53 protein-coding genes, 2 tRNA genes and 1 pseudogene (1 of these 56 running past the window's edge) are annotated in these 57,050 nt (G+C 65.6%); 21 read left to right on the top strand and 35 right to left on the bottom strand.

From position 1 onward, the window contains the following. Positions 1–350, bottom strand: the beginning of a protein-coding gene (gene ovoA, locus LV476_RS00280) for a 5-histidylcysteine sulfoxide synthase (RefSeq protein WP_250072158.1). It extends 1,798 nt beyond the left edge of the window; the window shows 350 of its 2,148 coding nt (coding positions 1–350); it begins with the start codon at positions 348–350; its stop codon lies beyond the left edge, outside the window. Between the two features lie 180 nt (positions 351–530). On the opposite strand from ovoA, the gene LV476_RS00275 reads away from it, so the two are divergent. Together LV476_RS00275 and LV476_RS00270 are read left to right on the top strand one after the other, a co-directional pair. Further along, on the top strand, positions 531–986 hold the full coding sequence (locus LV476_RS00275; protein WP_250072156.1) for a methyltransferase family protein: 456 nt from the start codon (positions 531–533) through the stop codon (positions 984–986). Between the two features lie 136 nt (positions 987–1,122). Then, positions 1,123–5,130, top strand: coding sequence for a bifunctional diguanylate cyclase/phosphodiesterase (locus LV476_RS00270; protein WP_250072154.1), 4,008 nt, complete (start codon positions 1,123–1,125; stop codon positions 5,128–5,130). An 84-nt stretch (positions 5,131–5,214) separates the two neighbouring features. Here the strand turns inward: LV476_RS00270 and LV476_RS00265 are convergent. From LV476_RS00265 to LV476_RS00235, 7 genes are all read right to left on the bottom strand, one after another. Further along, positions 5,215–5,291 (bottom strand) — tRNA-Arg (locus LV476_RS00265). A 79-nt stretch (positions 5,292–5,370) separates the two neighbouring features. Further along, the gene (gene pgm, locus LV476_RS00260) at positions 5,371–7,008 is read right to left on the bottom strand and encodes a phosphoglucomutase (alpha-D-glucose-1,6-bisphosphate-dependent) (protein WP_250072152.1); all 1,638 of its coding nucleotides are present in this window, start codon (positions 7,006–7,008) and stop codon (positions 5,371–5,373) included. A gap of 57 nt (positions 7,009–7,065) precedes the next feature. Continuing rightward, positions 7,066–8,031 (bottom strand): bifunctional enoyl-CoA hydratase/phosphate acetyltransferase, encoded by a 966-nt coding sequence (locus LV476_RS00255; protein ID WP_250072151.1) that lies wholly within the window; start codon positions 8,029–8,031, stop codon positions 7,066–7,068. Positions 8,032–8,060: 29 nt separating this feature from the next. Further along, a complete protein-coding gene (scpB, locus tag LV476_RS00250; RefSeq protein ID WP_250072149.1) occupies positions 8,061–8,633 on the bottom strand; it encodes an SMC-Scp complex subunit ScpB in 573 nt (190 codons plus the stop codon). Continuing rightward, complete coding sequence (locus tag LV476_RS00245) at positions 8,611–9,483, bottom strand: segregation and condensation protein A (RefSeq protein ID WP_250072147.1); 873 nt, start codon at positions 9,481–9,483, stop codon at positions 8,611–8,613. The genes scpB and LV476_RS00245 overlap by 23 nt, the downstream gene beginning before the upstream one ends. Beyond that, positions 9,473–10,129 carry a site-2 protease family protein gene (locus LV476_RS00240; protein WP_250072146.1) on the bottom strand — a complete coding sequence of 219 codons (657 nt, stop codon included), beginning with the start codon at positions 10,127–10,129 and terminating at the stop codon, positions 9,473–9,475. The genes LV476_RS00245 and LV476_RS00240 overlap by 11 nt, the downstream gene beginning before the upstream one ends. 6 nt (positions 10,130–10,135) lie before the next feature. Continuing rightward, positions 10,136–10,753 carry an L-threonylcarbamoyladenylate synthase gene (locus LV476_RS00235; RefSeq protein ID WP_250076173.1) on the bottom strand — a complete coding sequence of 206 codons (618 nt, stop codon included), beginning with the start codon at positions 10,751–10,753 and terminating at the stop codon, positions 10,136–10,138. A gap of 163 nt (positions 10,754–10,916) precedes the next feature. Here LV476_RS00235 and LV476_RS00230 point away from each other — a divergent pair, with 163 nt between their 5' ends. The 4 genes from LV476_RS00230 to LV476_RS00215 are packed head-to-tail and all read left to right on the top strand — an operon-like array spanning position 10,917 to position 13,496. Then, positions 10,917–11,498: a septation protein A gene (locus tag LV476_RS00230; RefSeq protein WP_250072145.1), complete on the top strand. Its 582-nt coding sequence runs from the start codon at positions 10,917–10,919 to the stop codon at positions 11,496–11,498. A gap of 30 nt (positions 11,499–11,528) precedes the next feature. Continuing rightward, a complete protein-coding gene (locus LV476_RS00225) occupies positions 11,529–11,834 on the top strand; it encodes a YciI family protein (protein ID WP_250072144.1) in 306 nt (101 codons plus the stop codon). A gap of 56 nt (positions 11,835–11,890) precedes the next feature. Continuing rightward, complete coding sequence (locus tag LV476_RS00220) at positions 11,891–12,964, top strand: peptidylprolyl isomerase (RefSeq protein WP_284047373.1); 1,074 nt, start codon at positions 11,891–11,893, stop codon at positions 12,962–12,964. A gap of 43 nt (positions 12,965–13,007) precedes the next feature. Next, on the top strand, positions 13,008–13,496 hold the full coding sequence (locus LV476_RS00215) for a Crp/Fnr family transcriptional regulator (RefSeq protein ID WP_250072143.1): 489 nt from the start codon (positions 13,008–13,010) through the stop codon (positions 13,494–13,496). Positions 13,497–13,585: 89 nt separating this feature from the next. On the opposite strand, the gene LV476_RS00210 is transcribed toward LV476_RS00215, so the two are convergent. The 12 genes from LV476_RS00210 to hrcA form a co-directional block, all read right to left on the bottom strand. Beyond that, complete coding sequence (locus tag LV476_RS00210; RefSeq protein WP_250072142.1) at positions 13,586–14,860, bottom strand: EAL and HDOD domain-containing protein; 1,275 nt, start codon at positions 14,858–14,860, stop codon at positions 13,586–13,588. A gap of 88 nt (positions 14,861–14,948) precedes the next feature. Then, complete coding sequence (pnp, locus tag LV476_RS00205) at positions 14,949–17,033, bottom strand: polyribonucleotide nucleotidyltransferase (protein ID WP_250072141.1); 2,085 nt, start codon at positions 17,031–17,033, stop codon at positions 14,949–14,951. Positions 17,034–17,139: 106 nt separating this feature from the next. Beyond that, entirely contained in the window at positions 17,140–17,409 is a 270-nt protein-coding gene (rpsO, locus tag LV476_RS00200; RefSeq protein WP_250072140.1) for a 30S ribosomal protein S15, read from the bottom strand. 102 nt (positions 17,410–17,511) lie between these two features. Continuing rightward, positions 17,512–18,453, bottom strand: coding sequence for a tRNA pseudouridine(55) synthase TruB (truB, locus tag LV476_RS00195; RefSeq protein WP_250072137.1), 942 nt, complete (start codon positions 18,451–18,453; stop codon positions 17,512–17,514). Positions 18,454–18,469: 16 nt separating this feature from the next. After that, positions 18,470–18,880 (bottom strand): 30S ribosome-binding factor RbfA, encoded by a 411-nt coding sequence (gene rbfA / locus LV476_RS00190; RefSeq protein WP_250072136.1) that lies wholly within the window; start codon positions 18,878–18,880, stop codon positions 18,470–18,472. A gap of 1 nt (position 18,881) precedes the next feature. Beyond that, entirely contained in the window at positions 18,882–21,527 is a 2,646-nt protein-coding gene (gene infB / locus LV476_RS00185; protein ID WP_250072135.1) for a translation initiation factor IF-2, read from the bottom strand. A gap of 89 nt (positions 21,528–21,616) precedes the next feature. Next, a complete protein-coding gene (gene nusA / locus LV476_RS00180; protein ID WP_250072134.1) occupies positions 21,617–23,110 on the bottom strand; it encodes a transcription termination factor NusA in 1,494 nt (497 codons plus the stop codon). Positions 23,111–23,128: 18 nt separating this feature from the next. Next, a complete protein-coding gene (rimP, locus tag LV476_RS00175) occupies positions 23,129–23,650 on the bottom strand; it encodes a ribosome maturation factor RimP (protein ID WP_250072133.1) in 522 nt (173 codons plus the stop codon). Positions 23,651–23,869: 219 nt separating this feature from the next. Continuing rightward, a complete protein-coding gene (gene dnaJ, locus LV476_RS00170) occupies positions 23,870–25,024 on the bottom strand; it encodes a molecular chaperone DnaJ (protein ID WP_250072132.1) in 1,155 nt (384 codons plus the stop codon). Positions 25,025–25,212: 188 nt separating this feature from the next. After that, on the bottom strand, positions 25,213–27,141 hold the full coding sequence (gene dnaK, locus LV476_RS00165) for a molecular chaperone DnaK (RefSeq protein WP_250072131.1): 1,929 nt from the start codon (positions 27,139–27,141) through the stop codon (positions 25,213–25,215). Positions 27,142–27,281: 140 nt separating this feature from the next. Beyond that, a complete protein-coding gene (gene grpE / locus LV476_RS00160; protein ID WP_250072129.1) occupies positions 27,282–27,851 on the bottom strand; it encodes a nucleotide exchange factor GrpE in 570 nt (189 codons plus the stop codon). A gap of 117 nt (positions 27,852–27,968) precedes the next feature. Continuing rightward, a complete protein-coding gene (gene hrcA / locus LV476_RS00155; protein ID WP_250072127.1) occupies positions 27,969–29,018 on the bottom strand; it encodes a heat-inducible transcriptional repressor HrcA in 1,050 nt (349 codons plus the stop codon). 269 nt (positions 29,019–29,287) lie between these two features. Between hrcA and LV476_RS00150 the strand changes: the two genes are divergently transcribed. Genes LV476_RS00150 through recN form a run of 3 tightly spaced genes read left to right on the top strand, consistent with a single transcriptional unit; the run spans position 29,288 to position 32,319 of the window. Then, positions 29,288–29,614, top strand: coding sequence for a DMT family transporter (locus LV476_RS00150; protein WP_250072125.1), 327 nt, complete (start codon positions 29,288–29,290; stop codon positions 29,612–29,614). Between the two features lie 41 nt (positions 29,615–29,655). Beyond that, positions 29,656–30,573, top strand: coding sequence for an NAD(+)/NADH kinase (locus tag LV476_RS00145; protein ID WP_250072123.1), 918 nt, complete (start codon positions 29,656–29,658; stop codon positions 30,571–30,573). Positions 30,574–30,630: 57 nt separating this feature from the next. Continuing rightward, positions 30,631–32,319: a DNA repair protein RecN gene (recN, locus tag LV476_RS00140; RefSeq protein ID WP_250072122.1), complete on the top strand. Its 1,689-nt coding sequence runs from the start codon at positions 30,631–30,633 to the stop codon at positions 32,317–32,319. 65 nt (positions 32,320–32,384) lie between these two features. Here recN and fur read toward each other — a convergent pair whose 3' ends face one another. After that, positions 32,385–32,801: a ferric iron uptake transcriptional regulator gene (gene fur, locus LV476_RS00135; protein ID WP_284047370.1), complete on the bottom strand. Its 417-nt coding sequence runs from the start codon at positions 32,799–32,801 to the stop codon at positions 32,385–32,387. 192 nt (positions 32,802–32,993) lie between these two features. Here fur and LV476_RS00130 point away from each other — a divergent pair, with 192 nt between their 5' ends. Continuing rightward, positions 32,994–33,491: an outer membrane protein assembly factor BamE gene (locus LV476_RS00130; protein WP_250072116.1), complete on the top strand. Its 498-nt coding sequence runs from the start codon at positions 32,994–32,996 to the stop codon at positions 33,489–33,491. Positions 33,492–33,534: 43 nt separating this feature from the next. On the opposite strand, the gene LV476_RS00125 is transcribed toward LV476_RS00130, so the two are convergent. The 3 genes from LV476_RS00125 to LV476_RS00115 form a co-directional block, all read right to left on the bottom strand. Continuing rightward, positions 33,535–33,912 carry an RnfH family protein gene (locus LV476_RS00125; RefSeq protein WP_250072114.1) on the bottom strand — a complete coding sequence of 126 codons (378 nt, stop codon included), beginning with the start codon at positions 33,910–33,912 and terminating at the stop codon, positions 33,535–33,537. Then, entirely contained in the window at positions 33,909–34,358 is a 450-nt protein-coding gene (locus LV476_RS00120; protein ID WP_250072112.1) for a type II toxin-antitoxin system RatA family toxin, read from the bottom strand. Before LV476_RS00120 ends, LV476_RS00125 begins: the two co-directional genes overlap by 4 nt. A gap of 96 nt (positions 34,359–34,454) precedes the next feature. Continuing rightward, a complete protein-coding gene (locus tag LV476_RS00115; RefSeq protein ID WP_250072109.1) occupies positions 34,455–35,816 on the bottom strand; it encodes a sodium-dependent transporter in 1,362 nt (453 codons plus the stop codon). A 430-nt stretch (positions 35,817–36,246) separates the two neighbouring features. Here LV476_RS00115 and smpB point away from each other — a divergent pair, with 430 nt between their 5' ends. Continuing rightward, positions 36,247–36,726 carry an SsrA-binding protein SmpB gene (gene smpB / locus LV476_RS00110; protein WP_250072107.1) on the top strand — a complete coding sequence of 160 codons (480 nt, stop codon included), beginning with the start codon at positions 36,247–36,249 and terminating at the stop codon, positions 36,724–36,726. 59 nt (positions 36,727–36,785) lie between these two features. Here the strand turns inward: smpB and hda are convergent, their stop codons facing one another. Genes hda through LV476_RS00095 form a run of 3 tightly spaced genes read right to left on the bottom strand, consistent with a single transcriptional unit; the run spans position 36,786 to position 41,569 of the window. After that, on the bottom strand, positions 36,786–37,481 hold the full coding sequence (gene hda / locus LV476_RS00105) for a DnaA regulatory inactivator Hda (RefSeq protein WP_250072098.1): 696 nt from the start codon (positions 37,479–37,481) through the stop codon (positions 36,786–36,788). A 7-nt stretch (positions 37,482–37,488) separates the two neighbouring features. After that, the gene (locus tag LV476_RS00100) at positions 37,489–38,574 is read right to left on the bottom strand and encodes an AI-2E family transporter (protein ID WP_250072097.1); all 1,086 of its coding nucleotides are present in this window, start codon (positions 38,572–38,574) and stop codon (positions 37,489–37,491) included. Positions 38,575–38,626: 52 nt separating this feature from the next. Then, the gene (locus LV476_RS00095; protein WP_250072096.1) at positions 38,627–41,569 is read right to left on the bottom strand and encodes an insulinase family protein; all 2,943 of its coding nucleotides are present in this window, start codon (positions 41,567–41,569) and stop codon (positions 38,627–38,629) included. A 149-nt stretch (positions 41,570–41,718) separates the two neighbouring features. On the opposite strand from LV476_RS00095, the gene LV476_RS00090 reads away from it, so the two are divergent. The 4 genes from LV476_RS00090 (at position 41,719) to LV476_RS00075 (ending at position 44,393) form a co-directional block, all read left to right on the top strand. Further along, a tRNA-Leu gene (locus LV476_RS00090) sits at positions 41,719–41,805 on the top strand. A gap of 167 nt (positions 41,806–41,972) precedes the next feature. After that, the gene (gene rimK / locus LV476_RS00085; protein ID WP_250072095.1) at positions 41,973–42,893 is read left to right on the top strand and encodes a 30S ribosomal protein S6--L-glutamate ligase; all 921 of its coding nucleotides are present in this window, start codon (positions 41,973–41,975) and stop codon (positions 42,891–42,893) included. 4 nt (positions 42,894–42,897) lie between these two features. Next, entirely contained in the window at positions 42,898–43,929 is a 1,032-nt protein-coding gene (locus LV476_RS00080) for a succinylglutamate desuccinylase/aspartoacylase family protein (protein ID WP_250072094.1), read from the top strand. A 5-nt stretch (positions 43,930–43,934) separates the two neighbouring features. Beyond that, complete coding sequence (locus tag LV476_RS00075; protein ID WP_250072092.1) at positions 43,935–44,393, top strand: ATP-dependent zinc protease family protein; 459 nt, start codon at positions 43,935–43,937, stop codon at positions 44,391–44,393. Positions 44,394–44,395: 2 nt separating this feature from the next. Here LV476_RS00075 and LV476_RS00070 read toward each other — a convergent pair whose 3' ends face one another. After that, positions 44,396–44,836 (bottom strand): CBS domain-containing protein, encoded by a 441-nt coding sequence (locus LV476_RS00070; protein WP_250072090.1) that lies wholly within the window; start codon positions 44,834–44,836, stop codon positions 44,396–44,398. After that, on the bottom strand, positions 44,833–46,035 hold the full coding sequence (locus LV476_RS00065; protein WP_250072087.1) for a cation:proton antiporter: 1,203 nt from the start codon (positions 46,033–46,035) through the stop codon (positions 44,833–44,835). The genes LV476_RS00070 and LV476_RS00065 overlap by 4 nt, the downstream gene beginning before the upstream one ends. A 119-nt stretch (positions 46,036–46,154) precedes the next feature. Here LV476_RS00065 and LV476_RS00060 point away from each other — a divergent pair, with 119 nt between their 5' ends. Continuing rightward, positions 46,155–46,307, top strand: a complete 153-nt coding sequence (locus tag LV476_RS00060; RefSeq protein ID WP_250072086.1) for an entericidin A/B family lipoprotein — start codon at positions 46,155–46,157, stop codon at positions 46,305–46,307. 183 nt (positions 46,308–46,490) lie between these two features. Continuing rightward, complete coding sequence (locus LV476_RS00055) at positions 46,491–46,628, top strand: entericidin A/B family lipoprotein (RefSeq protein WP_250072083.1); 138 nt, start codon at positions 46,491–46,493, stop codon at positions 46,626–46,628. A gap of 3 nt (positions 46,629–46,631) precedes the next feature. On the opposite strand, the gene LV476_RS00050 is transcribed toward LV476_RS00055, so the two are convergent. Next, entirely contained in the window at positions 46,632–47,627 is a 996-nt protein-coding gene (locus LV476_RS00050) for an alpha/beta fold hydrolase (RefSeq protein WP_250072081.1), read from the bottom strand. Positions 47,628–47,689: 62 nt separating this feature from the next. Beyond that, positions 47,690–48,247, bottom strand: a complete 558-nt coding sequence (locus LV476_RS00045; protein ID WP_250072079.1) for an NMCC_0638 family (lipo)protein — start codon at positions 48,245–48,247, stop codon at positions 47,690–47,692. Positions 48,248–48,479: 232 nt separating this feature from the next. On the opposite strand from LV476_RS00045, the gene LV476_RS00040 reads away from it, so the two are divergent. The 4 genes from LV476_RS00040 (at position 48,480) to LV476_RS00025 (ending at position 52,336) form a co-directional block, all read left to right on the top strand. Further along, positions 48,480–49,028, top strand: coding sequence for a type 1 glutamine amidotransferase domain-containing protein (locus LV476_RS00040; RefSeq protein ID WP_250072077.1), 549 nt, complete (start codon positions 48,480–48,482; stop codon positions 49,026–49,028). A 104-nt stretch (positions 49,029–49,132) separates the two neighbouring features. Continuing rightward, complete coding sequence (gene ilvD / locus LV476_RS00035; RefSeq protein WP_250072075.1) at positions 49,133–50,821, top strand: dihydroxy-acid dehydratase; 1,689 nt, start codon at positions 49,133–49,135, stop codon at positions 50,819–50,821. A 24-nt stretch (positions 50,822–50,845) separates the two neighbouring features. Next, on the top strand, positions 50,846–51,286 hold the full coding sequence (locus LV476_RS00030) for a YtoQ family protein (RefSeq protein WP_250072073.1): 441 nt from the start codon (positions 50,846–50,848) through the stop codon (positions 51,284–51,286). 300 nt (positions 51,287–51,586) lie between these two features. Then, complete coding sequence (locus LV476_RS00025) at positions 51,587–52,336, top strand: class I SAM-dependent methyltransferase (RefSeq protein WP_250072072.1); 750 nt, start codon at positions 51,587–51,589, stop codon at positions 52,334–52,336. 174 nt (positions 52,337–52,510) lie between these two features. Here LV476_RS00025 and LV476_RS11255 read toward each other — a convergent pair whose 3' ends face one another. From LV476_RS11255 to LV476_RS00005, 4 genes and pseudogenes are all read right to left on the bottom strand, one after another. Then, positions 52,511–54,022, bottom strand: a complete 1,512-nt coding sequence (locus LV476_RS11255) for an LTA synthase family protein (RefSeq protein WP_250072069.1) — start codon at positions 54,020–54,022, stop codon at positions 52,511–52,513. 43 nt (positions 54,023–54,065) lie between these two features. After that, on the bottom strand, positions 54,066–54,857 hold the full coding sequence (cysQ, locus tag LV476_RS00015) for a 3'(2'),5'-bisphosphate nucleotidase CysQ (protein WP_250072067.1): 792 nt from the start codon (positions 54,855–54,857) through the stop codon (positions 54,066–54,068). A gap of 14 nt (positions 54,858–54,871) precedes the next feature. After that, on the bottom strand, positions 54,872–56,782 hold the full coding sequence (gene cysN / locus LV476_RS00010) for a sulfate adenylyltransferase subunit CysN (RefSeq protein ID WP_250072066.1): 1,911 nt from the start codon (positions 56,780–56,782) through the stop codon (positions 54,872–54,874). A 60-nt stretch (positions 56,783–56,842) separates the two neighbouring features. Beyond that, positions 56,843–57,050, bottom strand: a pseudogene (locus LV476_RS00005) (sulfate adenylyltransferase subunit CysD); the annotation flags it as partial.

The following is a 57,050-nucleotide window of genomic DNA, read 5'->3' as shown; positions in this document are numbered from 1 at the left end:
CGCACCCGGTCGACCGACGGCCAGTCGTAGTGGTCGTCGTTGAGATCGTCCCAGGACATCTCGTCGACGCCGATGGCGAACATGCCTTCGAGCTGCGGGTCGATGCGCGTGGTCGCCTTCGCCGTGACCAGCTTGTTGATATAGAAGGTCGCCGTGTGGCCGAAGTAGAAGATCAGCGGGTGACGCAGCGGCTCGGGGCGTTCGTAGAAGGCCTGGTCGTCGGTGATGACCTCGAAGAGCTTCTCGTAGATGTCCATCGTGCGATGGAAGTAGGCCCGCACGGCCTCCCGCTTGGCTTCGGCATCCTCCCCGGTCAGCAGGACCGAGCGGCTCTTCAGTCTGGACAACATCACGACACTCCCTCTGGCATGAGTCGAACGAATGCATCTGGCGATGCGCGTTTCGACAGACGACTTTAGGTCATCGTCCCCGAGGGATAAACCGCGGGCACGGCGCCCACGCCATGTCATTCCGCTGACAGGCGGACTAGACTGGCGACACCGGAGACTCAAACGACGGATCGTTTTCAGATGCTGACCCGACTGATTCCGCCCCCCGCCGCGCTGCTGATCGCCATGGCGCTGACCTACGCCGCCTCGCGCCTCTGGCCGAAATCGACGATCGACTGGGTTGGACTCCCTTGGCTGGCCGGGGCCCTGTTCGTCGCCGGCGGCGGACTGATGCTTGCCGCCGTCTGGACCCTCTGGCGCGCGCATACCACCATCGACCCGTTTCGCCCCGAGCGCGCAAGCCACCTGGTCACGCAAGGCATCTACCGCATCAGCCGCAATCCCATCTACCTGGGCGATGCGCTGCTGCTGACGGGCGTCGCCTTCTGGCTGGGACAGCCACTGGGTCTGTTTGTCCTGGTGCTGTTCGTCCTGTTCATCGACCGCTTCCAGATCCGTGGCGAGGAAGCGGCACTGGCTCGGCACTTCGGCGAGACGTTCCACCGCTATCGTCAACAGACTCGTCGCTGGCTGTGACCGTCGCACCGATACGCCACCGGCTCGCGCCGGCGAATGGCCGCGCAAAAAAGATTGATTTGTTCCAGGACAGTCGAACGATTAGCTTGACTCACCATCACGCGCCACCCAGTCCTCGCGACATGCCCGGGCATCCATGAAAGCCACGACCGATACCCCCGTCCTGCTGAAGTCCTACCTGCTGATGGTGGTCGCCGCCTGCGTCACCGTCGGCACCGTCGGACTGGTCGCCCCGCTGCTGATCAGCGATCCGGGCCCGCTGGGCCTGCCGCTGACCCGGGAAAGCGCCGTGGCCGCCCTGCTCGCCGGACTCGGACTGGGCGGTCATCTGCAACGCTGGCGCCCACTCCACTACGCCGCCGGCATGGCGCTTCTATTGCTGATCGGCTTCAGCGCAGCGACCAACGGCGTCCACTTCCCGAGCAGCCTCGACCCCGCTCACATCCCCCACGAGCACCTGTCGACCGAGGCCGCCCTGCTGCTGATCGCCATTGCGCTGTGCCTGATGATCCCCGGCGGATCACCACTGGCCCAGCGGCCCTGGCAGTGGGTTGGCGGGCTGATGCTGTTTCTCGGCGGCGTCTCGGCATTGTGGATGCTGCTGGGCAACGCGCCATGGTTGCGGTTTCACTCCACCACCGCCTGGGTAGCCGTCCTGTTCACCCTGTTGTTCGGCGGGGCGATGTGGCTGGCCGGCCGCCAGTCCGACAACCGGCTGAGCGACCTGGGTGCCATGGCAGTGGCCGCCGCCATGGCCGGTTCGCTGTTCAGCGCCCTGGCTTGGTACCAGTTTTCCCTCGAACACAACCAGGAACTGCAGGCCACCGGCGAGGCGGAGCTCGACCGGGTGGAGATCGTCGGTGGACAGGTGCTCACGAACCGGATCGAGACCCTGCGTCGACTGGCGATGCGCTGGCAACTCTTCAGCCAACTCCCAACTGCCGAGTTCATTCGCGAGCAGGACGCAAAAAGCTATCTCGACGACATGGAAAGCCTGCAACTGCTGGCAATGCTCGACGCAAAACAGCGCCCCGTCTGGAGGGCGAGCCGCGGACCGAGCGGCGATCGGCTCCTGCAGCAGTTGCTCGACAACGAGGATGCACGGAACTGGCTTTCTACCGTCGACGCCGAGCCGCGTCTGATGCTGCTGGCAGCCACACCCTCAACCGGTCGAAGCACGAGCGTCGTGGCGGTGCCCATATCGATTCCCGGCGGGGATGAGCGGCAGCTGCTGGCCCTGCTCGATCTCCGCCAGTTGATCAGCCGCTCCCCACTTGGCGCTGCACGCCCGGTGGCGGTACAGCTTTCCCTCGGGAAGAACGGGGCGATCGACCTTCAGGGCCGCGAAATGGAAGGCGACTACAAGGCCCTGCTGGCCGAGCGGGAACTGGCCTTGCCGTACGGCCCCCGTCTGCTGGCCAGGAGCTATCTTCAGGACGGGACGCGAAAGGAGATCACGGCGATCCTACCCGCCACCGTCACGCTGATCGGGCTGGCAGTCACCCACCTGGTCGTCCTGCTGCTGGCGACCGGTCGCAGCCGTCTGGCTCACGCGCGGCGCCTGCTGACGACCCGTCGTGAACTCGAATCCCAGCACCTCATCCAGCAGATGATCCTGCACTCGGACTCGCTCGAGCATACGCTGCGCTCGGTGTGCGAGTTGCTCGAGGAACATGACCCCCTGTCGCATTGCTCGATCATGCTCTGCGACGAGGACGGCCGGACCCTTAACCTCGCCGCCGCGCCCAGCCTGTCCGCGACCTACCGGGCAGCATTCGCTTCCATTCCGATAAACGAGGCCGGCTGCGGCATGGCAGCCGGCCGCAAGGAGCCGATCTTCACCGACGACATCGCCACCGACCCACGCTGGCACGGTTTCCGGGAGGTCGCTCAGGCCAACGGACTGCGTTCCTGCTGGTCGTACCCGCTGCTGACGTCGGCCGGCCAGGTGCTGGGCACCTTCGCCAGCTACCGGGAAGTCCCGGAAATGCCCACGACCAACCACCAGCGCCGGATCGCCCGCGCTGCCGACCTGGTGTCGCTCGCCATCGAACGACACCGCGACCGTAGCGCGCTGGAGGAGAACGAGCAGCGCTATCGCTCTCTGTTCGCCTACAACCCCGATGCCGTGTTCTCGCTCGATGCCGAGGGCCAGCTGCAGAGCTTCAACCACACCACCGAGACGATGTTCGACCGGCCCACGCGGGATCTCGCCGGCCGATCCCTGATCGAACTGATCGACACGGCCGATCGCGATCGTGTCCGCCGCGCGATCGATCGCACCATTCGCGGCCGCACGCAGTTCACCGAACTCGCGGTGAACCACACCGACGGCAGCCGTCACGATTTCGACGTCACCTACCTGCCGATGGTGATCAACGGCCAGATCGAGGCCGTCTACGGCATCGCGAAGGACATCACCATCCGCAAGCGTCAGGAACGTCGCCTGCGCACCTTGGAACGCAGCGTCGAAGCCAGCATCCACGGCGTGGTGATCGCGGATGCTCGTCGCCCGGACCTGCCGATCATCTACACCAACGCCGCCTTCACCCGCATGACCGGCTACAGCGCCGAGGAGGTCCTCGGACACAACTGCCGCTTCCTGCAGGGGGAACAGACCGATCCCGACGCGGTCCGGGAGATCCACGAGGCTTTGGCCGAAAAGCGCCCGGTCCGGGTGCTGCTGCGCAACTACCGCAAGGACGGCAGCCAGTTCTGGAACGAGTTGCACATCGCGCCGGTAGAGGACGAGTCGGGCGAGGTCAGCCACTTCGTCGGGCTGCAGAACGACGTCTCGGCGCACAAGTCCTACGAAGCCCAGCTCGCCTTCAACGCCACCCATGACACCCTGACGGGATTGGCGAACCGGTCGCTGTTCGAAGACCGCCTGTGCCACACCGTGGAGCTATCGCGACGCCGCGATACCCGCGTGGCCGTGCTGTTCGTGGATCTCGACGAGTTCAAGCCGATCAACGACAGCCTCGGCCACGCCGTCGGCGACAAGATCCTGATTGAGGTCTCTCGCCGTCTGGACGAGCAGATGCGAGCCGAGGACACCCTGGCACGCTTCGGCGGCGACGAATTCGTCGCCCTGCTGGCGGACATCGGCGGTGAAGAGGACGCGCTGCTGGTGGCCGAGCGCCTGCTACCGGACATCAGCCGGCCCTACCGTATCGATGACCACGAGCTCTATCTCAGCGCGAGCATCGGCATCGCGATCAGCGAGCCCGGCATGGAGAGCCCGCTGTCCCTGATCCAGCAGGCCGACATGGCGATGTACCGGGCCAAGCAACAGGGGCGCAACACCTGCCAAATCTTCAACGAGGAGATCAACACGCAGGTCCGCCGCCGCGTGGGGCTGCGTAACGACCTGCAGGAAGCCCTAGAACACAAGGATTTCCACGTGTTCTACCAGCCGCTGGTGCGCGGCCCGGACCGAGAGATCACCGGGTTCGAGGCATTGCTGCGATGGCATCACCCGGAGCACGGTTGGGTCTCGCCGGCCACCTTCATCCCACTGGCCGAGGAGACCGGCCAGATCATCCCGTTGAGCGAGTGGATTCTCGAACGGGCCTGTCGGGACATGAAGTCGCTGATCGACCAGGGCCTCGACGATGGCCGGATGGCGATCAACCTGTCGCCGCTGCAGTTCCACCGGCCCAACTTCCTCGCCACCATCCATCGCACGCTCGAGCTTACCGGCCTGCCCGCCAGCCGGCTGGAACTGGAGCTGACCGAGGGCATCCTGATGAGCGAGACCGAGTCGGCAATCCAGACCCTGCACCGGCTGCGCGACAGCACCATCAGTGTCTCGATCGACGACTTCGGCACCGGCTTCTCCAGCCTCAGCTACCTGAAGCACCTGCCGATCGACAAGATCAAGATCGACCGCAGCTTCATCCAGGGCGTCGAGGACAGCGCCGACGATGCCGCGATCGTGCAGGGCATCATCTCGATGGCCCACCACCTAGGCATCCAGGTGGTCGCCGAGGGCATCGAGACCGAGGCGCAGCGGGAGATCCTGGTCGACTGGGGCTGCGATAGCCTGCAAGGCTACCTGTTCGCCCGTCCCATGCCGCTCAACGAACTGATCGGCTGCCTGGCCGACAACCGCAGCATCGTGGCCACCCCGAACGACCACTGAGCCCGAGAGCCGTCCACCACGAAAAAGCCCCCCGGCATTCCGCTTCGGGGGGCTTTTTCGTATGAGCGCATGACGCCCGGTATCTGGTGCGCCCGACAGGATTCGAACCTGTGACCTTCGGCTTCGGAGGCCGACACTCTATCCAGCTGAGCTACGGGCGCGATGAGCGGGGCATGATAGCGATTTGCCCGCCCGACGTCCATGGCGGACGCCGATTCGATCGCAGGCCAACCAACTGGGTCAGTCGCCCAGCGCGTCGCCAACCACGCGCTGTGCCTGCTCGAGGATCTGCTCGAGGTGACCGGCGTCGTGGAAGCTCTCGGCGTAGATCTTGTAGATCGGCTCGGTGCCCGACGGACGCGCCGCAAACCAACCGTTGGCCGTCTCCACCTTCAGTCCGCCGATCGGCGCATCGTTGCCCGGCGCGCGGGTACGCACGCCGGTAACCGACTCGCCGGCCAGCTCGGTGATACCGAGCGAGTCGGGGTCAAGCCCCTTGAACCGCGCCTTCTGCTCCGGGGCGAGCGCGGCGTCACGACGGGCGTAGAACGGCTGGCCGTAGGCATCGACCAGGCGATTGAAGCGCGCCCAGACGTCCTCGCCGGTCACGGCCAGGATCTCGGCAGCCAACAGTCCCATGGTCAGGCCGTCCTTGTCCGTGTTCCACACCTCGCCGTTGCGGGCGAGGAAGGTCGCACCGGCCGACTCCTCGCCGCCGAAGCCCAGCCAGCCGTCGGTCAGTCCGGGCTGGAACCACTTGATGCCCACGGGGGTTTCGTAGACCTCGCGGCCCAGACCACCGGCAACACGGTCGATCATCGAGCTCGACACGGCCGTCTTGCCGACCTTGAGATCACCGCCCCACTCCTTGCGGTGACCAAACAGGTAGTCGATCGACACCGACAGGAAGTGGTTGGGATTGATCAGTCCGCCCTCGGGGCTGACGATGCCGTGACGGTCGGCGTCGGTGTCGTTGCCGAAGGCGACGTCGAAGCGGTCCTTGATCTTGAGCAGACCCGCCATGGCGTACGGCGAGGAGCAGTCCATGCGGATCTTGCCGTCGTGGTCGAGCGGGATGAAACGGAAGTCGGGCTCCACCTGGCGATTGACCACGGTCAGGTCCAGCCCGTAGTGCTCGGCGATCGGTTCCCAGTACGGCAGCCCCGCCCCGCCCATCGGGTCGACTCCGATCGACACACCGGCCTTCGCGATCGCCTGCATGTCGATCACCCGGTCGAGCGCCTCGACGTACGGGCGGATGAAATCCACCCCCTGGGCAGCATCGCTCTTGATGGCCCGGTCGAACGGCTGGCGGCGAATCGCCTGCCAGTCGACCAGCAACTCGTTGGCGCGGCGCTCGATCCAACCGGTGGCATCGGTGTCGGCCGGGCCGCCGTGCGGCGGGTTGTACTTGAAGCCACCGTCGCCGGGCGGATTGTGGGACGGCGTCAGGATGATGCCGTCGCAGCGGGCCCCGCCGGCGCGGTTGGCGGCGATGATCGCCTGCGAGATCACCGGCGTGGGCGTGGGGGCGTTGTCGTGCTGGAAGCGGAACGGCACGCCGGCGGCCGCCAGCACCTCGACGGTGGTCATGAACGCCGGCCAGGCCAGGGCATGGGTGTCGAAACCGATCAGCACCGGTCCGTCGATCCGCTCGCGCTGGCGGTACTCCACCAGTGCCGCCGTGACGGCGGCGATATGCGCCTCGTTGAAGGAGGTGTTCAGGCTGGAGCCACGGTGCCCCGAGGTGCCGAACGCGATGCGTTGCGACGGATCCTCGGCCAAGGGTTCGGCCTGGTAGTAGGCGCTGATCAGGCGAGGAACGTCGACGAGGTAGTCACGGGGCGGCGTCTGACCGGCGAGTTCGTGCAATGACATGAGCAAGTGTCCTTGAGACGTGATCGATCGGATGATGAATGAATTCGGACGGCATTATCAGGCCGGTGGGTGGCCACAGGCGCCGGGCTCGAACGGTGGTAGCGATTCCACCCGCGCCTGGCGGTGTTCGGCGACTCGAGCCAGTGCGAGCGAGGCCAGGCGGACCTCCTCCGGGTCCGCGCGCGAGGTCAGCACCACGGGTACGCAGGCACCCAGCACGACCCCCGCGAAACGCGCCCCGGCGAGGTATTCGAGATCCTTGTAAAGGATATTGCCCGAGACCAGATCGGGAACCAACAGGATGTCGGCATGGCCGGCCACCGGGCTGATGATTCCCTTGATGCGGGCCGACTCGGCGGACACGGCACTGTCGAAGGCCAGCGGCCCGTCGATCTGGGCATGCGCGATCTGGCCACGCTCGCCCATCTTGGCCAGGCAGGCGGCGTCGAGCGTCGAGGGAATCGCCGGGTTGACCATTTCGGTTGCCGACAGCGCGGCCACCCGTGCGCGCTCGTTGCCGAGCCACCAGGTGAAGTTCACCGCGTTCTGCACGATCTCGGCCTTGGCGCGCACGTCCGGCTCGATGTTGATCGCCGCGTCGGTGATGAACAGCAGCTTGTGGTAACTGACCAGCTCGGCCACGAAGACGTGCGAGATGCGCGGCCCGCGGCGCAGGTGGTGGATGATCGGGCGGAGGAAGACGTCACTGTGGACCTGCCCTTTCATCAGCAGGCGTGCCCGGCCGGACTCGACCGCCGTGACGGCCGCCCGGGCGCCCTCCTCGGCGCTGACCGCGTCGATCACCGGGAAGTCGACACCGAGCTCCGCCATCAACGCCTCGATGCGGCTGGCGCGTCCGACGAGTATCGGCTCGATCAACCCTTCGGCAGCGGCATCGCGGGCCGCCTCGACGATGTGGTCCGCCTCGGCGCCGACCACCGCGGTGGGCACCGGCGGCAGCCGGCGCGCCTCGTCCATCAGTTGGTCGAGACTGCGAATCTCGTCCTTGGCATGGTGGCTCATGGTGTCATCCCGTCCCTCGTCCATGGTGGTCACACGTCGATGTCGTCCTGACCGGCAAAGCGCTCGAAATCGGGCAGCTCGTCGAGCGAGTCGATGCCGAAGTCGCTCAGGAACTGCCGGGTGGTGCCGAGCATTTCCGGCCGCCCGGGGCTGTCCTTGACCCCGAGGCTGCGCACCCAGCCGCGCTCGGTCAAAAGCTTGAGAATCTGCGGATTGACCGCCACCCCGCGAGCCGCCTCGATTTCGCCGCGGGTGATCGGCTGGCGCCAGGCGATCAGGGCCAGGGTTTCCAGCGCCGCCCGACTCAGACGGGGCGCCCGCCCGGGGTCACCGGCCTTCAAGTACGGGGCGACGGCCGCCGTGGCCACCAACTGCCAGACCTGGCGACCATCGGCCCGGCGCGAGGCGAGCTCGACGAAGCGATGCGGTTCCCAGGCCTTGGCGATCCGCTCGAGCGCGAGCTCGATCAGCTCGGGCGAGGTCTCCTGGCCGATCATGGTCCCGAGCGCCTCAAGCGACAGCGGCTCGTCAGCCGCAAGCAGCAGTGCCTCGACCAGTTCGACCAGCCCCGCGGGCGGCTCACTCACCGGATGGTCGGTCATCTCGTTCCTCCAAGGCATCGGTTTCGTCGGCCGGCTCCCCGGTCACGCGGAACAGCGTCACCGGCCCGAAGGGCACATCCTGGGACCAGTCGATCGCCCGAGTGCGTGTGAGTTCCAATATCGCCACCGTGGTCACGGCCACGCCCATGCGCCCCTCCTCGGGGTGGAAGATGTCGGCCAGCTCGCAGCGCGGCCGATCGATCAGGGCATCGAGAATCTCGGTCATCCGCTGGCGAATGGAAAGCGGCTCGGCACGGACGTGGTGAGCACGACGCACACTCCCCTCGCGCAGCAGGCCCTGCATCGCCGCGATGAGCCCGGCCAGATCGGCGGGCACCGGCGGTGCCGGCAGCCGCTCGGGCGGTTCGACGGACAGGTCAAACCAGTCGCGGTCGCGGCGCGGCCGCTCGTCCAGGTTGGCCGCCGCACGCGTGGTGCGCTCGTATTCGAGCAGGCGTTCGACCAGCTCGGCACGCGGATCGAGCGGCTCCTCGTCGTCATCCTCGCGCGGCTCGGGCGGCAGCAGCATGCGCGACTTGATCTCGGCCAGCCATGCCGCCATCAGCAGGTACTCGGCGGCCAACTCGATGGCCATCGACTTCATCAGGGCGAGGTACTCGAGATACTGCTCGGTGACCCGGGCAACCGGGATCTCGAGGATATCGAGATTGTGCTTGCGGATGAGGTATAGCAGCAGATCGAGCGGACCCTCGAACTGTTCCAGCCAGATGGCAAGTGCATCGGCCGGGATGTAGAGATCCAGCGGCAGCTGCTCCATCGGCTCGCCGGAAACCCGTGGCGTGGCATCGACCCAGCGCAGCTCGGCGTTGTCGCGGGACTCAGAAGACATGGATCAGCGCGTTGAACCAGTTGAGCAGCGTGCCCATGATCGGCACCAGGATATCGGCGAGCACCCCGCTGATCAGCAGCACCACCACGATCGGCAGTCCCCAGGGTTCCAGACGCGAGAGGCGATCGCCCCAGGCCACCGGCAGCACGGCCACCAGCATGCGCCCGCCATCAAGGGGCAGGATCGGCAACAGGTTGAAGACCGCCAGGATCAGGTTGATGAAGATGCCCACCTGCCCCATCAACGCCAGCGGCTCGGCAAGCATCCAGCCGCTGTCGATCCCCTTGAGCGCAAGCGCCGCGATCAGGGCCCAGCCGATGGCCATCAACACGTTCACGCCCGGTCCGGCTGCCGCCACCAGGAACATGTCGCGGCGCGGGTTGCGCAGCCTCGCGGCGTTGATGGGCACCGGCTTGGCCCAGCCAAAGACGAACTGGGTGAACAGGTACATCAGCAGCGGCACGACAATGGTGCCCAGCCAGTCGATGTGGCGGATCGGGTTGAGGGTCAGACGGCCGGCGCGCTTGGCCGTCGGATCGCCGAACGCATTAGCCACGTAACCGTGCGCCGCCTCGTGAACCGTCACGGCCAGCAGGATCGGCACGATGCCGATCGCGATCTTCTGCAGTAGCGAGAGCTCCAGCACGTCCGTTCAGTCGGCCAGTTCCGGCGGGATGCCGCCAAGGCCTTCGCGCAGGACCTCGACGCCCTCGCCGGTCAGGTCGATGATCGTGCCCGGCTGCTGTTCGAGAAAACCGGCGGACACGACCACGTCGACCTGATTGTTGACCGCGGCCGGGAACAGCTCGGGATCGTCCAGCGGCTCGTCGAGATCGGGAACCACCAGCGAGGCACTCAGGATGGGCGCGTCGAGCGTGTCGAGGATGGCTCGCAGCACCGGTTGCGAGGGGACGCGCAGGCCGATCGAGCGCTTCTTCTCGTGCTGCAGCCGACGCGGCACCTCGCGCGTGGCCGGCAGGATGAAGGTGTAGGGGCCAGGGATGTGGTTCTTGAGGAAGCGGAACTGGACGTTGTCGACCTTGGCGTACACGCCGAGTTCGGATAGATCGCGCACCGAAAGCGTCATATGGTGAGGCCCGTCGTCCCGGCGGATCCTCGCGATCCGCTCGAGGGCGTTCTTGTCCTCCAGCCGACAGGCGAGCGCATAGCCCGAATCCGTGGGCAGGACGACGATCTCGCCGGCAGCGATCGCCTTGGCGGCCTGCTGGACCAGGCGAGGTTGGGGCGTGACGGGGTGAATCTCGAGCATTCGGCTCATGGGCTTGGGGCCCTCCGTTTGAATGGCTGGCACAACGGCCGCGACGGAACGGCCCGAACGACCGCTCCCTCGGGCTCGCAGCCCCATGTTAGTGTACTGCAAGCATCCCGGGAGCCCTTCCCGGCACACGGCACCGACCGGAAAACGAGACGCAATGAAATTCCTGTTCGACTTCTTCCCCATTCTGCTGTTCTTCGCGGCCTACCACCTCGAAGGCATCTACGTCGCCACGGCCGTGGCCATGATCGCCTCGGTGGTGCAGATCGCCGCCGGCTGGCTGATGTGGCGCAAGGTCGAACGAATGCACTGGGTCTCCGCAGGACTGATCGTGCTGTTCGGCGGCATGACGCTGATACTGCACAACCCGCTGTTCATCATGTGGAAACCCACCATCCTCAACTGGCTGTTCGCCCTGGTGTTCCTCGGCAGCGCCTTCATCGGCAGCAAGCCGCTGGTGCAACGGATGATGGAGCACGTCATCCAGGTGCCCCGGGCGATCTGGCACCGGGTCAACTGGGCCTGGATCGGCTTCTTCGTGCTCTCCGGGGTGGTCAACATCTGGGTGGCCTACGAGTTCTCGGAGGAGGTCTGGGTCAACTTCAAGCTGTTCGGCTTGATGGGCATGACCTTCGTGTTCATGATCCTTCAGGGGCTGTATCTCGGCCTCTACGCCGAGCGTCCCGTCGAAGTCGAAACCGATTCGGGCGCAACCGGCGACCGAGACGAGCAGCGGTAATCCACGTCAGCGCAGGGAGATAAGCGTCCGATGCAATGGTTTATGATCTTGGCCAACGACGTCGCCAACAGCGCCGAGCTGCGCGCCAAGCACCGTGATGAACACCGCGAACGACTCGAGGCGATGCAGGCGGAGGGCCGCATTCTGATAGCTGGTCCGCTGCCGGTCGACCCATCGAAACCGGACCTCGGTGTCGCGGGCAGCCTCATCGTCGCCCAGTTCGAGGACATCGACGAGGCATGGCGTTGGGCCGACGACGATCCGTTCAGCCATGGCGGCGTGTACGAATCGGTCGACGTGCGCCATTACAAGCCGATCTTCGGCGCGACCGGGTAACGCTCGGGTCGGAAGAACAGACAACAAACGACAACCACCGACAACAGGATTACTTCATGGATAGCAAGCTGATCACTGCACGACGCACCGCCCTTCGTCGCCGCCCGCTGGCCATCGCGATCGGCGCCAGCCTGTTGCTAAGCGCCGGCCTGATGACCGGCTGCGACAACAGCGACGGCCCGAAGACGGCCGGCAAGACGCCGCTCGGTCAGAGCGCGGGCTCGGCCAATGACAACTACGCCACCATCGACGGCGGCAAGGTGATCGCCCGAATCAACGGCAGCCCCCTCTACCGTGAGAACCTCGAGGTGGTGAAGGAAAACCTGGGCGCCGGCGTCCCCGAGAGTCGTCTGGTCAGCCGCATGGTCGAGTTGCGCCTGCTCGCCAACCAGGCACGCGAACAGGGTCTGGACGACGACCCGAGCACGCAGGCCCGCATCCAGAACGCGGTCGACAACCAGCTGGCCAACACGTACCTGACCGACTACCTCGCCAACGTCGAGATCAGCGAGGAGGAGCTGAAGGCCGCCTACGAGGAGGCAGTCAAGGACCTGGGAGGCGAAGAGCAGCACCGCGCCGCGCACATCCTGGTCAAGGACGAGGACAAGGCACGCGACCTGCTCAAGCAGATCCAGGACGGCGGGGACTTCGCCGAACTGGCCAAGGAACATTCGGAAGACAAGGTCTCCGGGGAAGCCGGCGGCGACCTCGGCTGGTTCAGCCTCGACCAGATGGTCGAACCGTTTGCCAATGCCGTCGCCGAACTCGAGCCGGGCGAACTCGATGACGAGCTGGTCGAGACCCAGTTCGGCTGGCACATCATCAAGCTCGAGGGCGTGCGCAAGAGCCCGCCGCCGACCTTCGAGCAGATGCGTCCCCAGCTCGAGGACAGCCTCCGTCGCAAGGCAGTCACTCAGAAGATCGAGGAATTGCGTGCCGAGGCGAATGTCGAGATCCTGACCGACGAGGTCCGCTCCATCGTCGATCGGGATGAAGGCACCGAAGGCGAAGCCGCACCGAAGGCCGAGGAAACCGAAGATGCCGAGACGGAAGACGCAGCGGATGCGGAAGGCGGCGATCGCTCCGGCATGAAAGGCCTGCCGGCCGAACCGCTCAAGGCCCTGCCCTGATTCGGGGCCGAGGCCACTTCGTCACGAAGCAACAGGAAAGACCATGACCCAACAAGTCGTAACCGGCGAGGAACTCAAGCAGACCACGCTGGGCCAGGAACTCAGTGAAGACCAGTGCCGACTGCTGGCCGGCGTCTGCCAGCGGCGGGCTGTGACCAACGGCGAGATTCTCTTCGAGGAGGGCACGCCGAGCGACACGCTCTTCGTCATCATCAGCGGGCGCTTCGCGGTCAGCCGCGATACCGGTCGCGGATTCTCCGACACGCTGTCCCTGCTCGAGGCCGGACAGCTTGCCGGCGAGTCGGGCTTTCTCGACGGCTCCCCGCATAGCGCCACCCTGCGCGCCGTGGGCGATGCCCAGGTGGTGACCCTCGACCGGGCCCACCTCGAATCCCTGCTGGTCGACCACCCGATCCTGGTCTACAAGGTCATGCGCTCGATTGTGCACAGCATTCGCGAGATCATCCGCCGCATGAACCGGCAGCACAGCGAGTTGCTGAGCTACATCAACCCGAGCATCGGCCGGTTCTGAATCGGCCCACGACGGGTCACCGAAACGAAAAAAAGGGCCGTGATCGGCAGATCACGGCCCTTTCCTCTTTGCGGCTCGGCTGGACCGGTTCAGAGGCCGCCCAACGATTCCCTGAGCGCCTCGTCCCAGCGCAGGGCATCGAGATAGCAGTTCGGCGCCACCTCGTTGAGCGCAGTCACCGCCGTCTCGATGTCGCCTTCGAGCCACTGGCCCTTCTCGTAGAACCGCACGTACTCGAGCAATTCCCCCAGCGAGCCCTCGCCTTCCAGCAGGGCCCTGGCGACATCTTCCGTCAGCGGCAGCTCCTCGACCAGCTGAGCAAGCGGCTGGTTGTAGAAGGCATCGAGATTGGAGAACAGCCCCACCAGGAAGGCAGTCGGCGGATTGGCCATGCGGCTCTGCGCGGCAAGCAGCTCGGCAAAGCGCGCCCGGACCATGGTGTTGTGAATCAGGGCCGGCGGCTTGCCGTCGACCCCGGTCAGCGCGGACAGGTAGACCAGACTGCGTACTGCATTGAGACCCAGCAACCGCACGGCCTCCTCGACCGAATCGACCCGGCGCCGCAGGCCGATGGCAGAAGAGTTGACCAGCCGTAGCAGGCGGTAGCTCAGGGCGAGGTCGGTATTGATCCGCTCGACGATCTCGGCAAGCGATGCCTCCTCGTCCTGCAACAGGACGATCAGCCCCATCAGGTTCGCCTTGGAGGCGCGCACCGTCGGGCGAACCACCATTTCCGGGCGCGAGACAAAATGTCCCTGAAAGTAGTCGACGCCGGCACCGCGCAGCCGGTCGTAGGCATCCCAGTCCTCGACCTTCTCGGCAATCACCTTGAGGCCGGCGCGGCGGGCGGCGGGGACGGCGGCCGCAGTCGCCTCGACACCAACGGCGAAGACGTCGAACTTGACGTACTGGCTCTCCGCGACACACGGCTTGTCGATCCAGGCCGGCGGGAAGTCGTCCAGGGCAATGCGATAGCCTGCCTTTTTCATTCGCCGAATCGCGTCGGCGCAGCGCTCGTCGCAGTCGACCGTCTCCAGGACCTCGAGCACCACGGAGTGCGCACTGATTCCTTCAAGCACGTCGCTGAACAGGAGCTTGCCCGGCACGTTGATGAAGGCGAGCTTGCCTCCCACGAGGTGGTCGAGCCCGATCTCGCTAAGGGCATTGAGCACCGTCGAGGCGGTCGCCTGGTTGGAATTGCCAATGCGGGCCACCTGGTCGGAGTCCGCCGCCCGGTAGAGCAACTCGTAGCCGATGGTCTTGAGATCGGCATCGACGATCGGCTGGCGTGCCAGTCGTACCGACTGCACGATGCGTTCGGCCGCCTCGTCACGACCGGGGTTTTGCTCGGCCTGTTGTTCCATCAACGTTCAGTGCTCAGTCTTCGGTTTCGGGGGATGGCAGCAACGCCTCGTGTCGCCATGCCGGGCGGTCATCATACCCCCGCGCCGCTCACTGAGTGAATCGCATCGTCAGTCGCAGCCGTCCCTGCCGGTCGATCTCGAGCAGCTTGACATCCACCTCGTCGCCTTCGTTGACGATATCGGTGACCTTCTCGACCCGGCCCTCGGCCATCTCCGAGATGTGCAGCAAGCCGTCCTTGCCCGGCGCGATGGTGATGAAGGCGCCGAAGTCGACCACCCGGGCCACCTTGCCGTGGTAGATCTTGCCCACTTCCAGCTCGGCGGTCAGCTCCTCCACCCGGCGGCGCGCCTCCTCGGCGGCCTCGCCGTTCGGCGCGGCGATGGTAATCACGCCCTCCTCGCCGATATCGATCTGGGTACCGGTCTCCTTGGTCAGCGCCTGGATGGTCGAGCCGCCCTTGCCGATCAGGTCGCCCTTGCGCTCGGGGTTGATGCGCATGGTGATGAAGCGCGGCGCGTGCGCGGACAGATCGGTGCGCGCCTCGGAGAGCGCCTCGTTCATCAGGCCGAGGATGTGGCTGCGCCCGGCCAGCGCTTCCTCGAGCGCCTGGGCCATGATCTCGCGGGTGATGCCCTCGATCTTGATGTCCATCTGCAGAGCATTGACGCCGTCGGCGGTGCCGGCGACCTTGAAGTCCATGTCGCCGAGATGGTCCTCGTCGCCGAGGATGTCTGTCAGGACGACGAACTCGTCGCCTTCCTTGATCAGACCCATGGCGATGCCGGCCACCGGCGCCTTCATCGGCACGCCGGCATCCATCATCGCCAGCGAGGCACCACAGACGGAGGCCATCGAGGACGAGCCGTTGGACTCGGTGATCTCGGAGACCACGCGGATGGTGTAGGGGAACTGCTCAACCGGCGGCAGCGCCGCCATGACCCCACGGCGAGCGAGGTTGCCGTGGCCGATCTCGCGACGCTTGGGCGCGCCGAACCGGCCGGTCTCGCCAACACAGAACGGCGGGAAGTTGTAATGGAACAGGAACGGCTCCTTGCGCTCGCCACCGACCGCGTCGATCATCTGCGCGTCGCGGGCGGTACCGAGCGTGGTCACGACCATCGCCTGGGTCTCGCCGCGGGTGAACAGCGCCGAGCCGTGGGCGCGCGGCAGCATGCCGGTCCGAATGCTGATCGGACGGACGGTGCGGGTGTCGCGCCCGTCGATACGCGGCTTGCCGGCCAGGATGTTGCCGCGGACCACGTCGGACTCGATGCCCTTGGTCAGGCCGTCGACGATCTTCTCGGAGACCGGCGGCTCGGCCGACTCGTCGACGAATCGCCCGCGGATCTCGCCACGGATCTGGCCCAGGCGGCTACCGCGCTCGGCCTTGTCGGCTATCTGGTAGGCGGTCTCGATCTCGGCACGGAAGGCCTGCTCAATCTGCCCGGCCAGCTCACCATTGTCGGCGGGCGGCGTCCACTCGATCGGCGGACGCGCCGCCTCGGCAGACAAGGCCTCGATTGCGCGGATCGCCACTTGCATCTGCTCGTGCCCGAACATGACCGCATCGAGCATCACGTCCTCCGGCAGTTGGTCGGCCTCAGACTCGACCATCAGCACGGCCTTGTCGGTCCCGGCAACCATCAGGTCGAGCCGTGACTCGGTCAGCTGCGCCCGGCTCGGATTGAGGACGAATTCGCCGTCGACGTGCCCGACCCGCACGGCCCCGATCGGACCGGCGTACGGCGCCCCGGACAGCGCCAGTGCCGCGGAGGCACCAATCATCGCCGGCACCTCGGCATCCACCTCCGGGTCAAGCGAGAGCACCTGAGCAATCACCTGGGTCTCGTGGGTGAAGCCCTTGGCGAACAGCGGCCGGACCGGCCGGTCGATCAGACGGGCCATCAGCGTCTCCGCCTCGGTTGGGCGACCTTCCCGGCGGAAGAAGCTGCCCGGCACGCGCCCGGCGGCGTAGAACTTCTCCTGATATTCCACCGTCAGCGGCAGGAAGTCCTTGCCCGGATCGGCGGTCGGTGCGACGACCGCGGTGACCAGCACCACGGTCTCGCCCATGGTGACCATGACGGCACCGCTGGCCTGCCGGGCGATCTCGCCGGTCTCCAGGGTGACGGTGTGTTGACCGTACTCGAAGGACTGCTTGCTGACTGCCACGCTTGGCTCCTGCACTGATTGGATGACGGGGCCGGCCGTGCATGGCTGGCCCACAAACAAAAAAACCCGCCGGCTTGCGGCGGGTTCCTAGTGTAACGGCAAGCGCTTACTTACGCAGGCCGAGCTTCTTGATCAGGTCGTGATAGCGGTCGAGGCTGTTCGACTTGAGGTAGTCGAGCATCTTGCGACGCTGGTTGACCAGCTTGAGCAGACCACGGCGGGAATGATGATCCTGCTTGTGCGTGGCAAAGTGCTCGGTCAGGTGCTGGATGCGCTGAGTCAGCAGGGCGACCTGGACTTCCGGGGAACCGGTGTCGTTCGCGTCCTTGCCGAACTCGGAAACGATATCGGCCTTGGTCTTTTCGTTCAGTGACATGGAAATTCTCCTCGTCTGCCTGGGTGAAGCTTTCAAAGTCCATCGCGGGTCAGTGGCGACCAGGCCACCGTCCCGCAATGCCGTGAGGCCCGAAGGCCTCGGTCATAGCGCCGCGAACAAACGTCGCGGCGCGGTTCGCCCGTCATCCAGCACTTCCCCCATACCCAGGAAGAGGTCGTCGGGTGCGTAGAGTCGAAACCACCCGGTTTGTGGCGCATTGGGCACAAACACCGGATGACCATGGCGAATTGGTGTGACGCTGGTCGCATCCAGCACAACGGCCGGATAGGCGCCCAGCGCCGAATCGATCGGGAGGATAACACGATCCAGGCCGTCAGGGCCCTCGACCCCATCTTCCTCGGCAATGTTCTGAAGCTCCTCGAGCGTGTAGGCCCGCTGCGCATCGTCGCCATCGATCGACCAGGGACCGAGACCGATGCGGCGCAGCTCGGCTACCACCGCGCCGCAGCCGAGCGCCTCGCCGATGTCTTCGACCAGCGTACGGATGTAGGCACCCTTGCTCGAATGCACCCGCAGGGTGAACTCGGTTTCGGACAGACCTTCCAGCGTGATCTCGTGGAAGTCGATCGTGCGCGCCTTGCGCTCGACGGTCTTGCCTTCGCGGGCCAGCTCGTAAAGGCGCTTGCCCTCGTGCTTGAGTGCCGAGTACATCGGCGGCACCTGCTCGACGCGGCCGCGAAAGCGCTCCAGGACCGCTTCCATCGCGTCGGCGTCGATCGGCGGTACCTCGCGGGTCTCGATCACCTCGCCCTCGAGGTCGCCGCTGTCGGTGCGCGTACCCAGTCGGCCGGTGACGCGGTAGGTCTTGTCGGCATCGAGCAGCAGACCGGAGATACGGGTGGCCTGACCAAAGCAAACGGGCAGCAGGCCACTCGCGGCCGGATCAAGGCTGCCGGTGTGACCGGCCTTGGCGGCATTGAACAGCCGGCGGACGCGCTGCAGCGCCTGGTTCGAGCTGAGTCCCAGGGACTTGTCGAACAAGACAATGCCGTTGATCTCGCGACCGCGACGCTTACGTGCCATCAGGAAAGGGACCGGCTCAGCGCGGGTCGGACGAGTCGTCGGACTCGCTGTCCTCGTCGACGTCGCCGTCCTGCTCGCGCACGGCGCGGATCAGGGCATCCATCTGCATACCCTGTTCGATCGAGTTATCGAAGACGAAGGTCAGCTGCGGCACGATGCGCAGGCGCATGCGGTGGCCCAATTCGCTCCGCAGGTAGCCGGCCGCCTCGTCGAGCCACTGCTCGGCGATCGGCTGCTCGTCGGCGTTGAGCACGCTGTAGAAGATCTTGGCGTGAGCCAGATCGCGCGAGACCTCGCAATCCGTGATGGTGAGCATGGTCAGCGGCGCATTTGCGCCGCCGTCCACGCCGGAATCACGAATCAGCTCGGCGATCTCGCGCTTGATCTGACCGGCGACGCGCTGATGACGCTGGAATCCCTGTGCCATCTTAGAGTGTCCGCTGGACCTCGATGCGCTCGAAGACCTCGATCTGGTCGCCGACCTTGACGTCGTTGTAGTTCTTCACGCCGATGCCGCACTCCATGCCGGAGCGGACTTCCTGGACGTCGTCCTTGAAGCGACGCAGCGACTCGAGCTCGCCCTCGTAGATGACGACGTTGTCGCGCAGGACGCGGATCGGGTTGTTCCGCTTGACCTGCCCCTCGGTGACCATGCACCCGGCAATCGCGCCCAGCTTCGGCGAACGAAACACGTCGCGCACCTCAGCCAGACCGACGAACTGCTCCTTGGTCTCGGTACCCAGCAGACCACTCATGGCCTGCTTGATCTCGTCGATCATCTCGTAGATGACCGAGTAGTAGCGGATCTCGACGTCCTGCTCGCCGGCGGTCTTGCGCGCCGAGGCGTCGGCACGGACGTTGAAGCCGATCACGATCGCGCTCGAGGTGGCCGCAAGGTTGATGTCGGACTCGTTGATCCCGCCAACACCGCTCATCAGCACGTTGACCTTGACCTCGTCGGTGGACAGCTTCTGCAGGCTGTCGCGGATGGCTTCGGCGGAGCCCTGGACGTCGGCCTTGACCAGCACGTTCAGCGACTCGACCTCGCCTTCCTTCATTTGCTCAAACAGGTTCTCGAGCTTGGCGGCCTGCTGAGCAGCCAGACGGGAGTCACGCTGCTTGGCCTCGCGGTACTCGGCGATCTCGCGCGCCTTGCGCTCGTCCTCGATCACGACCAGTTCGTCACCCGCCTCCGGCGTGCCGGACAGGCCGAGCAGCACCACCGGAATGGACGGACCAGCCGACTTGACCTGCTTGCCGTTCTCGTCGAGCAGTGCACGGACGCGGCCATACTCCTTGCCGACGACCACGGTGTCGCCTTTCTTAAGGGTGCCGCTCTGAACCAGGATGGTTGCGACCGGACCACGGCCCTTTTCCAGCGAGGACTCGACCACCGTACCGATGGCGTGACCTTCGGCCGGCGCCTTGAGCTCTTGGAGCTCGGCCTGCAGGAGGATGGCCTCGAGCAGCTGGTCGATACCTTCGCCAGTGTGGGCGGAAACGTGCACGAACTGCGTGTCGCCGCCCCACTCCTCGGAGATCACCTCTTCCTGCGAGAGCTCGGCGCGCACCCGCTCCGGATCAGCGCCGTCCTTGTCGATCTTGTTGACCGCCACGACCATGGGCACGTTACCGGCCCGGGCATGGTGGATCGCCTCTTTCGTCTGCGGCATGACGCCGTCATCGGCCGCGACGACGAGCACGACCACGTCAGTGGCGCTGGCTCCGCGGGCACGCATGGCGGTAAACGCCTCGTGGCCCGGGGTGTCGAGGAAGGTGACGGTGCCGCGCGGCGTATCGACGTGATAGGCGCCGACGTGCTGCGTGATGCCGCCAGCCTCGCCAGCGGTTACCTTCGCGCGACGGATGTAGTCGAGCAGCGAGGTCTTGCCGTGGTCGACGTGACCCATGACGGTGACGACCGGCGGGCGTGCCTTTGCCTCACCCTGCTGGACCTGCTCGAGCGCCTCGTCTTCGATCGCGGTCTCGGACTCCGCGTGCGGGTTGTGGCCCATCTCCTCGACGACCAGGATCGCGGTGTCCTGATCGAGCACCTGGTTGATGGTGGCCATCACGCCCATGTTGAACAGGACCTTGACCACGTCCACGCCCTTGACCGCCATGCGCTGGGCGAGGTCCTCGACCGAGATCGATTCGGGGACGTTGACGTCGCGGACGACCGGCGCGGTCGGCTTCTCGAAGGTGTGACGGGTCGCCACCGCGGTCTTGGCAGCCGCGCCCTTCTTGCCCTTCTTGCGGCGACGGCCGGCTCCGGCACCCAGATGCAGTTCTTCGCGAGCGTTCTCGCGGGCATGACGGCCCTTGCCGCCGTGCTTGCCGCCGCGCTTGGGCTTGCCTTCGTCGGCCGACACCGGGATGCCCGGCGCTTCTTCCGGCATCGCGACGATGCGCAGGCGGGACTTCTTCTTGCCCTCGCTTTCCTCGGGCTCGCCCTCGTCGGCCTTCGCTTCGGCTTCGGCCGGCTCGCTCGTCTCGACAGGAGCCTCCTCCTCGGTCGGCTTGGCCTCTTCGGCCTCGGCAGCCTTCTCCTCGGGCTCGGACGGCGCCTCGCTCGGCTCGGCAGCAGCCTCCTCGGCCGGAGATGCCTCCTCGGCGGCTTCCTCGCTCGAGGCCGCTTCAGCCTCGGTCGGGGCCTCGGGCTGCTTCTCCTCGACCGGCTCGGCCGGGACTTCGCTCACCGGCTGCTCTTCAGCTGCCTGCGCCGCGACCTCTTCGGCCTCCTCGCCCTGCTCGACTTCGTCGCGCGAGACATAGGTCTTGCGCCGGCGGTACTCCACCGCGACGGTCTTGCCGCTTCGGCCGCCGCCGACCTTGATTTCCGACTGTGAGCGACGCTTGAGCGTGATGCGAGAGGACGGCTTCTTCGCCTCGCCTTCACCACCACCGGACGCGCGTGACTTGCGCAGATGGGCCAGCAGCTTCATCTTGTCGTCGTCACTGATACTGGCATCCACGGAGGCGACCGTCACGCCCGCTTCAGCCAGTTGCTCAAGCAGCCGTTCAGGGGTGGCGCCTACCACTTTTGCCAATTCTTTAACCGTGACCTCGGACATTAACGACTCCTGTGGTCCTGCAAACTATCAAACATTGATTACACGCCCCCGGCACTTGCCGTCGGCGGCTGGTCGGACAAGCCGACCGGTCAGGCGAACCAGGGCGCGCGGGCGGCCATGATCAGCCGACCGGCGAGTTCCTCGTCCACGCCTTCGTATTCCGTCAATTCATCGATGGAGAGCTCGGCGACGTCCTCCGAGTCCTTGATGTTGTTCTCGCGGAAGTTGGCGGCCAGCTCGGCCGTCATCCCGTCGAGCTCCTCGAGCGCCAGCGCCTCGCCGGCCGACTCGGTTTCTTCCTCGGCTTCGCCGCCGCCGGAAATCGCCATGGTCAGCAACGCGTCGCGGGCGCGGTTGCGCAGCTCCTCGACGATGCCTTCGTCGAAGCCCTCGACCTCGAGCAGCTCCTCGGTGGGCACGTAGGCGATCTCCTCGATGGTGGTGAAGCCGGCCTCGACCAGCACTTCGCCCACTTCCTGGTCGACGTCCAGCGCCTCCATGAACTGCTCGACGATGCGCTGAGTCTCCGCCTCGCCCTTTTCGATCGCCTGCTCCTCGCTCATGACATTGATCTGCCACTTGGTGAGCTGGCTGGCGAGACGGACATTCTGGCCACCGCGACCGATCGCCTTGGAGAGGTTTTCCTCGCTGACCGCCACGTCCATGCTGCCGGCGTCCTCGTCAACGACGATCGAGACCACCTCGGCCGGCGACATCGCGTTGATGACGAACTGGGCCGGGTTTTCGTCCCAGACGATGATATCAATCCGCTCGCCGGAGAGCTCATTGGTGACCGACTGGACGCGCGAACCTCGCATGCCGACACAGGTGCCGACCGGGTCGATGCGCGGGTCGTTCGAGAGCACCGCGATCTTGGCGCGCAGACCCGGGTCGCGCGCCGCGTTGACGATCTCGATCAGCCCCTGGGAGATCTCCGGCACCTCGAGCTTGAACAGCTCGATCAGGAATTCCGGCGCGGTGCGCGAAACGAAGATCTGCGGGCCGCGCGGCTCGTGACGCACGTCGGTGACGAAACCGCGCAGACGATCGCCCGGACGGACCGCCTCGCGACCGATCATCTCGTCACGCGGAATGATCGCCTCGGCGTTGCCGCCCAGATCCAGAATGACGTTGCCGCGATCGATGCGCTTGACCAGCCCCATGATGAGCTCGCCCTTGCGATCCTGGTAGGCCTCGACTACCTGGCGGCGCTCGGCTTCGCGGACCTTCTGCACGATCACCTGCTTGGCGGCCTGCGCGGCGATGCGACCGAACTCGACCGATTCGATTTCTTCCTCGACGTAGTCGCCCACCTCGATCTCCGGCTCGTCCATCTGGGCGGCCTCGAGGATGATCTCGCGCTCCGGATGCTCGGAGGTCTCGCCCTCGACGACCTGCCAGCGGCGGAAGGTGCGGTAGCTGCCGTTCTCCTGGTCGATCTCGACGCGTGTCTCGATGTCGCCCCCGTGACGCTTGCGCGCCGCCTGGGCGAGCGCAGCCTCGATCGCCTCGAAGATCACGTCACGGTCGACGCCCTTCTCGTTGGAAACCGAATCGACGACAAAAAGGATTTCTTTGTTCATGTTGCTAGCCAGATCGCTCTATTTCCGCGCCGCGCGCCGCTTGGTGCCCTTTTTCTTGCCCTTGCGGCCACGCTTGCTGTTGTCGGCAAATTCATAGACCAGGTTGGCCTTTTCGACTTCCTCGAAACGGAAGACCAGCTCGCCCACCTCGTCGACCAGGACGGTGATGTCCTCGCCTTCGACGCCCTGAATGACGCCCTCGAACTTCTTCTGCTTCGCCACCGGCTTGTACAGCCGCAGGCGTACGCGCTGCCCGACGAAACGGGCGAAATCCTCGGTACGGAACATCGGCCGCTCGACGCCCGGCGAGGAAACCTCAAGCCGGTAGGCGCCCGGGAACGGGTCCTCGACGTCGAGCACGCCGGACAGCTCGTTGCTGATCTCGGCGCAGTGGTCGAGCGTCATGCCTTCCGGGTGATCGACGTAGACACGCAGCAACCCGGCCGGGCCGCCGCGGAACTCGCCGCCGACCCATTCGTAGCCGAGGTCCTCGACCACCGGCATGAGCATATCCTCGATCGCCGCCGGAATTCGTTGCACGTCTGCCGCTACCCTCTGCTGGAACGTCATGGCCACCCGTCGGGGTGGCCGCCGGGTCCGCACCCGGGAAAATAAAAAAGCCCCAAATGGGGCCCGGCATCACTCTATAAGCCAATGTTCGCGGGAACCGGAATATAAAGACAACGCCCGGCAAAGTCAATTGATCAGCCCGTTGCACACCGGGGAATCAAGCCCGGCATGCGGTGACTGCCCGGGACCTCAATCGCCCCGCAAATCGTCGAAGAATCGCTTGACCGAATCGAGGAACGAGTGCTGTCGGGGACGGTGCTTTTCCGCCACGCTGTCGTCGCCCGCGGTGCCCAGCGAACGCTCGAATGCCTCGAGCATCTCGCGCTGCTCCTTGTTGAGTTTCACCGGCGTCTCGACGTGGACGGTCACCAGCAGGTCACCCTGGGCGCCACCCCGGACCGGACGCACGCCCTTGCCACGCATGCGGAAGGTCTTGCCGGTCTGGGTCTCTTCGGGAATCTTGAGCTTGACCTTGCCATCGAGCGTCGGCACCTCGATCTCGCCACCAAGGGCCGCGGTGGCGAAACTGATCGGCATGTCGCACAGCAGATCGGCGTCATCGCGCCGGAACAGCGGGTGCGGCTTGATGTCGATCAGGATGTACAGATCCCCCGGCGGACCACCCTTCTCGCCCGGCGCACCTTCGCCGGAATGGCGGATCCGGTCGCCGGTATCGACGCCGGCCGGGATCTTCACCGAGAGGGTCTTCTGCGTCTCGACCCGGCCGGTGCCGCCGCAATCGGTGCAGGGATCCTCGATCTTCTGCCCCTCGCCGCCGCAGTCCGGACAGGGCTGCTGGATGGAGAAGAAGCCCTGCTGGATGCGCACCGCGCCCTGGCCACCGCAGGTGGTGCAGGTGGTCTTGCCGGTGCCCGGCTTCGCGCCGCTGCCGTCACAGGTCTCGCAGGGCTCGGTGGTCGGGATGCGGATCTCGACGGTGGTGCCGCGCACGGCCTCCTCAAGCGACAGCTTGAGGTTGTACTGCAGGTCGGCACCGCGCGAGGCACCGCCGCGAGCACGACCGCCACCGAAGATGTCGCCGAAGACATCGCCGAAGATGTCGGCAAAGCCGGCACCGCCGCCGAAGCCACCGCCACCGAAGCCGCCGGCACCCTGGCCGTCGACCCCGGCATGACCGAACTGGTCGTAGGCCGAACGCTTCTGCGGGTCGGAGAGCACCTCGTAGGCCTCCTTGGCCTCCTTGAACAGGGTCTCGGCCTCCTCGTCGCCCGGGTTGCGGTCCGGGTGATGCTTCATCGCCAAACGGCGGTAGGCCTTCTTCAGTTCGTCGGCCGAGGCATTCTTGCTGACCCCCAGCACCTCGTAGTAGTCACGTTTTGCCATGGTCGATCTCTGCGGCTGTCTGTTTGTCCCGGCCCGCGAGCAGCGCACCGGGTTGCATACGTTGACGGGCCGCACCGTGTACCGGCCGACCCGTCTTGAGAATCGGGTGTCGCCCGACGCGCGGCCGGGTGACACGAAAAATCATCCGCCCCGGGGGACGGATGATCGCGGCTCGGGAAGCCGACGACTTACTTCTTGTCGTCGTCCTTGACTTCCTCGAACTCGGCATCGACGACGTCGTCGTCCTGCTTGGCCTGCTCGCCACCGGCTTCGCCCGCGGCACCTTCGCCGCCCTGACCGGCCGCCTGGGCCTTCTGCATGACCGTGGCGGACGCCTGGGACAGGGCCTCGACCTTCGCATCGATCTCGGCCTTGTCGTCGCCCTTCATGGCTTCACGCAGCTCTTCGATGGCCTCGTTGACCGGCTTCTTGTCCTCGTCGGTCAGCGCTTCGCCGGCGTCGGTCATGGCCTTCTCGACGGTGTGGATGATGCCGTCGCCCTGGTTGCGCGCCTCGACAAGCTCCTTCTGCTTCTTGTCCTCGTCGGCGTGCGCGGCGGCATCGTCGACCATGCGCTGCACTTCTTCCTCGGACAGACCGGAGCTCGCCTTGATCTCGATCTTCTGCTCGCGGCCGGTGCCCTTGTCCTTGGCCGAGACGTTCAGGATGCCGTTGGCATCGATGTCCAGCGTCACCTCGATCTGCGGCTGACCACGCGGCGCCGGCGGGATCTCGGTGAGGTCGAAGCGGCCCAGCGACTTGTTGCCGCTCGCCATCTCGCGCTCGCCCTGCAGGACGTGGACGGTCACGGCCGTCTGGTTGTCCTCGGCGGTCGAGAAGGTCTGGCTCGCCTTGGTCGGGATGGTGGTGTTCTTCTCGATCAGCTTGGTCATGACGCCGCCCATCGTCTCGATGCCGAGCGACAGCGGAGTGACGTCGAGCAGCAACACGTCGTTGACGCCACCGGAAAGCACGCCGCCCTGGATCGCCGCGCCAACGGCCACGGCCTCGTCCGGGTTGACGTCCTTGCGCGGGTCCTTGCCAAAGAACTCAGCGACCGTGTCTCGGACCTTCGGCATGCGGGTCTGACCACCGACCAGGATCACGTCGTCGATGTCGGAGGCCGACACACCGGCATCCTTGAGCGCGACCTTGCACGGCTCGACGGTGCGCTTGATCAGCTCCTCGACCAAGGATTCGAGCTTGGCGCGGGTGATCTTGATGTTCATGTGCTTCGGACCGCTCTGATCCGCCGTGATGTACGGCAGGTTCACGTCGGTCTGCTCGGTCGAGGACAGCTCGATCTTGGCCTTCTCGGCGGCTTCCTTCAGACGCTGCATGGCGAGCGCGTCCTGGGACAGGTCGACGCCCTGCTCCTTCTTGAACTCGTCGACCAGGTGGTCGATCAGGCGGTTGTCGAAGTCCTCGCCACCCAGGAAGGTGTCACCGTTGGTGGACATGACCTCGAACTGCTTCTCGCCGTCGATGTCGGCCACTTCGATGATCGAGATGTCGAAGGTACCGCCACCCAGGTCGTAGACCGCAATCTTGCGATCGCCGCCTTCCTTCTTGTCCATGCCGTAGGCAAGGGCCGCAGCGGTCGGCTCGTTGATGATGCGCTTGACCTCGAGACCGGCGATCTTGCCGGCATCCTTGGTGGCCTGGCGCTGGTTGTCGTTGAAGTAGGCCGGCACGGTGATGACCGCTTCGGTCACCTCTTCGCCAAGGTACGCCTCGACGTCCTTCTTGATCTTCATCAGGACGCGGGCGGAGACTTCCGGCGGCGCCATTTTCTTGCCGCCGGCCTCGACCCAGGCATCGCCGTTGTCGGCCTTGACGATCTTGTAGGGCATCAGCTTGATGTCCTTCTGGACCGCCTTCTCGTCGAAGCTGCGGCCGATCAGTCGCTTGACGGCGTAGAGGGTGTTTTCCGGGTTGGTGACGGCCTGGCGCTTGGCCGGCTGACCGACGAGGATCTCGCCGTCATTGGCGTAGGCGACCACCGACGGGGTGGTACGCGCGCCCTCGGCGTTCTCGATTACCTTGCCGGACTTGCCGTCCATGATCGCGACACAGGAGTTGGTCGTCCCCAGGTCGATACCGATTACCTTACCCATAATGCGTGTCTCCAGCGTTCTTTGTGTATGCGTTGAATCTGTTGGCGCGCCGCGGCATGTTTCGCTCTCGGGCCGCCCTTGGCATTCGAGGTGCGGCCGCTGCTCGATTTTTCAAGCCGGCGGCCGCAAATCCGCGTCGATCAGTCCTGATTCGGCTTCGAAACGACCACCATGGCCGGGCGCACGACGCGGTCCTTCAGGAGGTAACCCTTCTGCATCACGTCGACGACGTGATCCGGATCGCCGTCGTGCGGCTGCATGCTGATGGCCTGGTGGTGTTCCGGGTTGAAACGCTCGCCGATCGGGTGAACGGCCTTCACGCCGAACTTCTCCAGCGTCTGGATCAGCATCTTGAGGGTCATCTCGTCGCCCTCCTTGATCTTCTCCAGCGTGGCGTTCTCGTTGTCGGCCGCCTCGATACCCAGTTCGAGCGAGTCGACCACCGGCAGCAGACCCTCGACAAAGCGCTCGAGGGCGAACTTGCGCGCCGACTCGACATCGCGCTCGGCACGGTGACGCAGGTTCTGCATCTCCGCGGCGATGCGCAGGACTTCCTCTTCCTTCTCGGCGAGCTTCGCCTTGAGCTCCTCGACCTCGCTGGCCTCCTCGCCCTGGGCGCCCTGCTCGACCTCGCCCTCGGCGGGCTGCTCCGGGTTTTCCTCGTTCATGCCCTGAGTCATGTCGTCTTGATCGACCGGCTTGTCCGTCATCGAAGCTCTCCTGAAAAGCGGATGGATGTCTGGATTGAAATTCGCTGTTGCCCGGACACTTGGGGCATCCGGGATCTTTTCAAGGGGGAGACTGCGAGACCGGCGAGAAGCGCCGGCTTACTGGCGCGAGAGCGCGCTCGAGAGGAGCCGTGAGGTGACGTCGACGATGGAGATCACGCGGTCGTATGGCATGCGCTTCGGTCCAATCACGCCGAGCACGCCGACCACCTCGTCGTCGACGCCGTAGGAGGCGCCGACGACCCCGCATTCGTCGAAGCTCGGCGAGCCCGACTCGCGACCGATGAAGATCTTCACGCCCTGAGCGCGCTCGCACTGATCCAGCAGCGAGACCAGCTCGCGCTTCTCGGCAAACGCATTGAACAGCCGCCGCATGCGATCGACGTCGCCGAGTTCGTCGATGCCCATCAGATTGGTCTGCCCCGCCACGGCGATGCCCGCGTCGTCCTCGACCGCCTCGACGGCGGATTCCGCGAGCACGATCGCCTCGTTGAGATTGCCCTCGATCTGCTCGCGGGTGTGCTTGAGCTCGCTGACCAGCGTCTCCCGAAGTGCCTGGATCGATTGGCCGTTGAGCCGCTCGTTGAGGAAGTTGGCGAAGCGGGTCAGCTCGTCCTGGCTGTAGGGCTTGTCCGGGTGAATGATGCGGTTCTGCACCCCGCCGTCGTCGGTCACCAGCACCATCAGCACCCGCCCCGGGGAGAGCGAGACGAAGTCGATCTGGCGGAACAGCGCCCGGGCACGCGACGGAATGGAGACCACTCCGGCGAACTGGGTCAGGCCGGACAGCAGGTTCGAGGCGGTGTCGGCCAGGTGCTGAGGGTCGTCCTCGACCGCTTCGCGCAGGATGCGCTCGAGCCGACGGGCATCCACCGGCGCCTTCGACGGGCTGACCAGAAGCGAATCGACGAACAGCCGGTAGGCCAGCTCGGTGGGCACGCGCCCCGAGGAGGTGTGCGGCGCTCGCACCAGGCCGAGATCCTCGAGGTCGGCCATGACATTGCGCACGGTGGCCGGGCTCAGGTTCAGGTCCGACATGCGCGCGAGTGCGCGCGAGCCGACCGGCGTTCCCTCGTCGGTGTAGCGATCGATCAGCACCCGAAGCAGGGTCTGCGCCCGCTCGGGCAATTCACTCCAGGCGTCTGTCATACGCAAGACCTGATGGCTGGGTTGGTGTGTTCGTCGAGGCGGGCCGCACCGAGTGCCGGGCCCGCCCGTTGCGCGGCTAAATTAGCACTCGGTCGCGAAGAGTGCCAAGTCGGCGTTGGGCCGTGGGACGGCAACCATCCGCGCGCATTCCATCGACCGCATGCGGCGGCCTCGCCTTTTGCTAGACTGGGCCGAATTCCATGCCCGGCCGGCTCGGGAAATCCGACCGGACGGGCATCGCACCATCTTGCGAGGACAACGAAATCGCCATGAATGCCTGGCTCATCCTGCTCGCAGCCGGCCTGCTGGAAATCGCCTGGGCCACCGGCCTGCGGTTCACCGACGGCTTCGCCCGCCTGGTCCCGACGATCGCCGTGCTGGCCATCGCCTGGCTGAGCTTCTACCTGCTTGCCGTGGCGATGCGCGAGATCCCGATGGGGACGGCCTACGCGGTCTGGAGCGGCATCGGCGCGACCGGCGTAGCGATTCTCGGCATCCTCTGGTTCAAAGAGCCCGCGTCGCTTGCACGCCTGGCATTCATCGCCATGATCGTGGCCGGGATCATCGGGCTGAAGTGGTCCGCCGGCAATCACTGAACGAACCATCGAGTCGCCGACAGGAGCAACTCCCAGACACCATGAACTCGACCTCCCCGTCACGTCGCGAACCCCCTGCCGAGCCGCCGGCCTTCCGCCGGCTGGGGATCATCACCAAGCCCGACGGCGGTGACGCGCTCGCCGAGGTGTACAAACATCTCGTGGCCGCGGCCGAGCGGCACGGCGCTCACTGGGCGCTCGACGAGAACGCCGAGAACCCCGTGCCGTCGATCCACGCCGAGCGCTTCTCGCGCGACCGCATCGATCGCGACCTGATCGTGGTGATCGGTGGCGACGGCACCATGCTCAATGCCGCCCGCTCGCTTTGCTCTCACGAAGTGCCGATCCTGGGCGTGAACCTTGGCCGGCTCGGCTTTCTGGCCGACGTCAGCCCCTGCGAGGTCGAACGGCACCTCTCGGCGATCCTCGAGGGCAAGTACTGCGAGGAACGACGCTTCCTGCTGCAGGGCAGCCTGATGCGCAACGACACGCGCATCATGGAATCGGTCGCACTCAACGACGTGACTTTCAAGATGCGCGACCCGGCCCGCATGGTCGAGTTCGAGATGAGTATCGACGGCACACTGGTCAACCAGCAGCGCTCCGATGGCGTGGTCGTCTGCACACCGACCGGCTCGACCGCCTACGCCCTGTCCGCCGGCGGTCCGCTGATCGCACCGGACCTGCACGCCGTCGGCATCGTCTCGATCTGCCCGCACACGCTCAGCTACCGACCGATCGTGGTCGATGCGCGCCACCTGATCGAGATCAGTCCGGTGGAGGGCTCGCGCGGCGGCGGCGTGGTGAGCTTCGACGGCCAACTCAACCAGCCGCTCGAGCACGGCGACGTGCTGGCGATCTCGAAGTACGAACACGAGATCCGGCTGATCCATCCGGAAGGCCATGACCACTACTCGCTGCTGCGCGACAAGCTCTGCTGGAGCGAACAGCGGTTCTGACCCATCGTCCCGGCACCACGGATCACGGAGCCACGGTAAAAGGAAACGCCCGCCATCATGCTGACCACCCTCTCCATTCGCCAGATCGCCCTGATCGATCAGCTCGAGCTCGACTTCGCCGCCGGCATGACCGCCCTCACCGGGGAAACCGGCGCCGGCAAGTCGATCCTGATCGACGCGATCGGGCTGCTGCTGGGTGACCGGGCCAACATGAACCTGTTGCGCAGCGGCTGCGAGCAGGGCGAGGTCACCGGCGAGTTTCTGCTGCCGGTCGATGGCCCGGCCGCGCAGTGGCTCGACGAACAGGAACTGGGCGAGGACCCCGAGGGCGGGTCGCTGCCGCTGATCGTGCGGCGTGTCCTGTCGCGGGACGGCCGCTCCAAGGCATGGATCAACGGCCGCCCGGTACCCGGCCAGGCGCTCAAGGGTCTCGGCCGGCACCTGATCGACATCCACGGTCAGCACCAGAACCAGCGGCTGATGCAGGCGAAGACCCAGCTCGCCCTGCTCGACCACTTCTGCGACCTCAAGGGCCAGGTCGACGAGCTCGGCCGGCTGAGTCGCCAGATCCACGCCGACGAGGAGCAGCTCGCCAGCCACCGGGCGGAGCAGGACTCGCGTGCCGACCGGCTCGCCTTTCTCGAATTCCAGCTCGAGGAGATCGAGCGGGTCGATCCGCAGCCGGACGAGTTCAACCAGCTGCACGCCGAGCTCAAGCGACTGTCGAGACTGGACGAATGGCGTCAGGTGCTGGCCGAGCAGATGGCCTCGCTGTTCGACGACGACGGCAACGCCCACGATCGCGTGGGGGCCGCCGAGCAGTCCCTGTCACGGATCGCGGATCTGGACGAAACTCTCGGCCCGGTCATCGAGACCCTGCAGTCCGCTGAGATCCAGATCGCCGAGGCGGTCGATACCCTTCGCGACCGGCTCGAGTCGGCCGAGGCCGACCCGGAACGCCTCGCCACCGTCGAGGCACGACTGGACACCCTGCACGAACTGGCCCGCAAACACCGCGTCTCCCCGGAGGTGTTCGAGCAGCACGTCAGTGATCTGCGCGAGGAGCACGAACAGCTCGAGCAGGCCGGCGGCTCGCTGGGCGAGATCGAGACCCGCCTCACGGAAAACCGCGCCGCCTACGACAGGCTGGCCGCCAAGGTCAGCAAGGAGCGGCAGGCAGGTGCCAAGAAGCTGGCCGAGCGGCTCAAGGCCTCGATCCGCGAGCTGGGCATGCCCAACGGCGAGTTCGAGGTGAAGCTGACCACCTCGGATGCTCTGAAGACACGCCGCGGCGAGCGCGGCATCGACGAAGTCGTCTTCCTGATCAGCGCCAACCGCGGCCAGCCGGTCGCCCCGCTCGACCAGATCGCCTCCGGCGGCGAACTGGCGCGCGTGAGCCTCGCACTGAAGACCCTGACCGCCGGTGACGACCCGGTGGGCACCTTCATCTTCGACGAGGTCGACACCGGCATCGGCGGGGCCACCGCGGCGATCGTCGGCGCCCACTTGCGGGCACTCGGCGAATCGCGCCAGGTACTGTGCGTCACGCACCTGCCGCAGGTAGCCGCCCACGGTCATCACCAGGCACGCATCGAGAAGGAGGAGCTCAGTGACGCGACCCGCACCTGGGTGCGCGCCCTCGATGCCGACGAGCGCACCGAGGAGCTGGCGCGCATGCTCGGCGGCCGCGAGGTGACCGAGCAAACCCGGGCGCATGCCCGCGAGTTGCTCGACAGCTCAATCTGATCCCGAAAGCAAGAAGGCCCGCCCGTGAAACACGAGCGGGCCTTCTGCCATGGGCGCAATGAGCCTTACTTGCGGCCGGCCGCCTTGCGGCTGATGCCGTAGATCACCAGCGAGTAGTCGGTCAGATCGAAATCGAACTCGTCGGCGATCATGGCGATCCGTTCCTGAATGATCGGATCGTGGAATTCCTCGACCTGGCCGGTCTTCACGCAGACCAGATGGTCGTGATCCCCCTTGGAGATCAGCTCGAACACGGCCTTGCCACCCTCGAACTGGTGCCGCTTGAGGATGTCGGCCGTCTCGAACTGGGTCAGCACCCGGTAGACCGTGGCCAGCCCGATCTCCTCACCGCGGGCGAGCAATTCCTTGTAAACGTCCTCGGCACTCATGTGCCAATCCGGATTCGCCTCGATGATCTCGAGAATCTTCACCCGCGGCAGGGTGACCTTCAGGCCGGCCTTCTTGAGTTCGCTGGGTTCCAAAACTTCTGCCCTCGATTGCATTCGGTTGATTCGCTAATGCGAATTGTAACCGAAGATGCCGCCATTCCCGGAAACATGACCCCGCACGGCAATCCTCCGGACGAGGCAGGCTGGCATCACCGGTCAGACGGCGTATGATTGGGGCGCAGTCGTAAAGCCATCCAGACCATCAGGAAAAGGTTTTCCAGGATCATGCAGCGCCATCTTCTTACGCTTCCGCTCGTCGTCACCCTGCTTGCGGGTTGTTCCTCGGTATACGTCCCGAGCTTCATCCAGGTCTACCAGCCGGATATCCAGCAGGGCAACATCATCGAGGAGGCTCAGGTCGAGCGCCTTCACGAAGGCATGTCGCAGGCCGAAGTCCGCAACCTGCTCGGCACGCCCAGCCTCAACGACATCTTCCACGCCGGCCAGCGCGACACCTATCTCTACTACGACAAGCGCGGCAAGGAAGAGGCATTCCACCACACGCTGGTGGTCGAGTACGGCGCCTCCGGCCGGGTCACGGCGATCACGCAGGACGGCATGGATCTGGCCGAAGCGCCGTCGATGAACAGCGCGGAACTGCCGGACGAGGAGAAGGATGACGGCGAGGCCGAGCCGGCGCCGTCCACCGCTCCGGAAGAAGATCCCTACGAGCTGGAAACCGAAGATCAGCCGACTACCCCGCCGGGCAATGATCCGCTGTAAGTAACGGTTCCGACAGCGGGGCAGCCCAGAAGCCGGCCGGGTTCTACTCGGCCGGCTTTTTCGTGTCCGCGGTTGGAGCGTCGGCAGAGTCCGCCGGCGGCTTGTCCTTCCCCTTGGCACCGGACTTGGCCGCGGCCTTGCGGTCGTCCTGCTTGTCCTTCTGCGCCCGCTGCCGGCGCGCGGCCTTCGGGTCGGCGATCAGCGCCCGGTAGATTTCCACCCGGTCCCACTCCCGCAGATCCTTGGACAGCGGCGCGACCTTGGAGAAGATGCCCACCTTCTGCTTGGTCAGATCGATCTCCGGGAAGCGCTCGAGAATGCCGCTGGCACGAATGGCCTCCTCGGCGGTCGCGCCCTCCGGGACATCGACCTCGAGAATGACCTGGACATCGGGCCTGGCGTAGGCCACTTCGACCTTCATGCGCCGTCCTCGCGCGGATAGACCTGGAAGGCCCGCTTGCGGAATGCCCCGACGAGGTTCTTCACGATCTCGCGGAACACCGGACCGATGGCACGTTCGAGGAAGCGGTTGGAGAATTCGAAACGCATGTCGAGCGTCACCCGGGAGCCGCCCTCCGGCAGGTCCTCGAATTCCCAGAAGCCGTCGAGGTGACGGAAGGGACCGTCGACCAGCGTGACGACGATCCGGGCGCCCGGCTCGTTGTGATTGCGGGTGACGAAGGTCTTGTGGATCGCTCCCTTGCGCAGCGTGATGCTCGCTTCGACCTCATCGCCCGAGGCCTGAAGGATGCGCGTCTGCTCGCACCAGGGGAGGAATTCCGGGTAGGAGTCGATGTCGTTGACCAGCGCATACATCTGCAGCGCGGAGAACGGCACGTCGACCTGTCGCTCGATGGTGGTACTCATGCCGGGAGGAAGTCGCCCTTGCGTTTCATGCCCACCACCGGCCACGGCGGCGGGCTGTCGATCGGACCGCGGAGTCTAGCAGAGTACGCCGCCGCCTTAGCCCAACAGGCCGAGCCCGTTGAGGAACACCAGCACCACACCGGCCGGAGCAACCACGGCGGCCAGCCACCACCACAGCCGGTAGCGCCAGCCGTCGAGTCCCAGCTCCTCGCGGGAGTCGGCTCGCCGCATTCGCCAGGCAGCAAACAGGGCAATCAGCAAGCCGCCGGCCGGCAGCAGAATGTTGGCCGTGGCGAACTCCAGCACGCCGAAGATCGTCTTGTCGAACAGGGTGACATCGCCGAGCAGGTTGAACGACAGCGCCGCGAGCACGCCCAGCGACCAGGTCGCCACCCCCACGGCCAGGGCCGAGTGCAGCCGGCGGACGCCGAAACGCTCCCAGAGGTAGGAGACAGCCGGCTCGACCAGCGAGATCGCCGAGGTCCAGGCGGCGATCGATACCAGCACGAACAGGACGATCGCGAGCCAGTAGCCCCACTCCATCTGGCCGAGCGCCAGCGGCAGGGTCTGGAACACCAGGCCGGCGCCCTGCTCGGGGCTCATGCCGTTGGAGAACACGATCGGGAAGATCACCATGCCCGCCAGCAGCGCGATGCCGGTATCCAGGACGATGATCCACAGCCCGGCGCGCACGATCGAGGTGCCCTGCGGCATGTAGGAGCCGTACACCATGATCGCGCCCATGCCGAGACTCAGGGTAAAGAACGCGTGTCCCAGCGCCACCAGCACGGTCTGGGCACTGACCTGGGAGAAGTCGGGGGAGAACATGAACGCCATGGCCGGCGCGAAACCGGGCGTGCCGATGTTGTAGCCGAACAGCAGCACCAGGATGACGATCAGCAACGGCATCATGACGCGGGTGGCCAGTTCCAGCCCGCCGCGCACCCCGCGGGCGACCACTGCGACGGTCATGATCATCGCCACCGTATGCCAGAACAGCAGCGTGCCGGGATTGGCGACCATGTCGTCGAACAGCCCTGAGATGGTCTCGGCATTCGCGCCGATGAACGCCCCGTCCGCGGCCTTCTCGACGTAGGCCAGGGCCCAGCCCATCACCACCGAATAGAAACTCAGGATCAGAAAGCCGGTGAGCACCCCCATCCAGCCGATCGCCTGCCAGCTTGGGTGCGCGCCGGCCTCGCGGCTGAGCTTGGCCATGCCGGTAATCGGGTTGGAACGCGCACGACGGCCCAGCATGACCTCGCTGATCAGGATGGGCGTGGCCACCAGCAGCAGGCAGGCGAGATAGATCATCACAAACGCGCCGCCGCCGTTGTCGCCCATGATGTAGGGAAATTTCCAGATGTTGCCCAGGCCGACGGCCGAACCGGCCGAGGCGAGGATGAAGGCCAGTCGGCCGCTCCATTCCGGGTGGTTCTCGAGATGCTGTGCGGACACCGGACTTCCTCTTCGGTTTGGTCGGACACGGCTCCCGTCCCGGGAACCCGACGGATGGCTCGGGGAGGTCCGCTCGAATACCCAATGCCTCTGGCCAGCCGGTTTGTCCGCCATCAAGGCGCCGATTCGAAGGCGGGCTCATTGCCCCGGCGAGGATCGGCAACACCGAGGGCGGGCAAGCCGGCTAGCCCCGTAGGGCGGGCCGCCAGGCGCCCAGCTGCGGCGTTACGACGCTTGCCAATGAGCATGGCCATTGGACCGCGCGCCGCGCCTTACATCTGGACGCCTGGAGACCCGCAGAGACGTTGGGTATTCGTGCGGACCTTCCCTTGAAACTACCACCATGCCGCCATGGCGACCAAGCCGGCGACCGGGGCGGCACTGCCCGATTCCGGGCGGCAACCGGCCGACATGCTGCTAGAATGCGCGCATGAGCAAGAACAAGAAGCCCACCACCGGACAGTCGACCATCGCGCTGAACAAGAAGGCGAAGTTCGACTATTTCCTTGGCGACCGCATCGAGGCCGGCCTGGTGCTCGAGGGCTGGGAAGTGAAGGCCCTGCGCGCCGGCAAGGCCCAGATCGCCGATGCGCACGTGATCATCAAGGACGGCGAGGCCTGGCTGCTCGGCGCGGTGATCACGCCGCTCCTGCAGGCCTCGAGCCACGTTCGGCCGGATCCGACGCGCACGCGCAAGCTGCTGCTTCACGACCACGAACTGGCCCGCCTGATCGGTCAGGTCGAGCGCAAGGGGTTCACCATCGTGCCCATCGCGCTGTACTTCAAACGCGGCATGGTCAAGCTCGAGATCGCCCTCGGCCAGGGCAAGAAGTCGCACGACAAGCGCGCCACCATCAAGGACCGCGACTGGCAACGCGACAAGGCTCGCATCGTTCGCCATACGATCTAGCGGACCTCTGCACGGTTCGCTGGCAGGCAGCGGCTGATCAGGTAACAACCGATCGGCGCTCACTCGGTCTCGACCAGCACCTCGCGGACGAAGGGGATGGTCAGGCGTCGCTTGGCGATCATCGACTGGCGATCGAGGCGGTCAAGTGCCTCGAGCAAGGTACCGACGTCGCGCGGCAGATGCGCGAGCATCCACTGCGCCGTGCCGTGCGGCATCTCCAGCCCCCGGGCCTGCGCCCGGGCACGGAGCAGTTCGATCTTCTCGCCGTCACCGGGCAGGTGCACGGCCATTACCGCCCCCCAGCTCAACCGCGAGGCGAGATCCGCCAATTTCACCGGCAGGTCCGCCGGCGGGCGCGAGGCTGTAAGCAGCAATGGCACCTCGGCCTCGCGCGCCCGGTTGATCAGGTCGAACAACAGGAACTCGCCCTCGGCCTGGCCGACCAACGCATCGACGTCGTCGACCACCGCCAGCGCGAAGGCATCGATCTGCTCGCTGGCCGCCGCCAGCTGCCCGCCGATCTGGCGCAGGGGCCAGTAGGCCGCCGGCCGGCCCATCGAACCGGCGTGGTAGCAGGCCGCCTGTGCCAGATGCGACTTGCCCGACCCGCTCGGGCCATGGATGAACACCTGCGCCTCGCCATAGCCAGCCGCCTGCTCGGCCAATGTCGCCTTGAGCAACAGGTTCTCGTTGCCGATGAACCCCTCGAAGCTCGTGGGCGTAACCAGGTCCAGTGCCAGCGGGATCTGCTGCATGGGCCGCTCAGCCCTCCACCGGTTCGTCGCCGTCGCCCGGCGGCAAGGCCCGCTCGTCTTTGCCCCGGTAGTAACGACTCTCCCGGTAGGCGGCCAGGGCGTGCTCGCCGAGCACGATCAACACCGCCGAGACCGGCAGCGCCAGCAGGATGCCGAAGAAGCCGAACAGCTGGCCACCGGCCATCACCGCGAAGATCACGGCAACCGGGTGCATGCCGATCTCGTTGCCGACGAAGCGCGGTTGCCAGGCGACCGTTTCGAGCACCTGCCCGACCCCGAAGACGCCGAGAACCAGCAGCAGCGGCCAGAGACTGTCGGCCTGGATGTACATGGCAATCAGCGCCAGCAGGATGCCGATAATGGTGCCGAGATACGGCACGAAACTGACCAGCCCGGCGAACATGCCGATGGCGATCCCCGTCTCCAGCCCGATCAGGGTCAGACCGATCGAATAGGTGACGCCGTTGGCAATCATCACCGCCAACTGACCGCGCAGGAAGTTGCCCAGCATGCTGTCGGACTCGCGCGCCATCAGGGCGATCGAATCGACGCGGTGCCTGGGCAGCATCTGCTCGACGCGGGCAATTACGACCGGCCAGTCGCGCAGCAGATAGAAGGCGATCACCGGGATCAGCAGCAGGTTCATCAGGGCGATGAACGCCGCCGTCCCCGTCGCCGACACGTTCGAGAGCCCGCCGGCGACCACCTTGGCGATGGTCTCGCCATGGGAGACCACCAGGGCGCGCAACTGATCGACGTGCAGCTCGAGTCCGGTGGTCTGGGTGACCCAGGGAATGATCCGCTGCTGGACGATATCCAGCAGCTGGGGGAAGACGCGCACCAGGCGGACGGTCTGCTCGATCAGCACCGGAATCAGCGCCACCAGCGCGACCAGCAGTACCAGCGCGCCGCCGAGGAAGATCAGCGAGGTGCCCCAGGTCCGGGAAACCCCGTGCCGGTCCAGCCGGGTGACCAACGGATTGAACAGGTAGGCAATGATGAAGCCGACCACGAAGGGGCTCAGGATCGGCAGCAGAAAATAGGTCAGCACCAGCAGGCCGACCACTCCAATCCCGATCATCCAGCGCATCATACCCCTCCGTTGGTTGTCACTTTTGCAGGCGGCCAGTCTAGCCGCCTTTGAATCAGATCCGCTCGATAACGAGCCCAAGCTCGGCCAGATCGTCCTCGCGGGACGGACCCGCCAGCACGCCAACCGATGCCGTGTCCGGCTTCAGGTAGGTCTCCGCCACCCGCTTGAGGTCGTCCTGGGTGACATCCAGCACCCGGGCACGTATCTCGCGCAGATCCTCCGGTGTACGGCCGTGCAATTCGTCCATGAACGCCTTCTTGGCCTCGCCCGCCGGCGAGCCCGGCTTGTCGATCGAGGCGATCACGCCGAAGATTGCCTCGTCGACGGTCCGATCCTCATGGGCGTTGTCGACCACCCAGTCGACCGCATTGCCGAAGTCCTCGAGCGTCTCGCCCAGGCGCGGGTCGCGGTAGGAGAAGAAGCGGAAACTGCCGGACTCGGCATCAAAGCCGGCCCCACCTCCGTACGCACCGCCCTTCTCGCGGATGGCCGTGTGCAGGAAGCCGTTGCGCATGAAGCCACCGAGCACCGCCAGTGCGGCGGCATCCGGGTGCTTGGGCGGCACGGCGGCATGCGCCTGGGCGCAGTAATTGACCGCCAGGTTGCCGACCCAGGCCTCGTGCACCTGCGATTCGTGCCGGCCAAGGTGGAACGGCTGCTCGGTGCTGCCCTGGTGCATGTGCGGGCGGAGCGCCTGCGCCATCTCGGCGAAATGGCGCTGCTCGGTAACCACGTTGTAGTGACGCAGGCCGCCCTTGAGCTTGTCGTGCAGGCGCGCCAGCCGTTCGGCCAAGTCGTAGCGCGACTCGGCCTGCTCGAGACCGTCGTCCATCGCCTTGATGCGGCGCACGGCGGCCACCCCAGCGGTGTCGTGGCGCAGGGAGGCCCGCGCGGACATGCCGCTGGAAGCCAGCAGCATCGCGTGGATGTGACCACGGCCGGATACGCCCTGCTCGGTGCCGAAGCGCATCTGGCTGACCAGATCGCAGATGCGGTCGATCTCGTCGAAGCGCGCGGCATCGAGGTGCTGATGGAACAGGTCGACCATGGCATCCGCATTGCGCACCAGTGACTTGCCCGACAGCAGCCAGAAGCCGCTGGCCGAGTGCACGTCATTGATGCCGGCACGCACCGAGGCGCCCGAGGCGAATCCGCCGGTCTTCGCCGCGACGGCCTCGGCCATCTGCAGGTAATCCCGGTCACCAGCGCCCAGTTCGGTCAGCAAACCGGTGTAGACCGGCATCAACTCAAGCTCGTCGCGATCGAGGTCGGGCAGGTCGATCGCCAGCTGCAGGTAGGCCAGACCGTTGGTGCTGCGGTTGTACCAGCGCTGGCTCGACGGCTGGTGGACGAACTGCTCGGGCTGCGGGATATCGATGTCCGCGGGAATGTCCTCGCGGGTCACCGTCGGCAGGATGGAGAGATCACCCTCCTCGGCCTGACGGTCCGCCAGCGCCTTGGCCTGCTCGACGATCTGGCGCTGGTCCTCGTCGCCCAGGGTGTCCTGCATGGCGGAAAGCCGTGCCTTCTCCTCGGCCTGCTGGCGGCCGGACAGCTCGGTGTCCGGCTTCAGGACCAGCCGCACCCGGTGCGGGTTGTCGAGCAGCAGCCGGCGCACGAGGTTGGGGATGAACTGCGGGTCGGCGGCCTTGGCACGCAGGCGCTCGAGCGCTGGCTCCAGGTCGAGCAGGTTGATCGGGTCGCTGTCGTGGATCGCCGCCGGCAGGGCCTGGACGATCAGGTGCAGACCGTAGGGAAAGCCGTCGCCGGTCACCTCGCGCTGCGAGAGCTCGAGCTGGTGCAACACCGACTCGACCATGTCCGGGTCGACGCCCTTTTCGGCCACCTCGGTTAGCGTGTCGAGGACCAGCTGCTCCACCGCCTCGGCCCGGTCGGCCTCGCTGCCCTCGAGCCCGGCGACGAACACCATCTGGCGCTGGGAGTCTTCCAGCCCCAGCACCGGCGAGGGCGCGGCGCCCAGGTCGGTGGTCTCCAGGGCCTTCAACAGCGGCGAGGCGCTGTTCTCCAGCAGCACGCCCTCGAGCAGTTGCGCCTCGAGGCGCGCATCCAAATCGGCACTCTCGCCCAGCATCCAGCCGACGTTCACGTGGGTCTTCTCGGCGGTGTCGTCATCGTCGAGGGGGTAGACGTCCTCGACCTGCTTCGGGCCGGCGAAGATCGGTTGCAGCGGCACGGCCGAGTCCGGGTCGATTTCGTCGAACCGCGCCAGCGCGCGCTCTTCGAATTCCTTTTGCAGGCGATCGACCGGCTGGTTGCCGTAGGTCATGAACACGGCGTTCGACGGGTGATAGAAGCGCTTGTAGAACGCCACCATCTGCTCGTAGGTCAGATCCGGAATCCGCGCCGGATCGCCGCCGGAGTTGTGGTGATAGGTGGTGTCCGGGAACAGCTCGCGCGAGAGCGTCTGCCAGAGCACGGAGGTCGGGTCGCTCATCGCGCCCTTCATCTCATTGAAGACCACGCCCTTGAAGGTCAGCGGGGTACTCGGATCGTCCCACTGCTCGAACTCGACCCGATGGCCCTCCTGGCGGAAGTCCAGCTCGTCGATGCGCGAGAAGAACGTCGCGTCGAGATAGACGTCGAGCAGGTTGTAGAAGTCCTTCACGTTGCAGGAGGCGAACGGGTAAGCCGTCCAGTCGCTCGAGGTGAAAGCGTTCATGAACGTATTGAGCGACCGGCGAATCATCATGAAGAACGGGTCGCGCACCGGATAGCGCTCCGAGCCGCACAGCGCGGTGTGCTCGAGGATGTGGGCCACGCCGGTGGAGTCTTCCGGCACCGTGCGCAGGCCGACCAGGAAGACGTTCTGCTCGTCGTCGGTGGCCAGGTGGTAGTGCCGGGCACCGGTCTTGTCGTGGCGGTACTCCTCGACGGTCAGGTTGAGCGCCTCGATGGGTACCGAACGCACCAGGTTGAACGCGGGGTGGTGACCCACCTCTTGGCCGAGGGCCTCGGAAGCAGTGGCTTCTGACATGATCGCGCGTGACTCCGGAAGAAATTCGCTGAATGAATCGGATCGGGCAGTGTAACGCACATGCATGGGCTTGCATGCCGGTCGCGGGGCAGCCGAAAAGGCGATAGAATGCCGCCCCCGCCGGGCATCGCGCCCGACGCGCTCCCACCGCGGGTGTGGTGGAATTGGTAGACACAGCAGACTTAAAATCTGCAGGCCTCACGGCCGTGCCGGTTCGAGTCCGGCCACCCGCACCAGATTCCGACCCGATTGGCACTCGTCTGCCGCCGATCGGTCACCGACTTCGCTCAATCCGGCGCAATCTTTCCTACAGTAAGGTCGTTACTCGCGTTTCCTCCGACTGGACGATGCGCGCGGAAATCCCTTTCCCCTTACCCGTTTTCCGTCTGGAACGAATCGAGACATGAAGATCGCCATCCTGTCGCGCAACCCGAGGCTCTACTCCACCCGCCGCCTGATCGAGGCCGCCGAGGAGCGCGGCCACGAGGTCCGCGTTCTCGACGTGTTGCGCTGCTACATGAACATCACCTCGAACAACCCCGAGGTCCACTACAAGGGCGAGGAGCTCGACGACTTCGACGCGGTGATCCCGCGCATCGGCGCCTCGGTGACCTTCTACGGCACGGCGGTGCTCCGCCAGTTCGAGATGATGGGCACCTTTCCGCTCAACGAGTCGGTCGCCATCAGTCGTTCGCGGGACAAGCTGCGTTCGCTGCAGCTGCTCTCGCGCAAGGGCATCGGCCTGCCGGTGACCGGCTTCGCCCACCGCCCCGACGACGTCGGCGACCTGATCAAGATGGTCGGCGGCGCCCCGCTGGTGATCAAGCTGCTCGAGGGCACGCAGGGCATCGGCGTGGTGCTGGCCGAGACCAGGCAGGCCGCCGAGAGCGTGATCGAGGCCTTCATGGGGATGAAGACCAACATCCTGGTGCAGGAATACATCCGCGAGGCGAATGGTGCCGACATCCGCTGCTTCGTCATCGGCGACAAGGTGGTCGCAGCGATGAAGCGCCAGGGCAAGGAAGGCGAGTTCCGCTCCAACCTGCACCGTGGCGGCTCGGCCAGCCTGATTCGCATCACCCCCGAAGAGCGCTCGACGGCCGTCCGTGCAGCGAAAACCATGGGACTGAACGTCGCCGGCGTCGACCTGCTGCGCTCAAACCACGGTGCCGTGGTCATGGAAGTGAACTCATCGCCGGGCCTCGAGGGCATTGAGACGGCCACCGGCAAGGACATCGCGGCCATGCAGATCCAGTTCATCGAGAAACGCCTCGCCGAACGACGCACCAAGCGCGGCCTGACCCGCACCCGCGGTCAGGGCTGAACCGATGCGCGCCGCGTTCGAGATCGCCGGTCGCAAGATCGCCCCCGGCAGCCGCGCCCTGGTCGATCTGCCGATGCCGCGACTGAGTTCGCACACCGAGCTGTCCATGCCCGTCCACGTGATCCATGGCCGTCGAGATGGCCCCACGCTGTTCGTCTGTGCGGCCATTCACGGCGACGAGCTAAATGGCGTCGAGATCATCCGCCGGGTGCTCAAGACTCGGGCACTGAGTCGCTTGCGCGGGACACTGATCGCCGTGCCGGTGGTCAACGCCTACGGCCTGATCCACGAAAGTCGCTACCTGCCGGACCGGCGCGACCTCAATCGCTCGTTCCCCGGCTCCGAGGAAGGTTCGCTGGCCGCCCGTCTGGCCAATCTGTTCCTCGACGAGATCGTGAGGCGCTGCACGCATGGCATCGATCTGCACACCGGTGCGATGCACCGCACCAACCTGCCGCAGATCCGCGGCAACCTCGATGACCCGGAAACCCTGAAGCTCGCCAAGGCCTTCGGCGTGCCGGTCCTGCTGAATGCCTCGCTGCGCGACGGCTCGCTGCGGGCGGCAGCCGGCGAGCTCGGCATTCCCATGCTGCTCTACGAGGCCGGCGAAGCGCTGCGCTTCGACGAGGTCTCCATCCGCGCCGGCACACAGGGGGTGCTGAGCGTCATGCGCAACCTCGGCATGCTGTCGCCCTCACGCCGCAAGACCGCTCGGCCGGAACCGTTCATTTCGCGCCGCAGCCTGTGGGTACGTGCCCCGGAAAGCGGCATGCTCGGCACCGTGGTGCGTCTCGGCGCCCAGGTGAAGCGCGGCGAGACATTGGGCTACGTCGACGATGCCTATAGCGGGCGACGCGAATCGATCGTCTCCACCAGCAACGGGGTGGTGATCGGCCGGCTCGAGCGGCCATTGGTCCACGAGGGCGACGCGGTGTACCACATCGCCCGCTTCAAGGGCGACGTCAGCGAGATCGCCGGTTCGGTTGAGGACTTTCAGGCCAATCACGCCGAGGAAGAGGACGTTTCCGAGGACTGAGTGCGATGACGAACCACGACGACACCGCCGAACGGCTGGCTCTACTGGGCTGGCGGGAATGGGTCGCCCTGCCCGACCTCGGTATCGACCGGATCAAGGTGAAGGTCGACACCGGCGCACGTACCTCGGCGCTACACGCCTTTGCCGTCGAGCCGTTCCGCCGCGACGGGCGGGACATGGTGCGCATCGGCGTACACCCCATCCAGCAGGACAACGACACCGTGGTCCGCTGCGAGGCCGAGCTGCTCGACCGCCGCCTGGTCTCGGACTCCGGGGGTCACCGTGAGAATCGCTACGTGATCGCCACGCGCGTGGTAATCGGCGAGCTCGTGGAGCCGGTCGAACTGACCCTGACCGACCGCGACACGATGCGCTTTCGCATGCTGCTCGGCCGCAAGGCGATGGAAGGTCGCTTCCTGGTCGACCCGGCGGCTTCCTACCTCGGCGGCGATCCCCGCGCCTGAAATCAGCCGATGCTCTGATCCGACGGCTCGATGGCCGCGCGGACCAGATCGACCAGCCGGATCACGCCCACCAGCCGACCGTCAGCATCGAGCACCGGAATGTCCTCGACGCGCCGCTCCATGTGGGGATGGAGCACCTGGTGAACGTTCTCGTCCAGACGAGCGGCGATGAAGCGCCGGTCCATGAACTCGTGGACCGGTCCACGCGCCACGCGCTCGAGCATCTGCCGCCGGCTGTGCGTCGGCCGGTGGGCCGAGAGCAGCACGCCGGCCAGCCGACGGAATCCCAGGTGACCGACGACTCGCCCCTCGGCATCGGTCACGTAGATGTCCCGGCACTCCGGCTCGGCCAGCAACGCCTCGGCCGCCTCCTCGAGCGAGGCATCACGCTCGACCGTCACCCCGTTCACCGGATGCTGCTCCAGCCAATCGGCAATCTTCATTTCGCCTCTCCTCCGGCCCGTTCCAGGCCGAGCTCACCGGCGCGACGCAGGCCGTAGCGCACCGAGATCGCGCCGACTGCCTCGGTCAGCAGCGTCGTGGTGGTAATCAGGTTGACGATGACCTCGCCGGCCCGCGAGAACCCCGGGTAGTGCAACAAGAGCAACGCGAGGCCAATCGCCACACCCCCCTGCGGGAAGAGGCCGAAACCGACATTGGACCAGACTGGCTTCGGAGCCCCCGCGAGCCGCGCGCCGGTACCGCCGCCGACGAACAACCCGGCAGCACGGGCGGCGAAGTACACCAGCATCAGGGGCCAGTAGTCGATCACGGCGGCCGGATTGAAATGCAGCCCGGCAAAGGTGAAGAAGAGCACGAAGACGGTCTCCTCGAGATCCTCGACCGGCTCGAACAGTCGCTCAGCATGCGGGCCGCAGAACCAGCGCACCGAAAAACCGAACACCATGGCCGCCAGCAGCGCCGAGAAGCCGGCCCACCCGGCCAGCCCGACGATGAGGAAAATCCCGCCCAGCAGCATCGGCAGCAGCATGCTCTGCTCGTGAAAGCGCCGCGACAGACGCTCGACCACAAAGCCGCCCACGCCACCGACCAGCAACGCCGCACCGACCTCCCAGACGACGGTGCCCAGCGCACCGCCAAGCGACCCGCTGCCGACGGTGGCCATCACCAGGGCGAAGATGAGGATGCCGAGGGCGTCGTCGATCGCCACCATGCCAAGCAGCATGGTCGTCAGCTGTCCCCGAGCACGGTATTGGTGCACCACGGCCACGATGGCCGCAGGCGCCGTGGCCGGTGCCACGGCGGCAAGTACCAGCGCGAACGACCACAGTGGCAGATCGGCCACCGTCATGCCGAGCAGCAGCACGGCACCGAACACTGCCAGGAAGGCGCCCGAGACCTCGCCCAGCGTGGCGCCGACGATGCTCCAGCCGAGACGCCGCAACTGCCCAGGGGAGATGGCCCCGCCAATGACATAGGCGATGACGCCGAGGGCGACCGAGACCAGCGGCTGGGTCCATTCGGTGCTGTCCATGCCCAGATACCCACCGAGAAGATCGGGCGCGAAAAGCATGCCCAGCAGGATGTAGCCGACCACGCGCGGCACTCCCAGCAGATGACTCCCCAGGGATCCAACCGCCAGGCCGGCCAACAGCAGCATCCCGATCAGCAATATCTCCACGCAGTCTCCTTGCCTTGCCTCGCTCCTAGCCGACCACCACTACATCGCCTCAGGAACATTTCTGTTTACCGTCTATCCTAGTCCCTGCCACTTACTGAAAAAGCAAGAGGAGAAACGAGATGATGACTTCGTTCCTCAAGCGCATGAGTCTACTGGCAGCATTGATCGCGCCGATGGCCATCCTGTCGGGCTGCAATACCGTTGAAGGCCTCGGCGAGGACACTCAGGATCTCGGCGAGTCCATCGACAACGAGGCCGAAGAGCACGATTGACGTTGCTCCGCCCTCCGGCGGAACGAGGCCACGCCCAACGCGGCGTGGCTTTTTTTGGTATGTGGCTGGCGAACAGACCGGTGCCCGGCCCTCGGGACAGGTGCCGGGTCCCGGTTTTTTGAATAATATTGACGCGTTCCCGAAGACACATCGACGCGTGACCACGAACAAGGAGACATCATCATGATCAGCCGACTCATCACCGCAACCTTCCTCGCCGGGCTGTTGGCCCTGACCGCCGGCTGCAACACCATGGAAGGTCTTGGCGAGGACATCCGGAGCCTCGGCAATTCCGTCGAAGACGCGGCCAAGGACGACTGATCCTCAGGGGCCGTCCGACCCCTCCCCGGGCGCCGGCCGGGCCACCACCCGTGCCAACGCCTCGCCGAACTGCTGCGGCACTTCTTCCCAGGGAAAGTGCACGCACCCCGTCAGCACCTCGATCCGCGCCAGCGACAGGTTCGCCTGCAGCGCCTCGAGGTTTTCCGGCATCAGCAGATCCTGCCGGCAGCCGATGAAGTCGATCGGCACGTCCCAGCGCCGAATGGTCGCGTAGCCAACCGGGTTATCTCGATAGGCACTCCAGCCCCGCACGTTGAGATCGGGATCGAAGTCCCGCTCGCTGAACTGCCGCGCGTAACGCTGCCCCTGCCGGTAGTCGAGAAAATAGGACGGCAATGCCGCACCGATTTGCCGCCGGGCATGCACCCCCATGTCGCCTGCCGTGCCAATGCGGTTGTCCCAATCCGATTCGCTCGGCCAGTCATCGTCGCCGATTGCCGCCGCGCGCCGGTTGTCGATTTCCACCACGAGGTCGCTCAGGCCACGGCGTTCGGGATCGACCGGATTGAGCATGACGATCCGCTCGACCGCAGCGGGGCGTGATTGCGTGTAGACGAGCGCCATCAACGCCCCCCAGGAATGGCCGACCAGCAGAACGCGCTCGTCGTCGGCCACCTCGGCATGAACCTGTTCGATCTGCCGCTCCCAGGCAGCCAACGGCGCCTTGAGCGTGTCCCGCTCGTTCTCACCCACTCCGAGCATATCCATCAACACCACGCGATAGCCGATAGCAGCCAACCGCCGCTGTACCGGCTCGAGATTCCAGCTGGAAAAGCCCGGCCCTCCGCCGAGAAGAATCGCCACCGGCGCGTCCGGCTCACCCATCACGTGATAACGCACGGTTTCCCCTTCGAACGAGACCGTCCGCGCCGGCGTCGAGTAGTCGGCCTGTGCCGTGGCCACAACGCCCCCGACAACCAGCACCGAGGCAGCGATCATCAGGCGGGGATAACGGGCGGTCGGGAAAGGTCGGGGCATGCGGTTCGCGGCTCGTGAAGAATGCCTGCCCCGAGGCTAGTCGAAAGTTGCCCAGCCGAACGTCATCGCGTTATGAGCGCCGCCGAACCGAGCGCCTGGATCGAGGCGTCATCCTTGGGAGCGGTGGTCAACGTGAACAGCATGCTCCGTGGCGCGTCAGGTACATACCACTCGTAGGCCAGGGTATGCGTCTCGCCGTTCGGGCGGGACATCTCCCGCTCGTCCCTGACCTGCCTCGAAAGCAGCGGTGCCGGCGCTTCGGCCACCAGATCGACGAATGACTTCTCCACCAAGTGGGTATCCACTCGTCGCGCGAACACCGCGCACAAATTGTCACCCTCCGGGAGGGCGAGCACGAATCGCCCCTGATCGGTCGGAACCGGCCATGCGTCACCGTCCTTCCCGTTGAGAAAGTACGTGGCTTTCTCGGGCGGCAGACGAGGAGCCGAGCTCAACCCCTGCCGCATGCGGCCAAGATCGTTCAGATGTTGCATGCACAGGGTCAAGTACAGGCGCTTGAAGGAATCCGCCGGCGTTTCTTCCGCACCGGCAACAGCGAACGGTGCCGTGGCAAGCAGGACGGAGGCGGCAAGAGCGAGGATGGGGTAAGGCATGTTCATTCCGTGAACTCCAGGGGGTCTCCGTGACGGCATCTCCAATCCGTGGAGAGCCAAAACCGAACCCATGATATACGGAAATCCACATCACCCTTCGCACCACGTTCCGGGGAAACGCCACGAACCTAATCACGTCTGCAGCCCCGTCAATGTGACCGATTCCTGACGCTCAGCGTCATGTCTTCTACGCTCTAGGCCTCGCGGTTACTTTCACCACGAAACGAGGAGGTACACCATGGCCGAACATCTCAATGGCAAGCGAGTTGCCCTGCTGGTCGCCGATGGTTTCGAGCAGGTCGAGCTGACCGAACCCAAGCGCGCGCTCGAGGAGGCCGGCGCCACCGCCGAGATCGTCTCCCCCGCCGATCGCCGGGTGAAGGGTTGGCAGCACACCGACTGGGGCGATGTCTTCGACGTCGACACGCCGCTCGACTCGGCCAGCGAATCGAATTACGACGCGCTGGTGCTTCCCGGCGGCGTGATGAATCCCGACGCACTGCGCCAGAACGACAAGGCGGTGGCCTTCGTGCGGGAATTCTTCGACCACCACAAGCCGGTGGCGGCGATCTGTCACGGCGGCTGGACGCTGGCGGAGGCGGACGTGCTGCAGGGCCGCCGGATGACCTCCTACCCGAGCATCCAGACCGACCTGAAGAACGCTGGTGCCATGTGGGTCGACGAAGAAGTCGTGGTCGACAACGGCCTGGTCAGCAGCCGCAACCCCGACGACCTGCCGGCATTCAATGCCAAGCTGGTCGAGGAAGTCGCCGAAGGCCGGCACTGATCCCGTTTGCCAATCCGTCGACGAGCCCGGCAGACTGCCGGGCTTTTTCGTACCCTCATTAGCATCCCGAAACACGAACCTGATCGAGACAAGGAGAGACGTGCATGAGCGACCAGCCGACCGATCCGCGCCGCCGTCATTCCGCCCCGGTAGTCGACGGCATCAACAAGTCCGCCAGCCGCGCGATGCTGCGCGCAGTGGGTTTTGAGGACGAGGACTTCCAAAAGCCGCAGGTCGGCGTCGCCTCGACCTGGAGCCAGGTCACGCCCTGCAACGCCCATATCGACAAGCTTGCAGAGGCGGCCCGCGTTGGCGCCGATGCCGCCGGCGGCAAGGGCGTGATCTTCAACACCATCACCATCTCGGATGGCATCGCCAACGGCACCGAGGGCATGAAGTACTCGCTGGTCTCGCGCGAGGTGATCGCCGACTCGATCGAGACGGTCGCCGGCTGCGAGGGCTTCGACGGGCTGGTCGCCATCGGCGGCTGCGACAAGAACATGCCCGGCTGCCTGATCGGCATGGCACGCCTCAATCGCCCCTCGGTGTTCGTCTACGGCGGCACCATCCTGCCCGGCAAGTGCCACACCGATATCGTCTCGGTGTTCGAGGCCGTCGGCGCCTACACCAAGGGCGAGATCGACCTGCCGCGACTGGAGGACATCGAGAAGACCGCCATCCCCGGCCCGGGCTCCTGCGGCGGGATGTACACCGCCAATACCATGGCCTCGGCGATCGAGGCACTCGGCATGAGCCTGCCGGGCAGCTCGGCGCAGAATGCCGTCTCCGAGGAAAAGCGCGCCGACAGCAAGGCGGCCGGCGCGGCGGTGCTGAAACTCCTGGACCAGGACATCCGGCCGCGCGACATCATGACGCGCAAGGCCTTCGAGAACGCCATCACGGTGACGATCGCCCTGGGTGGCTCCACCAACGCGGTGCTGCACCTGCTGGCGATGGCCAATGTCGTCGACGTGCCGCTCACGCTGGATGACTTCACCGAAATCGGCCGGCGCGTTCCGGTGCTTGCCGACCTGCGCCCCTCCGGGCACTACATGATGAGCGAGCTGGTCGAGATCGGCGGCATCCAGCCGCTGATGAAGAACCTGCTCGACGTGGGCCTGCTGCATGGCGACTGCCTGACCGTCACCGGCCGGACGCTGGCGGATAACCTCAGTGAGGTGACGCCCTACCCCGACGACCAGCAGATCATCGCCCCGCTCGATACGCCGAAAAAAGCGGACAGCCACCTGCGCATCCTCAAGGGCAACCTCGCCCCGGAAGGTGCGGTGGCCAAGATCACCGGCAAGGAAGGCACGCGCTTTTCCGGCACCGCACGCGTGTTCGGCTCCGAGGAGGAGGCCCAGGAGCGCATCCTCGATGGCACCGTCACCGCCGGCGACGTGGTGGTGATCCGCTACGAGGGCCCGCGCGGCGGGCCGGGCATGCGCGAGATGCTCTCGCCCACCTCGGCGATCATGGGCCGGGGCCTGGGCAAGGAGGTCGCGCTGATCACCGACGGGCGTTTCTCCGGCGGCAGCCACGGCTTCGTCGTCGGCCACATCACCCCCGAGGCCTTCGACGGCGGGCCGATCGCGCTGGTCGAGGACGGCGACAGCATCACCATCGATGCCGAGGCCGACACCATCGAGCTTGCCGTCGACAACGACGAACTCGAGCGCCGCCGCGCCAAATGGCAACGCCCCGCGCCCAACTACCCGCGTGGTGTGCTGGCAAAATACGCGAAGACCGTGAGCTCGGCTTCCACCGGCGCGGTCACCGACCTGCCCGAATAACGCGCATCAACGAGGAGCATTGCGATGAGCCTGACCGTCTATCTTTCCGGCGAGATCCACACCGACTGGCGCGAGCAGATCGAACAGGGCGCAAAGGACGCCTGTCTCGATATCAACTTCACCCGCCCGGTCACCGACCATGCGGCGAGTGACGCCGCCGGCGACCTGCTCGGCGAGGAGGACAAGCAATTCTGGCGCGACCACAAGTCCGCCAAGGTCAATGCGATCCGCATCAAGACCCTGCTCGAACAGGCCGACGTTGCGGTGGTCCGATTCGGCGACAAGTACAAGCAGTGGAACGCCGCCTTCGATGCCGGCTACTGCGCCGCGATGGGCACGCCCTACATCACCCTGCACGACGAGGGACTGATCCATCCGCTCAAGGAAGTCGACGCCGCCGCCATGGCCTGGGCGACTACGCCGGAGCAGGTCGTCGGCATTCTCAAGCACGTCATGCGGGATTGACGCGAACCCTGCCGTGAGCTGGCAAAAGAAAACCCCGCACGAGGCGGGGCAACTAGGAGCGAGTGAGAAATCACCAAGCGAGAGCGGCGCCGTTGGGACAACGAGAGGAAGCCGGCATCCACTCATGGCCGGCACCCGATCGGAGAACCGCCGCGCGACCGGCCACGCGATCACCCTAACCTCGGAATGTGACGCCGTTGTGTACCACTCATCCCGTTTCGCGTTACCCGGAGTCAGGGAATGCCAGCCAGACTCCCGCGCGCAATCACTCTGTAACCGACAACCACTGGCTTTGTCTTGATGGATTGCCCGCTTTCGAATCATTTTGAGTCGGGCGGAAACGCCTATGCTCGTCACCGCCCCGACTACCCGTCGGAGCTGGTGGATACGCTCTCGGCTGCATGTCGAGGCAACGTCCTGGCCGTCGATGTCGGCAGCGGGACCGGCCAACTCACGGCGACACTCACCAACCACTTCGAACGGGTAATTGGGATCGACCCAAGCATCAACCAGTTAAGAAACGCCGTGCAACACCCCCGCATCGAGTACCGTCAGGGACCGGCCGAAGCCTTACCTGTCGCGGACGACTCGGCAGACCTGGTCGTTACCGCACAGGCAGCACACTGGTTCGACCTGGATCGTTTCTACTCGGAAACACGTCGTATCCTCCGTCCGGGTGGTGCGGTCGCACTGGTGAGCTACGGGGTCCCCTACATTGAATCCGGCGCCAACAGCGCATTTCAACGCTTTTACTGGCAGGAGCTGCCTGCCTTCTGGCCCAAAGAACGGCACCATGTGGAGACCGGCTACGCGGACCTTCCCTTCCCGTTCGAGGAATTCGACACGCCGAAACTGTACATCCGCAAGGCATGGAATCTCTCCGACTTCCTTGGCTATCTCGATACCTGGTCCGCCAAAAAGCGTGCAGTGGCGCTAGGGCATGAAAATCTGTTCAAGTCTTTCGCCGAGACACTTCAGCGCGATTGGGGCGAACCTGACGTTGCGCATGGGATCGTCTGGCCCCTCACCGTGCGCGCAGGGCGCGTCTGACCTGAGAGGAACCGCGACATAAGCGGGACAACGGCTAATCCCGCCCCATGCAGGCCGTAAACCGGTCTGGCACCCATGCTCCGAACAGAAAAAGGCGCGCCCGATACGCCCCGGACGCGCCTTATTGCGTTCATACCCCTGCGTCGCCGGCCTGCACGAGGCTAGCCCGCTCCCTCACCGTTCATCGGTCTGCCACCCGATGGCATCGATCAAGGTCGCGCCAAGCTGATGCAGTGGCCGCCGGACCGCTGCCGCAGCGAGCGCCGGCTCGGTCCGCCATACGAGATAATCGGTCGACCGCCCCGGGTAACCGTGGCGCGAGTAGACCTGCGGAAGGATCGGAGGATGGTCCCCGAACCAGCACAGGGCACCGGGGCGATCGCCATCCTTCAGGGCAGCAGCGAGACGCCCCAGCATCCGATCCGCATTCACCAGGTGTCGTAGGTAGATGGTCGCATCGGGGTCGTCGCTCGCCTGACCGTGCAGGAAGTAGTCATCCGCCTCACCGGGACGCGGTGTTTCCAGGTGAAGCGGACCATGGTTCTCCATGGTGATCGCGAAGACGAACAGCGGTCGATCCGAATCACCCAGCTGCTCGATTATCCAGTCGGCGAGCGCGTCATCGTCGACGTACGGCCCGTCACCCCTGGCGTCGGCAAAGGGCGTGATATCGACGAACTCGTCAAACCCAAGCAACGGCATGACCTGGTTCCGGCGATAGAAGCCCCCATGGTAGGGATGCACGCACACCGTCCGATAACCCGCCTCGCGGAACACGGATGCCAGCGTCACATCCAGAAAGCCGGGCTGCACGAATCGATAGGGACTGAACTGTCGGTGACCGAGCTGCGCTTCCGGCACGCCGGAAAGAAACGCGAACTCGCTGCGAACCGTGTTGGCACCGAATGCCGGCACATCAAGCTTGCCGGAAACGCCTTCCCGAGCGAGACGGTCGAAATGCGTCAGCACCTCCGGGCGCACCCCGGGAAACCGTTGCCGGGGATCGAAGAAGGACTCGCTCTGCACCGCGACGACGTCAGGAACCCGCTGGTCCGGCGCAGGAGACGGTCGCCCACGTCGCCATGGCATAGACGGTTCGGGCGACGGTTGCCGGGCCGCTGCCTGAAACGCCAGGTGCGCGATCAGGCCATGCCGGCGATGGTCGACCCCCGGGCGAAACGTAAGCGTGGTCGCTCCACGGCGGGCCGACAGCATCGCGACCGCCGCCCCCACGACCATCAGGCCGCCGGCCACCGCGATGGCCCCGACGCCCCGAGCCCATGACGGCTCCAGCCACCAGCCGGCAACGACCACGCCGATCGACACGACCGTGATCGCCAACCCCTTGGCCCCACCGAGAAACGGCAGGAACAAGCGGGGATGACGAAGGGCGTCGAGGAAGTAGTCGTAATCGTCGAAAAGGAACGGCTCTCGGAGCACCCGCTCCTTCGCGTTGTTGACCATCACCAGGGCGAACCACAGCGCCCAGCTGATGGCCAGCGCGAAGACGGGCCGGGCCAGCACGATCACCAATAGCGAGAACAGGACCGTCCAGACGCCGGCGTGGGTCACGACCGCCGCCGTTCGACGACGCCCCGGGGGAAGGGCATGCGGGCGCTGAAACGACTCGATCATCAGCGCCCCGATAAATCCGGCCGCCCACAGGGCGAGGATACCGAGGGCCACGATCACCGTATGCCGCCCGTCATGTCAATGTCGCCAACCCGGGCTATTCGCCCAAGGCCGGCCAGGAGGCGACGCGGCGCCCGAAGGCAAGAAAATAGGGGTTGAGCACCTCGGAGGTGTCGGCGTAGCCGAGCACCTTGCCCGACGGTTCGATGACACGCCCACCGGCCGCCTCCACCACGGCCTGGGCCGCACCGGTGTCCCAGAGGCTCGTCGGCCCCAGCCGGGGATAGACGTCCGCCTCCCCTTCCGCGACCAGACAGAGCTTCAGCGAACTGCCCATGGGCACCATTTCGTGCTCGCCCAGCTCGGCCAGCCAGTCGGCCATCTTCGGGCTGGCGTGAGAACGACTCCCCACGACGCGCCATGGCCCGTCCCGCTCGTCGGCCACCGTGATCGACTGCGTCCCGTCGCCATCGACACGCCAGGCGCCCTCGCCCGGCCAGCCGATGTACGTCCGCGCCAGGTCCGGGGCGTGAACCACGCCCAGCGCCGGCCGGCCGTTCTCGACCAGGGCGATATTCACGGTGAACTCGCCGTTCTTCTTGATGAACTCCTTGGTGCCGTCGAGCGGGTCGACCAGCCAGTAGCGGCCCGTGGCGTCCGCCCCCGGGAACCCTTCCACATCCTCTTCCGAGAGGATGGGAATGCCCCCGAGCAGCGGCGCGAGGCGCTCGCTGATCAGGTCGTGCGCCGTCTGGTCGGCTTCCGTGAGCGGGCTCTTGTCGGCCTTCTCCTCGACCGAAAAGTCCCGCCCGTAGATCGTCATGATGGCTCGCCCCGCCTCCTCGGCGATGGCGACCACCTCGTCCAGCAATGACTGGTTGATTGTCATGGTGCCTCCTCGCCTCAGGTGGTCGGGATCATGCCGCGCCCTTTCAGGAACGCGAGGATCCGGTCCGCGGCCTCGTCAGCCGACAGCTCGGCGGCCTTGAGATGGAGCTCCGGATTCTTCGGCTCTTCGTAGGCCGAATCGATGCCGGTGAAGTTCTTCAGTTCGCCACGGCGGGCCTTCTTGTACAGCCCCTTGACGTCGCGCTCCTCGGCCACCTCAAGCGGCGTGTCGACGAAGATCTCGATGAACTCGCCCTCCTCGAGCATGCCGCGCGCCATCTCGCGCTCGGAGCGGAACGGCGAGATGAACGAGGTCAGCACGATCAGGCCGGCATCGACCATCAGTTTCGCCACTTCGGCGACGCGACGGATGTTCTCGACCCGGTCGGCATCGGTGAAGCCCAGATCCCGGTTGAGACCGTGACGCACGTTGTCGCCGTCGAGCAGGTAGGTGTGCTGCCCCAGTGCGGCAAGCTTCTTCTCCAGCGCGTTGGCGATGGTCGACTTGCCGGCCCCGGAGAGACCGGTGAACCAGAGTACGCCCGGCTGCTGTGCCTTGAGCTCGCTTCGGCGCGTCTTGTCGACGTCGACGTGCTGACGGTGGATGTTCTGGCTACGACGCAGAGCGAAGTGGAGCATCCCGGCGCCGACGGTGTTGTTGCTCATCCGGTCGATCAGGATGAAGCCGCCGGTGTCCTGGTTTTCGGTGTACGCGTCGAAGGCGATCGGCCGGTTGATCGACAGCGTGCATACGCCGATGCCGTTGAGCCCCAGCTGCTTGGCCGCGGTGTGCTCCAGCGTGTTGACGTTCACCTCGTACTTGATGTCGGTGACCGTCGCGCTGACCGTCTGGGTGCCGATCTTCATCAGGTAGGGACGACCCGCGTAAAGGGGCTCGTCGTGCATCCAGACCAGCGAAGTCTCGAACTGGTCCGCCACCTGGGGCGGCTCGTCGGTCGTCGAGATCACGTCCCCACGCGAGATATCGATCTCGTCTTCGGTGGTCACGGTGATCGACTGACCGGCGACTGCCTGGTCGAGATCGCCGTCAAAGGTCACAACGCGCTCGACCCGGCTGGTCTGGCCCGAGGGCAGGACACGAATCTCGTCGCCCGGACGGACCACGCCGCTGGCGATGGTCCCCGAGAAGCCGCGGAAATCGAGGTTCGGGCGGTTGACCCACTGGACCGGCAGGCGGAACGGCTTGCCCTGCAGGCGGTCGTCATCGACCTCGACCGTCTCGAGGAAGCCCATCAGGGTGGTGCCGTGGTACCACGGCATGCGATCACCGTGCTCGATGATGTTGTCGCCCTTGAGTGCTGACAGCGGAATGAAGGTCACGTCCTCGAGACCAATCTCGTCGGCAAACTCACGGTAGTCGGCGACGATGCGATCGAAGACCTCCTGCGAATAGTCCACCAGGTCCATCTTGTTGATCGCGACCACCACATGACGGATGCCGATCAGCTTCATCAGGAAGCTGTGACGGCGCGTCTGGGTGAGCACGCCCTGACGGGCGTCGACCATCAGGATGGCGGCATCCGCGGTCGAGGCGCCGGTGACCATGTTGCGCGTGTACTGCTCGTGACCCGGGGTGTCGGCCACGATGAACTTGCGCTTGTCGGTGGAGAAAAACCGGTAAGCGACGTCGATCGTAATGCCCTGCTCCCGCTCGGCGGCCAGGCCGTCAACCAGAAGCGCGAAGTCCATGTCACCGCCCTGGGTGCCGAACTTCTTGGAGTCGGCTTCCATCGCAGCGAGCTGGTCCTCGAACAGCAGCTTCGATTCGAACAGCAGCCGCCCGATCAGCGTGCTCTTGCCGTCGTCCACGCTGCCGCAGGTGATGAATCGCAGCAGCCCCTTGTTCTCGTGTGATTTCAGGTATCCCTCGATATCCGAGGCGATCAAATCCGATGCGTGTGCCATATTGCAAAAACCTGTTTTGTATCTGTCCGCGACTAGCGTCTGTACGCCCGTGGTGGTGGCCTAGAAGTAGCCTTCCTGCTTTTTCTTCTCCATCGAGGCGGCCGAATCGTGATCGATCACGCGGCCCTGACGCTCCGAGGTGTTGGTCAGAAGCATCTCCTGGATGATGTCGGTGAGCTTGTCGGCCTCCGACTCGATCGCCCCGGTCAGCGGGTAGCAGCCGAGCGTGCGGAAACGGACCTTCTTCATCATCGGCACCTCGCCCTCA

Origin of the sequence: Guyparkeria hydrothermalis, from assembly GCF_023555385.1 — a bacterium.
GTDB classification, from domain to species: Bacteria; Pseudomonadota; Gammaproteobacteria; order Halothiobacillales; family Halothiobacillaceae; genus Guyparkeria; species Guyparkeria hydrothermalis_A.
This window is presented reverse-complemented; position numbering and strand designations above follow the sequence as displayed.

Coding starts and splice junctions, on each gene's coding strand:
- LV476_RS00275 (WP_250072156.1), top strand. CDS start 531: ATGCTGACCCGACTGATTCCGCCCCCCGCCGCGCTGCTGATCGCCATG.
- LV476_RS00270 (WP_250072154.1), top strand. CDS start 1,123: ATGAAAGCCACGACCGATACCCCCGTCCTGCTGAAGTCCTACCTGCTG.
- pgm (WP_250072152.1), bottom strand. CDS start 7,008: ATGTCATTGCACGAACTCGCCGGTCAGACGCCGCCCCGTGACTACCTC.
- LV476_RS00255 (WP_250072151.1), bottom strand. CDS start 8,031: ATGAGCCACCATGCCAAGGACGAGATTCGCAGTCTCGACCAACTGATG.
- scpB (WP_250072149.1), bottom strand. CDS start 8,633: ATGACCGACCATCCGGTGAGTGAGCCGCCCGCGGGGCTGGTCGAACTG.
- LV476_RS00245 (WP_250072147.1), bottom strand. CDS start 9,483: ATGTCTTCTGAGTCCCGCGACAACGCCGAGCTGCGCTGGGTCGATGCC.
- LV476_RS00235 (WP_250076173.1), bottom strand. CDS start 10,753: ATGCTCGAGATTCACCCCGTCACGCCCCAACCTCGCCTGGTCCAGCAG.
- LV476_RS00230 (WP_250072145.1), top strand. CDS start 10,917: ATGAAATTCCTGTTCGACTTCTTCCCCATTCTGCTGTTCTTCGCGGCC.
- LV476_RS00225 (WP_250072144.1), top strand. CDS start 11,529: ATGCAATGGTTTATGATCTTGGCCAACGACGTCGCCAACAGCGCCGAG.
- LV476_RS00220 (WP_284047373.1), top strand. CDS start 11,891: ATGGATAGCAAGCTGATCACTGCACGACGCACCGCCCTTCGTCGCCGC.
- LV476_RS00215 (WP_250072143.1), top strand. CDS start 13,008: ATGACCCAACAAGTCGTAACCGGCGAGGAACTCAAGCAGACCACGCTG.
- LV476_RS00210 (WP_250072142.1), bottom strand. CDS start 14,860: ATGGAACAACAGGCCGAGCAAAACCCCGGTCGTGACGAGGCGGCCGAA.
- rpsO (WP_250072140.1), bottom strand. CDS start 17,409: ATGTCACTGAACGAAAAGACCAAGGCCGATATCGTTTCCGAGTTCGGC.
- truB (WP_250072137.1), bottom strand. CDS start 18,453: ATGGCACGTAAGCGTCGCGGTCGCGAGATCAACGGCATTGTCTTGTTC.
- rbfA (WP_250072136.1), bottom strand. CDS start 18,880: ATGGCACAGGGATTCCAGCGTCATCAGCGCGTCGCCGGTCAGATCAAG.
- infB (WP_250072135.1), bottom strand. CDS start 21,527: ATGTCCGAGGTCACGGTTAAAGAATTGGCAAAAGTGGTAGGCGCCACC.
- nusA (WP_250072134.1), bottom strand. CDS start 23,110: ATGAACAAAGAAATCCTTTTTGTCGTCGATTCGGTTTCCAACGAGAAG.
- dnaJ (WP_250072132.1), bottom strand. CDS start 25,024: ATGGCAAAACGTGACTACTACGAGGTGCTGGGGGTCAGCAAGAATGCC.
- dnaK (WP_250072131.1), bottom strand. CDS start 27,141: ATGGGTAAGGTAATCGGTATCGACCTGGGGACGACCAACTCCTGTGTC.
- grpE (WP_250072129.1), bottom strand. CDS start 27,851: ATGACGGACAAGCCGGTCGATCAAGACGACATGACTCAGGGCATGAAC.
- hrcA (WP_250072127.1), bottom strand. CDS start 29,018: ATGACAGACGCCTGGAGTGAATTGCCCGAGCGGGCGCAGACCCTGCTT.
- LV476_RS00150 (WP_250072125.1), top strand. CDS start 29,288: ATGAATGCCTGGCTCATCCTGCTCGCAGCCGGCCTGCTGGAAATCGCC.
- LV476_RS00145 (WP_250072123.1), top strand. CDS start 29,656: ATGAACTCGACCTCCCCGTCACGTCGCGAACCCCCTGCCGAGCCGCCG.
- recN (WP_250072122.1), top strand. CDS start 30,631: ATGCTGACCACCCTCTCCATTCGCCAGATCGCCCTGATCGATCAGCTC.
- LV476_RS00130 (WP_250072116.1), top strand. CDS start 32,994: ATGCAGCGCCATCTTCTTACGCTTCCGCTCGTCGTCACCCTGCTTGCG.
- LV476_RS00125 (WP_250072114.1), bottom strand. CDS start 33,912: ATGAAGGTCGAAGTGGCCTACGCCAGGCCCGATGTCCAGGTCATTCTC.
- LV476_RS00120 (WP_250072112.1), bottom strand. CDS start 34,358: ATGAGTACCACCATCGAGCGACAGGTCGACGTGCCGTTCTCCGCGCTG.
- smpB (WP_250072107.1), top strand. CDS start 36,247: ATGAGCAAGAACAAGAAGCCCACCACCGGACAGTCGACCATCGCGCTG.
- hda (WP_250072098.1), bottom strand. CDS start 37,481: ATGCAGCAGATCCCGCTGGCACTGGACCTGGTTACGCCCACGAGCTTC.
- LV476_RS00100 (WP_250072097.1), bottom strand. CDS start 38,574: ATGATGCGCTGGATGATCGGGATTGGAGTGGTCGGCCTGCTGGTGCTG.
- LV476_RS00095 (WP_250072096.1), bottom strand. CDS start 41,569: ATGTCAGAAGCCACTGCTTCCGAGGCCCTCGGCCAAGAGGTGGGTCAC.
- rimK (WP_250072095.1), top strand. CDS start 41,973: ATGAAGATCGCCATCCTGTCGCGCAACCCGAGGCTCTACTCCACCCGC.
- LV476_RS00080 (WP_250072094.1), top strand. CDS start 42,898: ATGCGCGCCGCGTTCGAGATCGCCGGTCGCAAGATCGCCCCCGGCAGC.
- LV476_RS00075 (WP_250072092.1), top strand. CDS start 43,935: ATGACGAACCACGACGACACCGCCGAACGGCTGGCTCTACTGGGCTGG.
- LV476_RS00070 (WP_250072090.1), bottom strand. CDS start 44,836: ATGAAGATTGCCGATTGGCTGGAGCAGCATCCGGTGAACGGGGTGACG.
- LV476_RS00060 (WP_250072086.1), top strand. CDS start 46,155: ATGATGACTTCGTTCCTCAAGCGCATGAGTCTACTGGCAGCATTGATC.
- LV476_RS00055 (WP_250072083.1), top strand. CDS start 46,491: ATGATCAGCCGACTCATCACCGCAACCTTCCTCGCCGGGCTGTTGGCC.
- LV476_RS00050 (WP_250072081.1), bottom strand. CDS start 47,627: ATGCCCCGACCTTTCCCGACCGCCCGTTATCCCCGCCTGATGATCGCT.
- LV476_RS00045 (WP_250072079.1), bottom strand. CDS start 48,247: ATGAACATGCCTTACCCCATCCTCGCTCTTGCCGCCTCCGTCCTGCTT.
- LV476_RS00040 (WP_250072077.1), top strand. CDS start 48,480: ATGGCCGAACATCTCAATGGCAAGCGAGTTGCCCTGCTGGTCGCCGAT.
- ilvD (WP_250072075.1), top strand. CDS start 49,133: ATGAGCGACCAGCCGACCGATCCGCGCCGCCGTCATTCCGCCCCGGTA.
- LV476_RS00030 (WP_250072073.1), top strand. CDS start 50,846: ATGAGCCTGACCGTCTATCTTTCCGGCGAGATCCACACCGACTGGCGC.
- LV476_RS00025 (WP_250072072.1), top strand. CDS start 51,587: ATGGATTGCCCGCTTTCGAATCATTTTGAGTCGGGCGGAAACGCCTAT.
- cysQ (WP_250072067.1), bottom strand. CDS start 54,857: ATGACAATCAACCAGTCATTGCTGGACGAGGTGGTCGCCATCGCCGAG.
- cysN (WP_250072066.1), bottom strand. CDS start 56,782: ATGGCACACGCATCGGATTTGATCGCCTCGGATATCGAGGGATACCTG.